The organism is Nonomuraea sp. NPDC005501, assembly GCF_040605905.1.
Lineage (GTDB): Bacteria > Actinomycetota > Actinomycetes > Streptosporangiales > Streptosporangiaceae > Nonomuraea.
The window spans coordinates 1-57671 of the sequence record NZ_JBEXDT010000062.1; the positions used below are offsets into that span (position 1 = coordinate 1).

The following is a 57671-nucleotide window of genomic DNA, read 5'->3' on the forward strand; positions in this document are numbered from 1 at the left end:
TTTCGCTGCCTGCACCCATCGGACGCCTCTTCCGCACGTGTTTCCGGGTTATCCCCACTGGTGCCATTGCTCACGCACGTGTACTGCTGTCAGCGCCCTGGCAGCCGCCTCGGGGTGGCGTGCCAGCCACGCCAGCGCGGTGGCGCGCACCGACTTCAGCCGGGCCAGCCACTCGGCCATCAGCACGGCGATCTCCGGGGCGGCGAGCGGAAGCAGCGCCGGAGCGATCGCGCCGGGGTTGCGCCGGGCGCCGGCCAGCACAGGGGGCAGCGCTGCCACCTCGAACCTGGCCACCACCTTCGGCATCCACTCGGAGGCTCCCCACAGGTCGGCCGGGTCCCACTTCGCGACCAACGGTCCGGCCAGCTTCTCGGGCCCGGAGACGAACAGGGCGATCTCGTCGTACCAGTGGCTCGTCCGGCCGTCGGCGATCCCGCCGGCGATCTCTTCCCAGTTCCGGTGCCACGGGCGATCCCACGAGTCCTGCCCCGGCCGGGCGGAACGCCAGTTGTCCCGCTCGCCCGGCCCCCACACCACGGCCGGCTCATCGGCACACACGAGGCCACTCACCACGACCGGCTTGCGGACCGTACGCGGACGGGTCCACGGCGGGCTGATCAGCACCTCGGGCAGGGCTTCGAGCGGAGCGGTGGCGACGGTCGCGGCGGACGCGATCTTGCTGATCCGCTCAGCGGCGGCATCACCGACGCTCGTGAGGACTTCGGCCACCAGGTCGGGATGGGCCAGCACGTGGGCGCGCAGCAGCAGGTCCGCGACCTTGCCGTCGCAGGTGGCCAGCATCCGCATCGCCCGGCGCGGGAACAGGGCCGCCGCGCGCAGGAGCGCCGGCTGGGTGTACCTGTGCTCGATCCGGTCGAGGAGTGCCCGCATCGCCGCGTCGGCCGGCAGCTCGGCGAGCACTCCCAGGAGCCGCCGCTCGCTCTCCGCGTCGTAGAGCTTGTCGAACCAGCCGGCCAGCACCGGCACGGCCGCGTCGCCCATGCCGTCCACGAGGGTGGCGGGCAGAGCCAGGGAGCTCATCACGAAGTAGCCCTGCACGTGGCCCACGATGAGCGCCGCGTGCTCCGGCGTGCTGATCGCGGCGACCAGATTGTGGGCGAGCCCCGGATTGACCTGGCTCACCTCGGCGCAGTCGGCCGCGACCCAGTCGGCCTCGGTCGGCGCCAGGTAGGAAGCCGCCACCCGATGGTGGAGCCCGCCTTCACGGCTCACCGCCAGCGCCGCGACGACCTCGGCGTACTCGGCGTCCGACGCGGCCGCGAGGGCGGCACGGACCCGCCTGGTGAGCTCTGACCGATTCCAGCCGAACCAGTGGTTGTGGGGTTCATGGGGAGCCAGCCGCCGGACCGGCCGGGTGTCCCCGCCGGCATCCCAGTGCAGCGAGGCCAGCTCGGTCACGGCCGTCGCCGCGAACACCAGGCCATGTTCGAGCAGCCAGACTTCGGCGAACAGGGGCAGTAACGTCCGGTCCGCCCATGGCAGGAAACCGGTCATCGCCTCGGCGACCACGGCGGCGCCCAGCGGCGTGGCGGTGGGCTCCCCGGCCAGGTATGCGGCGCCCGCGGCGGCGATCTCCGGGTCGGGACACTTCGCCAGCGAGTCGAGGATCGACTGGCGACGCTCGTCCAGCCTGGCGGCGAGTTCCTTGGGCGCGCCCCCGTCCAGCGCTCTCGCGGGGACCTGCGCACCGCCCCGCCGCGGATGAAGAGTGCGCAGCCAGGCGGCCGGCATCGTCAGCCGGTCCTCGTCCTCGACGCTGCCGCTCGCCGCTGTGCTCATGCCGGTACCTCCGCGCTGTGTTCGAGTAGGGCTGGTCGTTCAGGCGACGGGGTGACCACGCCATCGCCGACGCCTCATCCGTGATCGTCAGCGGCGAGTATTGCGGGCAAGACCGACAAACTCGCGCACACCGCATGCCCGACGGCCGCACGGCGGCGTGGCCCCCTCCGCCCGGAGAGCCGCCCATCGGCCAAAGGGCGCCCAGACGATGCCATCCCCATGGGATGATTTCCGGGCTGGATCAGGATGACGCGAGTCATGATGGGTGGCGGAATGTCCGACGAGAGGGCCGAGCCCGGCCACGGCCGCAATCCGCGCAGGCTGAGCGAGGAGAACGTCGCCCTGCGACTCGCCTGGGAGATGCGCCAGCGGGGCTGGTCCCAGGAGCGGATGGCGCAGGAGCTGACGAACGCCGACTGCCCCACGCACCAGTCGGCGATCTCGAAGATCGTCAACTCCAAGCCGGACGGAAGCCGCCGGGCGATCAGCCTCGACGAAGCGATCGCCATGGCCAAGGTGTTCGGGATTCCCCTGGAAGAGCTTCCGCTGCCCCCGGAAGGAGCCCAGGGCCGAGATCTGCACGAGCTGAGCCGGGCCGTCACCCAAGAAGGACGCGATGCCCGCGAGCAGTACGCGCGATTCGTCCTGGCCTGGGCCCGCCTGCGCCACCGCCTCAGCCGGCAGGACGACCAGACGGCCTACAGAGACTTCCTGAGTACGAGAAGAGTCGACGCCGACAGGACGAGCAAGGCGATCGAGACCTGGCTCGACGCGGACTCGTGGCGGGACGCGACGGCCGCGTACGACGTGCTCGAACGAACCCTGCAGACGATGGGCACCGGCCGGGACCTGACTCCGCCCAGGCAGGAGCGCCGCTGGCGACACAGCGTCGTGGCCGACCTCCTGCGCCTGCGTGACCTGTTCGGCAGGAGAATCCCCGGCAGCCAGGTGCGGGCGGTGCCGGAGCTCATCCAGGACGCCGCGGATGTCCTGATCCGGTCAAGGATGGTCGAGGCTGCCATCCCGGTCATCGACTCCTGTGAACAAGGCCAGGCGCACGCCACCGAAGACGTCGTGGCCGAGATCGACACGAGACTCCAGCAGGTCATCGACCGAGAGCCCCGGGACCGGCTGGACTACCTCGAAAGCCTGGCAGCACGCATCGGACTGCGCTGGAAAGGCAGCCAGACCAAGCCGGACCAGGAAGAACTGGCCGCTCAGCTGGGAGCGAGCCCGGAGGACTACATGGACGCCAAGAAGATCGGCGGCATCTACCGCGGCATAGGAAGTGAGGTGAGCCGTAGATGACCGGTGTCACCTGTCGCGGGTCCTGAGGGGGCGGCGGCACGAGCGCGGCAGGAACCTGTTCACCTGTCGCCCTGTCGGCGCACCATCTCGGTGATCCAGATGGGCGCGAACGGGGACGTGCAGTTCGGAGGAGTCGGGTAGTCCTTGAGCACCTCCAGGCGCTCACCGATGTCGATGGCGCGGGCGCGGTGCTCGGCGTGCTCGATCCCGATCTGAGCCAGGCAGTTGTTCATCGCCCACTGCAGGCGAGCCGGGGCGTCTCTCATCTCCGCCTCGATGACGTCCAGCAGTCCCGCCAGGTCGAGGCCCTCGGGCCTCTTGGCCACGCGTTCGGCGGTCAGCGCCCAGCCGGCACTCGCGACCACCGGATCCGGATCGGCGGACCAGGCCAGGCGCAGCTCCTCGGAGTGCGGGTTCTTCTTCACCACGTAGTTCACGAGCCAGTCGTGCACCTTGGGGGTGCGCGCCTCGCGCACCATGACGTCCAACTCGTCACGCTCGAACGCCTTCGGGCGGCAGATCAGGATCGCCAGCAGTCTCGCTGCGGTGTCAGTCGTCTGCCAGAGCCGGCGCGCGAGTTCCTGCTGCGTCTTCAGCCGCTTCGCGAGCGCGCGCAGCTTGCCGAGGTTCACACCGTGATCGTCACCGTGTTTCTCGTTCACCTCGCGGGTCCTCGGGTCCTCGATCGCGGCCAGCTCGGCCATCACCTCGGCTACCGTCGTCTCAGTCACCTCAGCCTCTTACCCATCAGGTGGATCACCGGCGCGGCGGGTGCCGTCCGGTGGGGCCGATGGTGCGCGGCGAGGAGCGACGCCCATGCCATCGCGAGGGCGATCGCGAGGGCGAAGGCGACGTTGGCGGGGCGGGATCCCTGCAGGGCGAAGATCAGGCTCCAGGTGACGAGGAAGGCCGCGCCGGTCACGCCGCTGAAGGCCGCCCAACCGGTACGGCCGGCCGCGACGAACCGCCGGGCGAGGACGAAGCACGCGGCGACGAGCGCGAGGAAGGCGATCGCGGAGACCAGCAGGTGCACCGCCGCGTGCCAGCTCATCATGGTCGGAAGGCCCCTCGGAGTGCCCGGCGGGAAGCCGTCGGCCGGGTCGGCGGAGAAAGCGGCCGCCGCCGGCATCCCGGCACCGAAGGCACCGATCAACCGTGGCCCCCACGTGCCTCCCGGACCCGCTGACGGGCCGAGGACCCGGTGCAGCCCGATCGCACCCGCCACGAACAGCAGACCGCTGACCACGAAGTTGGCGATCTGGATCCAGCCTTCGTCACCGTTGCTCAGCATGCTGGCCGGGTGCCGGCTGATGTCGAATCCCTCCCTGGTGAGCAGCTGCAGGACGACCACGACGATGTAAAGCGGTCCGGCGACAATGCCGCAGGTCAGCAGGGCTCTCGTCGATCCGGTGGCCACCGCGGGCGCCCTGCCGCTGGAGGTCACGTCGTGGGTCATCAGCGGTCGCCGCTGGTCTCGGGGGCGAAGTGCCGCACCGCGAACGCGACGGCCGCGGAGATGTCGTCGTCACCGGTTCCCCAGGCAGCCTGGATCGGGGGTCCCCAGGCGTGGCAGCTGCGGACGGCGAATTCCTTGCCCTCGGGCGTGTCCTGCCAGGTGGCGGGGTCGAACGTCACGCCGTTCAGGAAGAGGTCGAGGCCGAGCAGCGCGAGGTCCCAGCCGCAGCCGATTCCGATCGTGCCACCGGGACCGTAGGTGCGCACGAGCTCGTCGACGATCTGGGCGGGTGAGGCGTGCTCCAGCTCGAAGATGGTGCGGCCGTCGTCGCCGGGCGCCAGGCGCACCTCGACCTCGGTCGGCATGCCCTCGCCGAAGACCCAGGTCACCTTGATCAGACGGGGCTTCTCGCAGCGCAGGATCTCGCCACCGGCGTTGTCCTTGAGCTGGAACGTGCCGCCGACCCGCAGGTCGCCCTCGACCTGGCCCAGCCATCGGCCGAGCCGCTCCAGGTCGGTGCAGGCGCTCCAGACGTCTTCGATCGGGGCGTCGTAGACCCGGCGCAGCAGCACCGACCGCCCTTCTCCGGTGGCGACCGCCTGATTGCCGATCTCCCGCTGAGTGGCGTTGATCTGGTTGATGACGTCGATCACGTGTCCTCCTCGCTGACAGACTCAGTCTCCTGACGACGATCCGGTGTCCCGGCTGCGTTTCCACCGTTGTCGCGCTGTTCGCGGCGCTCGCGTTTGCCGCGGACGAGTTCGGCGGCCAACGCGTCCATGCGCTGGCTCCAGAACTGCCGGAAGCGCTCCAGCCAGATGTCGACCTCCTGCAGAGGTGCTGCCTCCACCGCGTAGAGGCGCCGCGTACCGTCCGGACGGACGGTGACGAAACCCGACTCCCTCAGCACGCGCAGGTGCTGCGACACCGCGGGCGGCGAGATGCCGAACTCCGCCCGGACGACCTCACTGATGGCGCCGGCGGCCTGCTCTCCGTCGGCGAGCAGCTCCAGTATCCGGCGACGCACCGGGTCGCCGAGGACATCGAAAGCGTGCACCCAGAAACTATGTCAGCCACAGCTTAATTAAGTCAAGCCTTAAGGAGTCGCGGGGCGCGGGCGGCGCCGGCCGGGCACTGCGCCGCTTCCCGCAGCATTACTCGCCATGCGCCTGACGTGCGGCCTGCGCGGTGACGCGTTCGATGGCCTGGACGGCGACGTCGGGCTCGTCGACGTAGATGTAGTGCCCGCTGTTGGCGGCCGTGCTCAGCTTGGCGGCGCTGGACAGCCCGAGCCACTTGCGCTGGCCCACGGCCCACGCCTTCTCCAGGCGCGACCCGTACTCGGGGATGGCTTTGAGGTAGGGCTTGCCGTGCTTGACGACCTCGACCGGGATGTTCCCCGCGGAGCGGACCTCGCCGTCGGCGACGGTGAGCTTCTCCGGGTTCTGGCCCTGGAAGACCGCGAGGTTCTGCGCGCGCAACTCGGCCGCCGGGCCCTTGGCCGACTCGGGGATCGACTTCTTGATGTCGTCCAGCATCGTGGGCGGAGTGGCGTCCAGCAGGACCAGCCCCTTGACCCGGTCCTTGTGGTCGGGGGCGTACCTGGCGGCGATCAGCCCGCCCAGCGAGTGGCCGGCCAGGACGACCGGGTTGTCACCGGCGACGCGGTCGAGCACCCCGGTCAGGATCTTGCCGGTGCCGGCGAAGCTCTGCGGGCCGTCCGGTTGGTCGCTCCCGCCCGAGCCGAGCCGGTCGTAGGAACAGACGCGGTTCCGCTTGCTCAGCGTCTTCTGGACGGCGGCCAGCTTGTCCAGCCCGTCGCCTGCCCCGTGCATCAGGACGATGACCGGCCTGCCTTTCTCCGGGTCGCCCGAACAGGACACGTTCACCGACCGGCCCGCCACCTCGATCTTCTTGGTCCCCGAGATCGGGGCGGCCTGGGCCGTCCGCGTGGCCGGGGCCAAGGGGTCCCAGTTCTCCATCGCGTCGCCGTCGCAGCCGGCGACCCCCGCGCCGAGCACGGTGCAGCACAGCGTGGTCACGGCGGCTGTCTTGATCTTGCGGAGCATGAGGTCCTCCAGTGAGGGAGTGGATGCGGGGGTGAGGCGCACGGCTGCGCAGTGGAAAGCGCGGGACGCCGTGGCCGCGTCGTAACGCTACGGATCGGGCGGTCCGAGATCGTCCCCGCACGGTGGACATTCACCGGTAGCTCGGGCGGGGGACAAAGCGGGTCCGCCGGTGAGGGCCGCGACCGCCCCGCTCTGCCGTACGACGAATCGCATGTGCGCCTGTCCCCCGTGCGAGCTACCCGCGAGTGTCCACCGCGCGGGGACGATTCCAGGCCGCCGAATCCCTAGCGTTTCCGGCGTAGCGGCGGCATCCCGTCGCGGAATCCCCAGGGAGTAGTCATGCGGTTGTTCAAACAGCTCGTGCCCGTCGCGGTGGTCGCCTTCGTCGGCAGCGCGATCGTGGGCGCGGTCCAGGGGAGCCCGCTCCTCACTCTGCTCCTCGGCGTCGCGACGGCCGTGCTCGCCATGTTCGTGTACGCCCGCGTGGTGCGGTGGTCCGAGCGCCGCGCACCTGTGGAGGTGGCGGCGCGAGGCGCCGCCGGCGCCATCGCGCGAGGCACGCTGCTCGGGGTCGCGCTGTTCGCGGCCGTCATCGCGAACATCGCTCTCGTGGGCGGCTACCGCATCGACGGCCAGGGCTCGCCGGCGGGCGCGGCCGGGCTGTTCGGCTTCATGGCCGCCGCCGCGGTGACGGAGGAGCTGCTGTTTCGCGGCATCCTGTTCAGGATCGTCGAGGAACGCACGGGGACGTGGCCGGCGCTGGCGCTGACCGGTGTCCTGTTCGGCCTGTCGCACCTGTTCAACCCGCACGCCAACCTGTGGGGGGCGATCGCCATCGCGATCGAGGCGGGCGGCATGCTCGCCGCCGCCTACGCCGCCACCCGCACCCTGTGGGTGCCGATCGGCGTGCACTTCGGCTGGAACTTCGCGGCGGCCGGCATCTTCGGCACCGAGGTCTCGGGCAACGGCGCGACGCAGGGGCTGCTGCACGGCGTGACGTCGGGCCCAGCCCTGCTCACGGGCGGCGAGTTCGGGCCGGAGGCGAGCCTGTACGCGGTGGTGTCCGGCCTGCTGCTGATGGTCGTGTTCATGTGGCTGGCCCGCCGGCGCGGCAACGTGGTCCCGATGCGGCGCGGCGCGACCACTACGCTCGCCCAATGATCGATCTACGGCGGGTCACGGACCTGTGGCGGCGGTGCGACGTCGTGGTCCGGGATTTACCGTTCGGGCTGCTGCTGGCCGTCGCATCGCTCCTGCCGGCGCTCTACGGCAAGGGGACCCAGGTCGGCGACCTGCCGACCCGGCCCTTCGACGCGCTGGCGTTCGTGGTGATCGCCTTGGAGACCCTTCCGCTCGCCGTGCGCCGGCGCTGGCCGGCCGTGTGCCTGGCTCTGGTCTCGCTCGGTTTCGCCCTCGACCAGTTGCACGCCTACCACGTGTTGGCGAGCAACGCGATGCCCATCGCGCTGATCAGCGCGGGCGCCCACCTGGAACGCCACCGGCGCGTCACCGTGATCATCCTCTCCATGGCGTACGTGCCGCTGGCGTTCGCGCTCGACCGGCTCGGCGCGACCGAGAAGGTGGAAGGGTACGTGGTGTTCTACCTGGCCCTGGCCCTCGCGTGGGGCATCGGGGCCTGGCTGCGCTCCACCCGCGCCGCCGAGGCGGAACACCGCCGCCACGTCGCCGAGGCCACCCGTGCCGCCGAACGCACCCGGATCGCCCGCGAGCTCCACGACGTCGTGACGCACCACGTGACGGCGATGGTCGTGCAGGCCGAGGCGGCCCGCTACCTGATGGCCGCGCCCGATCGCCTCGACGCGACGCTGAGCGCCGTCACCGACACCGGCCGGCGGGCCATCACCGATCTGCGGCACATGCTCGACCTGCTCAAAGCCGATCACGACACCGACGTCAGCGTGCCCTCCGCCGGCGAGCTGCACACGCTCGTGGAGCAGACCCGCCAGGCCGGGCAGCCGGTGGAGTTCGCCGAGGAGGGCAGTCCGGCGGAATCGGCGGGCAGCGCCGAGTTCGTGACCTATAGGGTCGTCCAGGAGGCCCTGACGAACGCCCTCAAACACGCCCACGGCACCCGCACAGTGGTCCGGGTGCGTTACGGCGAGAAGGAGATCAGCGTGGAGGTCAGCACCGACGGCGCCGGCTCCCGGGCCGTCTCTCCCGGCGGGAGCGGGCGGGGGCTGGCCGGGCTCCGGGAGCGCGTGGACGCCCTGGGCGGCGAGTTCAGCGCCGGCCGGCAAGCGGGTGGCGGCTTCGTCGTACGGGCCCGCATCCCCGCGGAGAGCCCGTCGTGACGGCGCCGGTCCGGGTCCTGGTCTGCGATGACCAGGCGCTGATCCGCACCGGGTTCGCGACGATCATCGATGCGCAGCCGGACCTGGAGGTGGTGGGCGAGTGCGGCGACGGCCGTGCCGCGGTGGACCTGGCCCGCCGGCTGAGCCCCGACATCGTGGTGATGGACGTGCGGATGCCGGTGCTCGACGGCATCGAGGCGACCCGCCTGCTGGCCGGCGCCGGGGTGGAGCATCCGGTCAAGGTGCTCGTGGTGACGACGTTCAACCTGGACGAGTACGTCTACGAGGCGCTGCGGGCCGGCGCGAGCGGGTTCCTGCTCAAGGACGCCCCGCCGGCGCAGCTGCTGCACGGCATCCGCACCGTCGCGGCGGGCGCCGCGCTGCTGGCGCCCGAGGTGACGCGGCAGCTCGTCGGCAGGTACGCGTCCCGCATCCGCCCCTCCCGCGACAGGCCGGACGACACCGCGCTGACGCCGCGCGAGCTGGAGGTGCTGCGCCTGATCGCCGACGGCCTGTCCAACAGCGAGATCGCCGCCACCCTGGTGATCAGCCAGGAGACGGTCAAGACGTACGTGTCGCGCATCCTCACCAAGCTCGGCCTGCGTGACCGCGTGCAGGCGGTGGTCTACGCCTACCGCAGGGGCCTGGTGACCTGAGGCGCACCGCCCGGCCACCTCGATGGGGCGAACGTCGCAGACGTCAGGAACCGTACGTGGCCCTGTGCGACCATCAGCGCTCGGCCGTCGGCCCCTCCACGGCCTGTGCGGGCGACGAGCGGGCCGAGACGACGTCGAGCAGGCTGACGAGCCGATCGAGCTGTTCCGGATTCAGGCGGCCGGTCGCGGGCGTCAGGGCACGCCGGATGTCGTCCACCACGCGTTCCGCGAGTTCGTGCCCGGCAGGGGTCATGTAGACCTCGACGACCCGGCCGTCATAGGGGTTCTTGCCGCGTGTCAGCAGCCCCCGGCGCTGGGCGCGGTCGATGAGGCCGGACATCGTGGACTTGTCCAGGCCGAGGTAGTCGGCCAGTTCGGTGATGCGGGCCCGGCGGTCGCGGAGGATGCCGAGCACCCGTAGCTGGGTGAGCGACAGATCATGCTCGCCGCCGATGCGGGTCAGCACGCCTGCCACCTCGAAGGTGGTCCGGACGAGGGCGTCCATGGCATCGTCGGCGGTCCTCATGCCGTCATGCTAGCCCGGCATGGTTTGCAATACCAACCATGCCGGGGCGAAGGCCTCCTGGTCGTCGACCAGCGTGTTCCCGGCACGTTTTCCACTCTCCCGCAGTAGCGGCCACTTCCTGACCCCTACCCCTGTGACTGTTGTCCCGTGTGAGGCGCTGCACAGCGTCCAGAACCGATAGGAGCGACATGTCCGTCCAGTCCGTCACTCATCTGAACTTCCGGGGCGACGCCCGCGCGGCGCTGGAGTTCTACCAGTCCGTCTTCGGCGGTCACCTGTCCGTCGTCACGTACAAGGACGCCGGGAACCCGCAGGGCGCGGCCGAGGCCGACCAGGTGATGTGGGGCCAGGTGGTCTCGGACCGCGGCTTCCACGTGATGGCCTATGACGTGCCCTCGCGGTTGCCGTGGGACCGGGGCGAGAACTCGTTCTTCCTGTCCGTGCGCGGCGACAGCGCGGAGGAGATCACCGCCTACTGGGAGAAGCTCTCCGAGGGGGCGAGCATCGCGCAGCCGCTCGGACCCGCGCAGTGGGCTCCGCTCTACGGCATGCTGACCGACCGCTTCGGCGTCGTCTGGGTCGTGGACGTCGCGAGCGAGTACAACGGCTGAGCAGCGGGAGCGACCAGCATGAGAACGCGGCCCCTGGGGCGGACCGGGATCCAGGTCCGCCCATGCCGCCCGCACAGGAGGTGACTCCGCAGGGGGCGTGATCGACGGATACGGCATCGATCACGCCGCAGCGGTTGACAAGGTTTGTATTACCAACAATCATAGGAGTAGTTGGTAAAACAAACCTTCCGGAGGTCACCATGCACGCTGCCGTCATCCAGGCCGCCGACGCCCTGCCGGTCTATCGCGACCACCCCGACCCCGCGCCACGCCACGGCGACGAGATGGTCGTCGAGGTCCTCGCGACCGGCCTGCACCATCTGACCAGGGCCAAGGCGAACGGCTCGCACTACTCCGCCGACGGCGTGTACCCGCTGGTCCCCGGCGTCGACGGCGTCGTACGGGACGAGGAGGGCAACATCCGCTACGTGGTCGTGGACGACACCCCGCTGGGGACGTTCGCCGATCGCACCCTCATCGACCCTCGCCGCAGCGTGATCCTGCCCGGCGGCATCGACCCCGTGCGGATCGCCGCCGCGATGAACCCGGCCATGTCGTCCTGGGTCGCGCTGCGCCGGCGCGTCGACTTCCAGGCCGGCCGGCGCGTCCTCGTCCTGGGCGCCACCGGCAATGCCGGACGGATGGCGGTCCAGATCGCCAAGCTGTTCGGCGCCGCCCAGGTCATCGCCGCCGGCCGCGACACCACCCGCCTGAGCGCGCTGACCGCGCTCGGCGCCGACGAGACGATCACGTTCGACCAGATCGGCCGCGCGGCCGACGTCGATGTGGTCATCGATTACGTGTGGGGTGAGCGGGCCGCCGGCGCCATGATGGCGATGCTCACCGCCCGCGGCGACCGCTCCGCCCCGCTGGCCTGGATCCAGATCGGATCCATCGCCGGCCAGAGCGCGCCGATCCCCTCCGTGGCACTGCGCTCCGCCCGCCTGCAGATCGTCGGCAGCGGCATCGGCTCGGTCCCCGCCCGGGACTTCCTCGCCGAACTGCCGGAACTGGCCTCAGCGGTGGCCGCGGGCGCGATCGACGTACGGGCCCGCGCCGTCCCCCTCGCCCAGGTCACGCAGGCGTGGACCGCCGAGACCGACGACCGCGTCGTCTTCGTCCCCTGAGGAGCGAGCCATGACCTCGTCGAGCAGCAGCAGGAAACGGGCCCTGGTCGTCGGCCTCGGCGTCAGCGGCATCGCCACGGCGATCGGCCTCCGGCGCATCGGCTGGGAGCCGGTGATCGTGGAGAGAGCGCCGGGCCGCGGCGACGTGGAACGGGCCGCCTTCGCCGCGCTCCCGCACGACGTGGAGATCCGTTACGCGACGACCCCCACCCACATCGAGCAGGACGCCTCCGGCGCCGAGGTGACCCTCGAACACGACGGTGGATCCGTGACCGAGCGATACGACCTGGTCGTGGGCGCCGACGGGTTGCGGTCCACGTCCGGCGTCTCGTCTTCGGCCCGCACGACAGATATCTGCACCGGCTCGGCTACATGATCGCGGCGACGATGCTGCCGGGTCCGGTCGGCGGGCTCTCCCCGCACGAGGGGGCGAGCCTCCTTGAGCCGGGCCGGGCCATGTGGGTCTTCCCGTTCGCCGATCACCCGCCCACCGTGCTCTTCTCCTACCGCACCGACGACGTCGACGCCGAGTTCACCGGCCGGCCCGCCGAACGGGTCCGCGCCGCGTACGGACCTCAGCCCACGGGCCGGCGGCTCGGCGAGGCGCTCGATACGCTCGACTCCGCCGACGAGTTCCTGTTCGACTCGGTGGAGCAACCCCGCATGGACGCCTGGTCGCACGGCCGGGTCGTACTGGTCGGCGACTCCGCGTGGTGCCCCAGCCTCTACGCCGCCATGGGGATCTCCGCCGGGCTCGCCGGCATGCTGCACCGCCACCCCGGCGACATCCGCGGCGCTCTGCGCGCCTGGGAGGCACAGCTTCGCCCGCACATGACCTACTACCAGGCCGACGGCGTCGAACAGGGGTATTTCTTCACCCCGGACAACCAGCGGCAGGTCACCCTCCGGCCCCTCATGGGGCACAGCCTCCGGCTTCCGGTGATCGGCAACGCCTTGCGCTCCCTGCGAAGCGGCAGCAGGTCCATCCGGGAACGGGAACGGGACATCGCCCACGCCGGCTGACAAGAGCCCGGTCCGCGGGCTCGCATTCGGACGATCAGGCCATCCGGCCCTCTGCGCGAGTGCCACTGTTCGTGGCCACCACCACGCGAGGGGGACCGTCGGCAACGAGCAGCCCGCGTCCCGGCGGCTTCCGCCTGCGCTCACCGGCGCATCTCCCGGGGCGCGATCACGGTGGCCAGGCCGTCCAGCAGGCGTTCGAGGCCGAAGGTGAACAGTGATTCCAGGTCGAGCTCCGCGCCCGGCTCCGCGACCTGGGCGATCAGCGGCCCGTCGACGGACAGCTTGGCCTTGCCCCACTGCCTGCTGGTCATCCCAGTGTCCAGCTCGGCGATGGCCTCGCTCTCGATGTTGATCGCCGTCCCCCGGACGTAGTTCACCATCGTGCCGTAGACGTGCACGCGGGTGATCGGGTCCAGGCCGAGGCCGTCGAGCGCGCGCAGGGTCCATACCCCGTACGCGAGCTGCCCGGGCAGTGTGGCCGGCCGGGTGATGGACACGAGCCGTGGCAGCCAGGGATGGCGCTGGTAGGCCGCCCACTGCAGCTGGGCGGCCACCCGCAGGTGGGAACGCCATCCCGGCGGCGGCTCCGGATAATCGATCTCGGCGAACGCGGCGTCGGCGATCAGCTGGGTGAGCTCGGCCTTGGCCTCGAGGTGCCGGTAGAGGGCCATGGTGGCGACGCCGAGCTTGGCCGCCACCGCCCGCATGGACAGTGCGGCCAGGCCGTCGGCGTCGGCGATCTCCATGGCCACCCGGACGACGCGGTCGCGTTCGAGACCCCCGGCCGAACGGGAGGGCAGTCTCCGGGGAGCGACCACGGCGCCGACCCGAGACACCGACTCGATGGCACCAGCCTGCTTGAGCGCGGCCAGCGCCTTGGTGGCCGTCGCCATCGCGACGCCCCACTCGCGCATGATCGCCCTGGTCGTCGGAACGGGAGCGCCGGGCTGCAACTCCCCGTCGGCGATGCGCCGCTCGATGGCGGCGACGATCCGGAGGTACGGCGGTTGCGGATCGTTCACGACGGCCATGCTGCCACGTCTCAGCGGTCAGGCAGCCAGTTGCCGTGCAGACCGAGCGGCACTCTGACAGGGAGGTGGACGCGCGCGACGGGCTCACCGGTGAAGTCCTGGGCTGAAAGGATCACCAGGTCGCTGGCGCTTCGGCGAGGATTGTGCACGTATGTGAGCAGGTACCCCTCGTCCTCCCCTTGCCCCGCGGCGGCGAACACGGCCTCTCCGACCGCCTCGTCCCTGCCGAACCCGTGTACTTCTTTCGTCCCTCGAACCAGGTCGTGCTTGACCAGGGCGTTGGTGAAAGCGTCGTCCGGCGCGATGCCCTCGGGCGCGAACGGAATCCCGTACAGGGCTGTCGCGGCCGAGTAGCCGTATCGGTACGGGCGGGTGGTACGTGCCTCGTTCACACGCGGGAAATCCTGCGGCCGGTCGTCGATGCGCTGCTGGTGGATCTTGTCCGGTGTGATCGTCCAGCGGTCCAGCGTGGGCCGGATCGCTCCGGGGTCGGCGGGATCGAACGGCCCCTCGGCCGTGACCAGGTCGACCACGATCGCGTCGCCGTCGTCGTAGGCGTTGAGCGTGTGGCTGACATGGATCGGGTCGATGTCGAGCCAGCGCACCTCACCACCGGTCCGCGGCATGACCCCGACGCGCGTCGGGTGCCCCGGCAGCCACCGGCACTCGAACCCGTCGAAACCCAGCGGCGTGTCCCACAACACCACGTGCTTCTCGGTGAGCGCGAAGTCGTGCATGAACGGCGTCCGCGCCATGGGGACGGTGGTGGTCTGGACGACACTTCCCCCGGGGTCGGTCACGATGTACTGGACGTAGTCGCGGCCCGGCATGTACGACAGCGAATGCAACTCGCCGGTGAGCGGGTCGTGCTTGGAGTGCGCCCCCGCCGTGAACCCCTCCGCGGTCCCACCCAGCTCACACAAGCCCACGGTGTTCAGCTCCTCGTCCAACTCGGCGGGCGGCAGGCCACCCTCCGCCAAGGCGAAGGTGCGCTGAGCGTGCTCGATCACGTGCACCATGGGCGCGAAGCCCGGTGTGCGCACGAAGCGGTTGCGGTACCACTCGGCCCGGCCGTCACGCAGCCGTACCCCGTGCACCATGCCCTGGCCCATGCCCCAGATGTGCACAACGGGGTCTTCGACGCCCAGCGGGTTGGGCCCGTTGCGCAGGTAGCGGCCGTTGAGCTCGGCCGGGATCCGCCCGGTGACAGGCAGGTCGTAGGCGGTGACTTCTTCAGTAAGGGGCGCAAATGGCCCTTCCAGATACTTCATGTGGACACCGTACGCAGGAGAACGCCTGATCCCACGGCAGCAGCGGGAAATGCCCTACTGTGCACTAGTGCAACAGCACGACCGCGCCCAGGAGGCGGCCGGGGTGCCGGGCCACCATCTCGAGGGCGATGATCGCGCCGCTGCTGTTGCCGAAGACGTGCGCGTGCTCGAAACCGTAGTGGTCGAGGATGGCGATCGCGTCGCCGGCTTGCCGGGAGACGGTGATCGAGGCGCTGGGGTCGGTGAACGGGCTGCGGAGTGGCCGCGCCGGTCGTAAGTGATCACGGTGAAGGTCCTGGCCAGAAGCCGGACCACGGCCGCGTACATTCCGGCGTCGCCTCCGCCGCCGGGGATCAGCACAAGCGGGTGTCCGGTGCCGGTCCGATCCACGTGCAGCCGCGCCCTCATGAGTCCACCTCGCTACGGTGTATCCGACGTCTACATCGTAGACATGGTCGACAGCTCACACCAAGGAGATGCGATGTCCGGCCCGACAAGACCCACGCAAGAGCGGATCCGGATGCTCTTAATCTGCGGATTCGCTCCGCTGATGTTCGTTGCGGTGATCCTCCTGGACGGCGCACTGCAGCCGGGCTACGACCCGATCAACCGCTGGGGCAGTGAACTCAGCAATGGCGACTGGGGCTGGGTCCAGATCGCCAACTTCGTTGTCACTGGCTTGCTGACCATGGCGTTCGCGGTCGGGGTGCGTCGCGCGCTGGGCAGCGGCCCGGGTTCGAGGGCGATACCGATCTTCACCGGCGTCCTCGGCGGCTGCCTCATCGTCGCCGGGGTGTTCGTCACGGACCCGAACCCCGGCTTCCCGCCCGGCGTACAACCGCCTGCTGAGTCCAGCCTGCATGGCTGGATCCACAACCTGAACTTGTTCCCGGCCTGGGCGGCGCTAACGGCGGCCATCCTCATGACCGCCTATCGCGGGATCGCCCGCAAGGAGGGACTGACATGGATCCTCATCACCATCATGGCCGGGATCTTGACCCCGCTGACACTGTATGTCGCCGCACAGCGCTTCAGTTTCGACACCCTCTCGGGAGACGGCCACGGTTTGTGGCAGCGCATCAGCCAGGCGATCGGCTTCGGCTGGTATGCCCTGTACTCGGCACGCCTGCTCCGTGACAGCGGGCGAACCTCGCCTCCCGGAATCGCCGATCAGCGTTCCACCGCTCCACGGTCCTAGCGACCGGGTGCGATTGCCGACAGCTGACCACCTGCCGGGGTGGCAGCCGCTCGGAGTTGGTCCTGCCGGGGGTGTCGGCCGCCGCTCAGAAGCCGTGATGGACGATCCCGGCTTTGGTGACGGCGCCGTGCTTCAGGCCCTGAGCAGCGAGGATGTCTGCGTACTCACCGCTGGCGATCAGCTTGTCGAGGGCCTTCATGAGTGCGTCGCGCAGAGCGGTGTCCGAGCTGTCCACGGCCATGCCGAGGGGGATGTCATCGGTCAGGTCGACCTTCGGCAGGTGGAGCTCGCCGTCGGAGTCTCGCGCTTCCCTGACGGCGAACGGGAGCTCGGTGATGCGCCCATGCAGTGTGTCCGTGCGGAGAGCCTCGTCGATCGGGTGCGGCCCGCACAGCTCGGTGGAGGTCTTCTTGACCGCCTCCTCGACGAAGCCGTGGTTCAGGAAAGAGAAGTTCTTGCCGCAGAGGTCGGCCTTCGACCGAATGTCCTGGGCTGTCTCCCACGGGGCGACGACGGCGTACCCGACGTCGAAGTAGTGGATGAGGGCCAAGTCCTGCTCGTCCCCGTCGAAGGCGTCCGGGCCGCCCGGCATGGCCACGTCGAACGTTTCGGCGGGAGGACCCGGGTCCTCCCGGTTCAAGAGGCCGTCGACCATGGCACTGGGGCCTTCGACGGTGAAGAGCTCCACTTTCAAGCCGAGTTGATCACCGAGTGCGCGGGCCAGATCGGGGCCGATGGTGGGGGTGTCGCCGTCGGACGGGGATACCGTTCCGTCGTTCACCGCGACCTTGAGGGTTCCCGGTTCCCACAGGCCGAGTCTGTTCGTTCGGGCGCTGCTGCGGCTCGGGTTCGCCGACCCTTCCGCGTCATCGAACGGGCCTTTGAAGAGGTAGACCGTCGTTGCTGTCAGCGCCAAGGCCAGCGCCGCCGACCCCACGGTCAGCCAGGTCCGCCGGCGTCGGGACGAGGGGGAGGGCGACGAAGAGGGCGGTGCGGCAGACGGGGTGTCGGGTTCGGCCGCTAAGGCGGTGGTCCTGGCGGGCGGGCCGGCATTCGGGAGCCACACGGTCGGTCCGGTGCCCTCCGCGACGGCGGTCAGCATCGCGTCGAGCCGTTCGGCCGAGGGCCGTTGTGCCGGATCGACGACGAGGAGTTCCGTCAACACGGGGGCCAGAGCCCCGGCCCGGACAGGCGGTGGTACCTCGCCGTCAAGGACGGCGGCCATGGTGGCAAGCGCGGTCGGCCGTCGCATGGGGCTGTGGCCCTCGATGCAGACATACAGCATGATGCCCAGCGACCAGAGGTCCGAGGCGGGGTCGTCGTCCTTGCCCCTGATGCGCTCGGGTGCGATGTACTCGGGCGTGCCGATGAGCTCACCGGTCGCGGTCAGCGTCGCGGATGCGCCCGTGGCGAGGGCCGGGTCGGTCCGCTGGAGGGCGGCGATGCCGAAGTCGGTGAGCACCGCGTTGCCGTCCGGGCGCAGCAGCACGTTGGCGGGTTTCACGTCGCGGTGGCAGATGCCGGCGGCGTGTGCGGTGCGCAGTGCGGCCAGTACCTGCCGACCGATGCGAGCGCCCTCCCGCGGCTCCAGCTGCGTCCCTTGGTCCAGGAGATCCGCCAGGCTGCCGCCCGGCACCAGCTCCATCACGAGCCAGGGGAAGGAGCCCTCGGTGCCTTCCACGACATGATGGATCGTCACCACGTGCGGGTTGCTGATCCGAGCCAGGGCACGGGCCTCACGCAGCACGCGTTCGCGCAGCACTCCGGTGGCCCCGGCGCGCTCGGGAGCGAGATCCGGAGCCGGTGGGGTGACCTGCTTGACGGCGACCTCGCGGTGCAGTACCAGATCACGCGCCCGCCACACGGTGCCCATCCCGCCGCTGCCCAGCCGCTCCACCAACTCGAAGCGCCCGTCCAGGACTTCACCGCTCCGGCCCTCGATCATGCGTGCAGAGTAGTGGACCGTCCGTGCCCCGGCCCCACATCGACCACACGGACCGCAACGCGTCTCAGATCAGCTCAGTGATCCACCCCCGGGAGCGCCCGCGTTCCAGCCAGCACTTCAAGAGATGTCAGCGTCCGCGCATACCGTTGACCCACCCCTTGAACGTCAACCACGACGGGGGCGGATGTCTTTGACGGCGCTACATCCCGAACTGGGCCGGATCGACGCCACGCTCGCCCCGAGGGAATGTGCGGGCAAGAACTGTTCAGACCGTGGAGCGAACTTCTGCCGCTCTATGATCACCGAACAGAGCATGAAGAAGATCGTGGTTTTCACCGTACTGCCCATGCTGTCCGCCGCTTTCGTAGTCGCGGGAGCCGCAGGCCCCGCAGGCGCCACTGTTGGCAAGGACTCCTGCCCGACGCCCACCAAGGCCGACGTGGCTCGCGCCGCCGCGGACACAATGGACAAGCCGGCCAGGGGCTCCGACGACGCCCTCAACGGAGTGCGCGTCAAGTACATCCCGAAGGGCTTCATCGCCGGCCAGGTCAGAGTGGAGCCGAAAGAGTACGCCTACCAGTGGATGAGCGGTGACGACACCTCCGACAAGTACCGCAACCTGTGGGTGCGGATCATCTGCGATCCCTCGCTGGTGAAGCTCGCTGACCTGCGTAAGCCCTCCGTCGACTCGGGCGAGTTCGCCAAGTCGGAGCAGGGGAAGGTCGGCGGGCGTACGGTGCTCGTGCAGGTCCCGAACAGAGAGTTTCGCGCCTTCCGCGACGTCGCCTGGGTGGAGCGCAAGGGCGTCGTCGTCAGCGTGACGGTCTCCCAGCCGCTCTTCGCCGACCTCGGCAAGATCGTCAAGGGGATCCAGGTCAAGTAGCCCTTCAGATCACCTCAGGTGGAACGTGACCGCGGCGGCTGGCGTATGTATGGCGCCGCACCTTCTGCTGCGGCGCCATAGGCACTCATGCGGGGGCGGTCAGCCTTGTGGGCATCCGGCCATCTTCTTCTTCACGTCCGCGATCAGCTCGGGAGTGAACTTCACTCGCTCCGGCTGCGCCCAGACGAGCACCTGCCCCGGGGCCGTCGGCACCGCGTCCTTGACGAACCAGTTCCCCGGCACCTGCTGAGCGCGGTCCGACCTCTTGCCGACTCTGAACTCCTCGATCGAGCCGTCCCGCTCGGCCAGCACGGCCCGTACCTCGTCCACGGTCATGCCGCGATACGGGACGCAGTGCAGCAGCTCACCGGTGGCACCGACGTCACCGGCCGATTCGTACCGCTCGCCGGGGCGGGCCGGCCGGGCGAACCAGATCGCCGCGCTGCCCTTGAAGGCCGCGGGAATGCGGAACGCGACCGCGCACCGGCCGCCGGGGGACTCGCACTCCACCGACTCCTCCTCAATGCGGGCTCCCTCCGAATTCTCCCCGCCCGTGACATGGCCGACCGCGCTCGGCGATCCTGGGGCGATCGACAGCCGGATGTCGAGCCCGCGGGCCTTGAACTCGGACGCGAAGCGTTCAGGGTCGGCGTAGAGGTCCTTGACGGTGACGATCCAGTCGTCGCCCGAGCGCTGGAACGCCAGCGCGGCGGACGGCGCGATGCCACTCGGCGCGTTGGCGGGGAGGAAGGCCACGCCCAGGACGGCCGCCGCCGCCAGCACCGCGGCGACGGGGAACAGCACCGGCCAGCGCGCCCTGCGACGTGCCTTGATCGGCGTCTCGATGATCTCGTGGAGCAACTCCCGCGCGCCCTGCCCCTGTTCTGGCGCGTGGGGAGCGGGGTCGATGGCGGCCACCATCCGGCCGATCTTGCTCACAGGGTCTCCCCTCTCAGTTCCGCGATCGCCTGGTCTTCTTCCGTGAGCCCCAGCGCCTTGGCCAGCCGCTTGCGGGCACGGTGCAGTCTGATCCGGGCCGCGGTCGCCGTACAGCCGAGCACTTTGCCGATCTCCGGGCCGGTCAGGTCTTCCCAGAAGGCCAGCGCGAGCACCTCGCGGTCACGGGCGGGCAGGTCATCGAATGCCTCCCGCACCCGGTCGGGCCCGGCCGGCTCGGACGGCCGAGTGGCCGACAACTCGTCCTTGAGTCGTTCAGCCAGCCCGGTCCTGCGGGACTGGCCGCGCCGGTGGTTGGCCAGGACACGACGGGCCACGCCGTACAGCCACAAGCGGGCGGCATCGCCGTCGGGGACGTCGGCAATGCGCCGCCACGCGGTGAGGAACGTCTCAGAAATCACGTCCGCCGTGTCGTCGGGCGAGTCCGTACGGCGGGCGGCGTACTGGTGGATGGCCGGGTAGTGCGCGTTGTAGATCGCTTCTAAGCGGTCTCGCGCTCCCGGGGAATGGCTCACGGATGGCTCTCCTCGTGCCAAGGTGTCGGACATCTCGTACATGTCCGGCACCTTTTCCGAGTGTTTCACCCTGTCGTCCTGGACCGCCGTTCGCAGAGGCCTCCCCGTTCGGTTGCACGTAGCGTGGCCCGTCGATGCCGACAAGCCTGGTCCGAGGGATTCCGCAAGCCAGGTCACGACGTCTGCTGGTGCCGGCTGACGCGACCTGGCTCAGCCCTCGCTCGTCTCGAATCCATGCTTTCGAGACGCGACCTCCGGCATGGCCGGCCAGGCGCGCGCACGCGTAGGGTGCCCGGAAAGTCTGGAAAATCGCGGTGAGATCTCACGGTGAGATGGGGCTTTCGTCGCCGCCGCGGTACGCGCCGGCGCGCGACGAATCCCGGCGAGCCGGGCAGCGTGCCGCCAGTCGGCGGCGCCGGCCTGGTGCTCACGGGCGCCGCTGCGAGAGTCATCGCTTTCACTCTCTGCGAGTGTTCACGCACGCCTGGACGACGGCCGAAGTCGGCGGCATCGTCGCACGTCATCGTGCGTAACTACGACGGCTGCCGAGGAGGGCCGCCGCTGCAGCCGTGGATACTTGCACCGATGATGAGGTCTATGACTGCTGTCACACGTCTGGTGACGTTCGTCGATGTCGATGATCAGGCGGCTGACACCATCTCGGTGTCGGCGCGTCACGAAGCGGAGCTCGTCGACGGAACCCGCGTGCTGCTGCTGAATGACCGAGGTTGGGGCTCATCGCAAGGCTGGGCCGCGACATCGGCAGCAGAGATACAAGAGACGACACGGGCGGTGGTCGGGCCCGATGAGCCGTTCGATGGCCGTTCCCAGGAAGCCATGGAAGCAGACCATTGGGACGCGCTCCAGCAGATCGCCCAGCGGCACGGAGTCATTGTCGACGCGGCCGCGCTCAGGCGGCTGCCGCACGACGTCGTGCTCAGCCAACGGGTGCTCGCACGCATCGGCGGCGACCCAGACACCGGCACCTCCGGCTGAGCCGGGCAGACATGCTCACCATCGCCGGCCGGTCGACCGGCCCGTCCGCAGACGGCCACGCCATCGCCCACAGCCCCGGTCATGTCAGGGGTGACGCGCGCGTCGTCGGCCTCCCAGGCGATCTCCGAGACGACGAACTCCACCATCAGCTCGGACATCCTGGCCCGGTCCGCCCGGGGCAGGCCGTAGGCGTCGTCCACCCGCCAGGTGCGGGCCGTCCTCAGGGGTCGGTCCTGAGGACGGCCCGCACCTCGGCTTCAGCTGAACTGCCACCAGTCCACGTTGAACAGGTAACCGCTTCCGCCGGTGAACTTCAGGTACAGGTCGCGGGTGCCGGTCGCGCCGGTGACCGAACAGGAGACGGTGGTCCAGGTCTGCCAGCCGCCCGTGCCCGGGACGGTGCACGTCCCGGCCGGCGCGCCGTCGACGCCGTCCAGGCGTAGTTCGAGCCTGCCACCGCTGGACGCCGCAGCGACCCGCGCGGTGAAGGTCCTGGCGCCGGCCCCGAACGCGACGCCCTTGACCTTGACGTAGTCGCCGTTCTCGATCCAGCCGACGTTCATCCCGCCTTCGCTGGAGGTCTCGGTCTCGACTCCGGACGCCCAGGCGATCGTCTCGGCCTCCTGGCGGACGTACGGGTTGAGGGTGCCCACCTGCGGCGCCCCGGACGTGGTCATGTTGATCGTCGGGATCGTGCCGCCGGAGCCGTAGGTGAACTTCTCCACGGCCACCGAACGGGTGAAGCCGCCGCCACCCGTCAGTGCGCCGTTGTGGTAGAAGAAGTACGAGCCACCCTGGTAGTCGACGATGCCCACGTGGTTGGTGAAGCTGCTGCCCTGCGTGGGCATGATCGTCCCTCGGTAGGTCCAGGGCCCGGTAGGACTGCCGGCCGTCGAGTAGGCGATGAACTCCGAGCAGCACTTGGCCGCGAACACGAGGTAGTAGAGGCCGTTCCGCTTGTAGACCCAGGGCCCCTCTTCGAACAGCGTCGGGCGGTTGGCATCACCCGTCCGGGTGCCGAACCCCGCCGCGGTGAGCGGGATCTGCGTCGCGCTCCCCGAGTACGAGATCATGTCGGCGTTCAGCTTCACGTACCACAGATGCGGGTTGCCCCAGTACAAATAGGCCTGCCCGTCGTCGTCGATGAAGACCGTGGGGTCGATTTCGCCGTTCTCGACCAGTGGCCGTCCGAGCGCGTCCTTGAACGGCCCGGTCGGACTGTCGGAGACGGCCACCCCGATGGCCATCTGGCCGGTCGCCCGGTTGGTCGTGGGCACGTACCAGTAGAACTTGCCGTTCCGGTGGATGGCCTGCCCCGCCCAGGCGTCGGACTTCGCCCAGCTGAAGGTGGTCAGGCTCAGCGGGGAGCCGTGGTCGGTCCAGTTCACCATGTCGGCGGAGGACCAGACCCGCCACTCCTTCATGGTGAACCACGTCGAGCCGTCCTCGTCGTGGCCGGTGTAGAGGTACACCCGGCCGTTGTGGACCAGCGGAGCCGGGTCGGCGGTGTAGATGGTCTGGATGATCGGATTGTCGGCCCTGGCCGCGTGGGCGGGCAGGAACGCCACGAGGCCGAGCAGGACCAGCACCCCCGCGATTGCGCGTCCGGCTCCTGCGGTGGCCGGCAACCGTAATGCCACTCTCACGATCGCTCCCGAGGTGATGCGGCGGATGGGGTCAGGTACGGGTCCAGCGTTGGTTGGCGTCGCCGTTGCACGACCAGATGGTCAGCTTGGTGCCGTTGGCGGTGGCGTTGTTCGGCACGTCCAGGCACTTGTTCGCCCCGACGGCGGTGATGGTGCCGTCGGCGTTGAAGCGCCACTGCTGGTTGCTCTGGCCGTTGCAGTCCCAGATGATGACGTTGGCGCCGTCGGCGGTGCTCCGGTTGTACACGTCCAGGCACTTGCCGCCGTAGATCCGCAGCTCCCCGCTCGCGGAGGGCGTCCATTGCTGGTTGGGCTGGCCGTTGCAGTCCCAGATCTGCGCCTGGGTGCCGTTGGCCTGCGCGGCGCCGGTGACGTCGAGGCACCTGCCCGAGCCCACTCCCTTGATCGCGACCGTGGTGGGCTGGACGATGCCGCCTCCGGTCACGACGTACATGGCCGCCCCGTGCCCGGGGACCGACGCGCTGATCGTCCCGGAGGAGGAGGACGTCGTGTGCGCCCACAGGTCACGTACCGAGTAGGAGGACGCCGAGCCCAGCCCCAGGGCCGCGGCGGTGGTGGAGACGGTCGAGGTCGAGGTGCCCCGGTTGAGCAGGACGACCGCGACCGAGCCGTTCTTCATCGGCTTGCGCCAGACCTCCAGGTTGCCGTTGTCGCTGATCTTGTGGCCCTGCCGGCCGCCCCAGTCCTGGTTGACCGCGATGACCTCGGTGTTGGTGAGGATGGTGCGCGTGTCGGCGCTCATCGTACGCAGGTCGTTGCCGGCGATGAGCGGAGCGTTCAGCAGCGACCACAGGCTGAAGTGCGCGCGGCCCTCGGTCCCCGTCACCCCGCCGACACCCACCTCCAGCATGTCGGGGTCGTTCCACCCGCCCGGGCCCGAGTACGACTCCAGCCCGACCTGCTGGTCCAGGATGCCCATGATGGAGCTCCAGTTGGCCGCGATGTCGCCGGTGTTGCGCCAGGAGTTGCCCACCGGCATCCCCCACGTCCACACGCTCTCCTGGCCCCAGTTGCACAGGCTGTACACGATCGGACGGCCGGTGGCGGCCAGCGCGTCCCGCATGGCCGTGTACCGCTGCTGCCCGTTCATCCCCAGGTGGTCGCCGCAGTTGTCGTACTTCAGGTAGTCGATCCCCCAGGACGCCCAGAGAGCCGCGTCCCGCCGCTCGTTGCCCAGGCTGGCCGGGTAGCCGGCGCACGTCGTGGTGCCGGCGGAGGAGTAGATGCCGAGCTTGAGCCCTTTGGAGTGGATGTAGTCGGCCAGGGCCTTGATGCCGTTGGGGAACTTCTGCGGGTCCGGCACCAGGTCGCCGTTGGCGTTGCGGCTCCTGGTGGACCAGCAGTCGTCGATGTTGACGTAGGTGTAGCCCGCCGCCGCCATGCCGCTGGAGACCATGGTGTCGGCCGTCTGACGGATCAGGCCGTCGTTGACGTTGCAGCCGAAGCTGTTCCAGTCGTTCCAGCCCATCTGGGGTGTGCGGGCCAGGCCGTTGTCCAGGGCGAGGGCCGGTGACGTGGCACCGCCGATCGCGACGAGGGAGCCGGCCGCAAGTAACGCGGCCATCGTCAGGCCAAGGATTCTGCGCATCTGATTCTCCACCTGCCGAAGTGATGTCATGAGCCGGCGCGGGTCCAGCGCTGGTTGGCGGCGCCGCTGCACGACCAGATCTGGAGCTTGACGCCGTTGGCCGTGGAGTGGTCGGGCACGTCCAGGCACTTGTTCGCGCCTACCGCGGTGATGGTGCCGTCGGCGTTGAAGCGCCACTGCTGGTTGCTCTGGCCGTTGCAGTCCCAGATGACGACGCCGGCGCCGTCGGCGGTGCTCCGGTTGGACACGTCCAGGCACTTGCCGTCGTAGACCCGCAGCTCCCCGCTCGCGGAGGGCGTCCATTGCTGGTTGGACTGGCCGTTGCAGTCCCAGATCTGCGCCTGCGCACCGTTCGCCTGTGACGCGCCGGAGACGTCCAGGCACCGGCCCGAGCCCACTCCCTTGATCGCGATCCCGCTGGAGGTGCCACCCCCCGGCTGGCCGATGCTGCCCGCGACCGACTGCAGCGCCGCGTACCAGGCGGCGGCCATCTTGTCGTAACCGCCGGCGGTCGGGTGGATGCCGTCGATCAGGTCGGAGGTGGTCAGCCTGCTGTGCATGTCGACCAGGTGAACGTGCCTGCCGCTGTTCACCTTGCTCTGGACGATGCCGGGGATCGCCGCGTTGAAGGTGCGGGCGGCGGACTCCTGGCCGGAGTTGGACAGCGGGATGATGGTCGCGACGAAGACGTCCGCGTCGGGCACGGCCGCGGTGATGTGGTCGATCAGCGTGGACAGCCGTTGCGGGGCGCCGGCCACGTTGTAGTTCTGCAGGATGTCGTTGGTGCCCAGGTGGAGGAGCAGCGTGCGCGGTGTGTACGTACGCAGCCAGCCGGTGATGTTCGCGTCGATCTGGTCGATCCGCCAGCCCGGGTGGCCCTCGTGGTCGTGATCGCCCAGGCTGCCGGGCCCGTTGAACTGCGAACCGACGAAGTCGGCTGTGTAGCGGCCGCCGATCAGGCGCTGCCACAAGCCGATCCGGTACCCGCCCGGCACCTGCGTGCCCTCGGTGATCGAGTCGCCGAGCGGCATGACCCGGACCCCGCCGTTGGACTCGGCCACGGCGACCCCCGTCCCCATCGCCGTGCCGGCCGCCAGCAACGCCACCGCCGTGAGCACGGCGGCCCACCCTTGCCTCCAGGTACGCATGGTGGACACCAGAACCTCCCTGTGGTCATGTTCGGAAGCGACGCCACCGGCTCAGGAGCGTGTCCAGCGCTGGTTGGCGCCGCCGTGGCAGGAGTAGAGCTGGAGCCGGGTGCCGTTGGCGGTGCCCTGGCCCACGGCGTCCAGGCACAGCCCCGACTGCGCCCCGGTGATGCTGCCGTCGGCGTTCAGGCGCCATTTCTGGTTGGCGCCGCCATGGCAGGAGTAGATCTGGACGCCGGCGCCGTTGCCGGTGCCGGCCGCGTCGAGGCATTTGCCGCCGTAGACCCTGAGCTCATCGGCCGAGGTGGCGGCCCACTGCTGGTTGGCACGCCCGTTGCAGTCCCACAACTGCACCGCGGTGCCGTCGGCGGTGGCGGCGCCGGGCACGTCGAGGCAACGCCCGGAGCCGACTCCCTTGATCTGCCCGGCGGCCGGTGGGGTCGGTGTCGTGGTGGACGAGCCGCCGTCCAGGCCGAAGAAGCGGATGGCGTAGGCGGCCATCCCGGGGTGGGGCAGGTCGTGGCCGGCGCCGCTGACGGTGTACGCCTCGACCTGCCCGGACCCGAAGACCCGACGGGTCCAGCCGGATTGCGGGCTGTCGGTGGAGGCGGGGGTCTGGCTCAGTCCGTGCACGTTGGTCCACTGGTCGACCTCTTCCTGCAACATCGTGTACGGCAGGACGGAGTCGGCGGTGCCGTGCCAGGCCATGACGCGCGGCCGGGGTCCGGTGTAGCCGGGGTAGGCGTTCCTGGCCAGGTCACCCCACTGCTGCGGCGTCTTGTCGCCGCAGCCCGCGGGGCCCAGGCAACCGTAGGGAACCCCCGAGAACGGCGCGCCGGCCCTGAACACGTCCGGATACGTGGCGAGCAGGTTGAGGGTCTCCATCGCGCCGGAGGAGAACCCGGTGGCGAACACCCGTTGCGGGTCGCCGTCGTAGCGTTGCAGCACGTAGCCGGTCATGGAGACGATCGACACCGGGTCGCTGCCGCCGCCGTGGCGCAGGGCCTCGTTGGACCAGACGTCGAAGCAGTTCGACATGCCGTTGGCGCTCTTGTTCGCCTGCGGATAGATGACGATGAAGCCGTACCGGTCGGCCAGCGAGGCGAACTCCGTGCCCTGGTGGAAGCCGGGAGCCCATCCGTTGCAACCATGCATGGCCACGAGGACCCCAGGCCGGGGCGCCACCCTGTCGGGGACGTAGAGGTACATCCGCAGACCGCCGGGATTGGCGCCGAAGCTCGTCACTTCGGTCAGAACCGCCGCCGACGCTCCCGGCACAGCCGTGAGGAACACGGACAGAGCGGTGGCCACCGCCGTGATCACAGCCGCCAGGGCGGCTCCGATGCCCGCGTACCTTCTCGTACGCGGTCCGCCTCGCTTCATTGTTCCGCCTCTCCGCTGTTAGCGTTAACAATCCGCTGACCAGTCGAACTGCCTCGGGCCGGTGGAAGTGGTGGCAGGTCGGAGCAAATATGAGGCAGAAAGGTACTGTCAAGAGCGCCTTAGCTTGCTGCGGGCCGGAGGGGGGGCCGACCGAGCGCGTTCACCTCGGATTATTCGATCTGGACGTGACGACGCAGCGAGAGCGTCGCCATGAAACTTTCACATGGCCCCAGCTACCAGGCCCGATCGAAACATTTCAAGGCCACCGCCAGTACGGCAGACACAGGCGGGACGGGCATATCCGAAAGTTTTCATGGCATTCTTGACAACTTTCGGCGAGATTCACACACTGAGTGCCCGAAGGTGAGCTCCCCTGCCGGCTCCGGCGCCGGGTGGAGCGCGCACCACCGGGGGTGTGCCCCGCACGATCCCTCCCCACGATTCGCCGATGGAGGCTCAAGCATGCGTGTCAACGCCATGTCCCCACCGACCACCAGGCGGCCGCTCGGCGCGCGCCGCCGGGCGCTGATCACCGGCGCGCTCGGCGCACTCGGCCTGATCACGGCACTGGCGACGGCGATTCCGGCCGATGCCGCGGCGAGCACGCTCGGCGCGGCCGCCGCGCAGAGCGGCCGCTACTTCGGCACCGCCATCGCCTCGGGAAAGCTCGGCGACTCCGCCTACACGACGATCGCCAATCGCGAGTTCAGCATGGTGACGGCCGAGAACGAGATGAAGATCGACGCCACCGAGCCCAACCGGGGACAGTTCAACTTCACCAGCGGGGACCGGGTCTACAACTGGGCCGTGCAGAACGGCAAGCGGGTGCGCGGGCACACCCTGGCCTGGCACTCCCAGCAGCCGGGCTGGATGCAGTCGCTGTCCGGCAGCTCGCTGCGCCAGGCGATGATCGACCACATCAACGGCGTCATGGGCCACTACAAGGGCAAGATCTACGCCTGGGACGTGGTGAACGAGGCCTACGCCGACAGCGGCGGCGGCCGCCGCGACTCCAACCTCCAGCGCACCGGCAACGACTGGATCGAGGTGGCCTTCCGCACCGCGCGCGCCGCCGACCCGGCCGCCAAGCTGTGCTACAACGACTACAACATCGACAACTGGACCTGGGCCAAGACGCAGGGCGTCTACAACATGGTCAGGGACTTCAAGTCCCGAGGCGTGCCGATCGACTGCGTCGGCCTGCAGTCGCACTTCAACGGCAACAGCCCCTACAACAGCAACTACCGCACGACCATCCAGAGCTTCGCCGCGTTGGGGGTGGACGTGCAGATCACCGAGCTGGACATCCAGGGCGGCTCGGCCACCACGTACGCCAACGTCGTCAACGACTGCCTCGCGGTGCCGCGTTGTGCCGGCATCACGACATGGGGCGTCCGCGACAGCGACTCCTGGCTCGGCGCGAACGCCGCCCCGCTGCTCTTCGACGGCAACGGCAACAAGAAGGCCGCCTACACCGCGGTGCTCAACGCGCTCAACGGCGGCAGCACGACGCCGCCGCCCGGCGGGGGCGATGCGGGGCAGATCAAGGGCGTGACCTCCGGCCGCTGCGTGGACGTGCCCAACTCCAGCACCACCGACGGCACCGCGGTGCACCTGTGGGACTGCAACGGTCAGAGCAACCAGCAGTGGACGCAGACCTCGGCAGGGGAACTGAAGGTGTACGGCAACAAGTGCCTGGACGCCGGGGGCACGGGCAACGGCGCCCGGATCCAGATCTACTCCTGCTGGGGCGGCGACAACCAGAAATGGCGCGTCAACTCCGACGGCACGATCGTGGGCGTGCAGTCCGGGCTGTGCCTCGACGCCGTCGGCAACGGCACCGGCAACGGCACGGGGCTGCAGCTGTACAGCTGCTGGGGCGGCAGCAACCAGAAGTGGACCTACAACGCGGGCACCGCGTGAGCTGCACCTGCTGACCCGGTGCGCCCCTCCCCCAGCCCGGCGAAAAGGCCGGGGGAGGGCGAGCCGCGCCCACCCGTGCGACAGCAACTTAACCATCCACTCGTCGCAACTTACGCCCTTGCCAGCCGGTAACTTATGTGAAACTTTCACATGCACGAGCGGTGCGGCGCGATCTCCTAGGACGGAAAGCTCCAGGAGGAATGGCGTTCCGATGGCGACACCCAGGCCGGCGCGGGGCGCCTTTCGTTGACGGCGAGCCGGACCGTCGGATGTACTCCGCGACAACACGCTCCACGGAGGAGGTCAAGACAGCTCCACAGGATGTGATGTTAACGCTAACAATCGACCGGAGAGCGGCCTCTCCAAGGGCCTGACCTGCTGAACACGTGACCGGCCGCGGCCGGTCACCGCCCCCCCACCCCAAGGAGCTCCGCATGTCCTTGAGCCGTCGTCAGCTCTTCCAAGCCACCGGCGCGACCGCCGCGCTCTCGGTCGTCGGCCGGACAGCCGGCGCCTCCCCCGCTCCGGCCGCACTCCCCTGGGCCAGACCCGACATCGGCGTCTCGGCCTACGAGTTCGACCTCGGCCAGGTCCGGCTGACCTCCGGCCGCCTGCTGGACAACCAGAACCGCACCCTCACCTACCTGCGCTTCGTCGATGTCGACCGGCTGCTGTACGTCTTCCGGGCCAACCACCGGCTGTCCACCGAAGGCGCGGCGGCCGACGGCGGCTGGGACGCGCCCACCTTCCCGTTCCGGTCGCACGCGCAGGGCCATTTCCTGACGGCGTGGGCGCAGGCCTACGCCGTGCTCGGCGACACCACCTGCCGGGAGAAAGCCGACCACATGGTCGCCGAGCTGGCCAGATGCCAGGCCAACAACGGCGCCGCCGGATTCACCACCGGCTACCTGTCCGGCTTCCCCGAGTCGGACATCACCGCCCTGGAGAACCGCACCCTGACCAACGGCAACGTGCCGTACTACTGCATCCACAAGACCCTGGCCGGACTGCTGGACGTCTGGCGGCTGATCGGCAACACCCAGGCCAGGACCGTGCTGCTGGCTCTGGCGGGGTGGGTGGACACCCGCACGTCGCGACTCGGCTCCAGCCAGATGCAGGCCATGCTCGGCACCGAGTTCGGCGGCATGAACGCCGTGCTGACGGACCTGTACCAGATGACCGGCGACTCCCGCTGGCTGACCACGGCCCAGCGGTTCGACCACGCGGCCGTGTTCAACCCGCTGGCCGCGAACCAGGACCAGCTCAACGGGTTGCACGCCAACACCCAGGTGCCCAAGTGGATCGGGGCGGCCCGCGAGTACAAGGCGACGGGCACCACCCGCTACCGCGACATCGCGGCCAACGCCTGGTCCATCACCGTCGGCGCGCACACGTACGCGAACGGCTCCAACAGTCAGGCCGAGCACTTCCGCGCCCCCGGCGCGATCGCCTCCTACCTGACCAGGGACACCGGCGAGGCGTGCAACACCTACAACATGCTCAAGCTGACCCGGGAACTGTGGACGCTGTCACCGACCCGGGCCGACTACTTCGACTACTACGAGAACGCCCTGCTCAACCATCTGATCGGGCAGCAGCACCCCACCGACGCACATGGGCACGTCACCTACTTCACCCCGCTCAACCCCGGCGGACGCCGGGGCGTGGGCCCGGCCTGGGGCGGCGGCACCTGGAGCACGGACTACAACTCGTTCTGGTGCTGCCAGGGCACCGGGATCGAGACCAACACCAAGCTGATGGACTCCATCTACTTCCACAACGGCACGACCCTGTTCGTGAACCTGTTCGTGCCCTCCACGCTCGACTGGAGCCGGCGCGGCATCACGGTCACCCAGACGACCTCCTACCCCGCCGGCGACACCACCTCGCTGCGGGTCACCGGCAACGCGAGCGGATCGTGGACGATGCGCATCCGCATCCCCGCCTGGACCCAGGGCGCGACGATCAGCGTCAACGGGGTCGGGCAGGACATCGCCACCGCGCCCGGCTCCTACGCCGAGCTCACCAGGTCGTGGACCTCGGACGACACCGTCACCGTCCGGCTGCCCATGCGGGTGGTCATGAAGGCCGCCAACGACAACCCCGACGTACAAGCCGTCACCTACGGCCCGGTCGTGTTGTCGGGCGACTACGGCGAGACCAGCCTGTCAGCGGCCCCCGCCCTGACCCCGTCCTCGATCACCCGGACCAGCACCTCCTCCCTGGCCTTCACGGCCACGGCCGACGGAGCGCCGGTGCGGCTGGGGCCGTTCTACGACGCGCACGACCACAACTACGTCGTCTACTGGAACACCGGTGGCCAGGGCGGAGCAGGCCCGGCGAGCTTCCGGCTGGTCAACGCGGCCACCGGGCTGGTCCTCGGCATCCAGAACATGTCCACCGCCGACGGCGGCCTGGCCCTCCAGTGGACCGACAACGGCACCGACGACCACGACTGGGTCCCGGTCGTCGACGGCGGTGCCCTGCGGCTCCGCAACGTGCACAGCGGCAAGGTGCTCGGCGTCGAGAACATGTCGACCGCCGACAACGCCCGAGTGCTCCAGTGGGGCGACACCGGCACCGCCGACCACCGCTGGACGATCACCGACGCCGGCGACGGCTCCGTCAAGATCCGCAACGTCAACAGCTCCAAACTGCTGGCCGTCCAGAACGGCTCGGCCGCCGAGGGCGCCCAGGTGGTCCAGGACTCCGACAACGGCAGCCCGGACAACCAGTGGCGGTTCGTGCCGAACGGCGCGCGGCGTATCCAGAACGTGGGCTCCGGCATGGTGCTCGGCGTCACCGACATGTCGACGGCCGACGGCGCGCTCGTCGTGCAGTGGGGCGACACCGGCACCGCCGACCACCTGTGGACGGCGGTCGCCGACACCGGCGGATACCTGCGGCTGCGCAATGCCAACAGCCAGAAGGTGCTGGGCGTGACGAACATGGGCACCGCTGCCGGGTCGCGTGTCGTGCAGTGGGCCGACAACGGCACCGCCGACCATCGCTGGCGGCTGCGCTACGGGTCAGGCGCCGCCTTCCGCATCCAGTGCGCCAACGGCGGCCGGGTCCTCGGCCTCGCCGGCACGTCGCAGGGGGCGCAGGCCGTCCTCGCCGACGACAACGGCGCGAACGACAAGCTCTGGAGGTTCCTGTGAGGCGCGTGCTCGCGGCTCTGTCGGCCCTGCTCCTGGTGGGCGTGTTACTCACGGCCCAGGAGGCGTCGGCCGCGACGGTCGACACCAACGCCTGGTACGTGCTGGTCAACCGCAACAGCGGCAAGGCCCTGGACGTCTACAACCTGTCCACCGCCGACGGCGGCCGCATCACCCAATGGACCCGTAACGACGGCAACCAGCAGCAATGGCAGTTCGTCGACTCCGGCGGCGGCTACTACCGGCTCAGGTCCCGCCACTCCGGCAAGGTGCTGGACGTCTACAACTTCTCCACCGCCAACGGCGGCGCGATCGTGCAGTGGGCCGACGGCAACGGCACCAACCAGCAGTGGAAACTCTCCGACTCCGACGGCGGCTACATACGTCTGATCAACCGCAACAGCTCCAAAGCCCTCGAAGTACAGGGCGCCTCCACCGCCGACGGCGCCAACATCGTCCAGTACGACGACTGGGGCGGCACCAACCAGCAGTGGCAGCTCGTCCCCATCGGCGGCACCCCGAATCCGGGCGGCACCTACGCCAACCCGGTCGTCTGGCAGGACTTCGCCGACGGCGACATCATCCGGGTCGGCGACGCCTACTACTACTCGGCCTCGACGATGCACTACTCGCCGGGCGCGCCGATCCTGCGTTCCTACAACCTGGTCGACTGGGAGTACGCCGGGCATTCGGTCCCGAGGCTCGACTTCAACTCCAGCGCCTACGACCTCAACGGCGGCCGGGCGTACGTGAAGGGCATCTGGGCCTCGGCGCTGAACTACCGGCCCAGCAACAGCACCTACTACTGGATCGGCTGCGTCGAGTTCAACCGGACCTACGTCTACACCGCCTCCGCCGTCGACGGCACGTGGAACAAACGCTCGCAGATCAACAACTGCTACTACGACGCCGGCCTGCTGGTCGACACCGACGACACCATGTACGTCGCCTACGGCAACAGCACCATCAGCGTCGCCCAGCTCTCGGCCGACGGGCTCAGCCAGGTGCGCTCCCAGCAGGTGTTCCAGACCCCGAGCAGCGTCGGCACCCTGGAGGGCTCCCGCTTCTACAAGCGCGGCGGCTACTACTACATCTGGCTGACCCGCCCCGCCAACGGCCAGTACGTGCTGCGCTCCACCTCGCCGTGGGGCCCGTACGAGATGCGCCAGGTCCTGCTCGACATGCCCGGCCCCGTCCCCGGCGGCGGGGTCCCGCACCAGGGCGGGCTCGTCCAGACCCAGAACGGCGACTGGTACTACATGTCGTTCGTCGACGCCTACCCCGGCGGCCGTGTCCCGGCGCTCGCACCGATCACCTGGACCGGCGACTGGCCGACCGTGCAGACCGTCAACGGCGGCTGGGGCGTCAACTACCCGCGCCCGAACATCCAGACCAGCCGGACCGTCGCGTCCATGATCGGCCCGGACACCTTCACCTCGGGCACGCTGGGCCCCCGCTGGGAATGGAACCACAACCCCGACACCAGCCGCTTCTCCACCGGCAACGGCCTGCGCCTGCAGACCGCGACCGTCACCGGCGACCTCTACAACGCCCGCAACACCCTGACCCACCGCATCCAGGGCCCGTCCTCGACGGCGACGATCGAGCTCGACCACTCGCAGATGGCCAACGGCGACCGCGCCGGGCTGGCGATGCTGCGCGACCAGTCAGCCTGGATCGGCGTCAAACGCGACAACGGCGTCAACCGGGTCGTGATGACCAACGGCCTGACCATGAACACCTCGTGGCAGACCACCGGCACCGGCACCGAGGCGGCGAGCGCGAACATCTCGGGCGGCCGGCTCTGGTTGCGGGTCAGCGCCGACATCCGGCCGGGTTCGGGCAGGCAGGCCCGCTTCTCCTACAGCACCGACGGCAGCACCTTCGTGAGCCTCGGCCCGGCCTTCACGTTGAACAACGCCTGGCAGTTCTTCATGGGCTACCGCTACGGAATCTTCAACTACGCCACCCAGTCCCTCGGCGGCGCGGTGACCGTCCGCCGCTTCGACCTCACGACCCCCTGACGACCCGACCCTACGAATCGGAGCACATCGTGAAACCCAGATTGCCGGCCGTCCTCGTGACGGTGGCCACCTTGCTGGTGAGCCTGTTCGTCGCCGTCCAGTCCGCCCACGCGACCACCATCGACACCAACGCCTGGTACGTGCTGGTCAACCGCAACAGCGGCAAGGCCCTGGACGTCTACAACCTGTCCACCGCCGACGGCGGCCGCATCACCCAATGGACCCGTAACGACGGCAACCAGCAGCAATGGCAGTTCGTCGACTCCGGCGGCGGCTACTACCGGCTCAGGTCCCGCCACTCCGGCAAGGTGCTGGACGTCTACAACTTCTCCACCGCCAACGGCGGCGCGATCGTGCAGTGGGCCGACGGCAACGGCACCAACCAGCAGTGGAAACTCTCCGACTCCGACGGCGGCTACGTGCGGTTCACCAACCGCAACAGCAACAAGGCCCTGGAGGTCCAGGGCGCCTCCACCGCCGACGGCGCCAACATCGTCCAGTACGACGACTGGGGCGGCACCAACCAGCAGTGGCAGCTCGTCCCCATCGGCGGCGGCAACCCCGGGACGTGCGCCCTTCCGTCGACGTACCGCTGGACCTCGACGGGCCCGCTGGCGAACCCGAAGTCGGGGTGGGTCTCGCTCAAGGACTTCACCGTCGCCCCCTACAACGGCCGGCATCTCGTCTACGCCACGACGCACGACACGGGGACGAAGTGGGGTTCGATGAGCTTCAGCCCCTTCACCAACTGGTCCGACATGGCCTCGGCCGGCCAGAACACGATGTCGTCCGCCGCTGTCGCACCCACGCTCTTCTACTTCGCCCCGAAGAACGTCTGGGTGCTCGCCTACCAGTGGGGTGGGACCGCCTTCTCCTACCGCACCTCCAGCGACCCCACCAACCCCAACGGCTGGTCGGCGCAGCAGACGCTCTTCTCCGGCAGCATCTCCGGCTCCGGCACGGGCCCCATCGACCAGACGGTCATCGGTGACGGCACGAACATGTACCTGTTCTTCGCCGGCGACAACGGCAAGATCTACCGCGCGAGCATGCCCATCGGGAACTTCCCCGGCAGTTTCGGCACGACATCGACGGTGGTCATGAGCGACACGACGAACAACCTGTTCGAAGCCGTTCAGGTCTACAAGCTCCAGGGCCGGAACCAGTACCTCATGCTCGTCGAGGCGATCGGCTCGCAGGGCCGCTACTTCCGCTCGTTCACGGCCACCAGCCTGAACGGTTCGTGGACACCCCAGGCCGCCACCGAGGGCAACCCCTTCGCCGGCAAGGCCAACAGCGGCGCCACCTGGACCAACGACATCAGCCACGGCGAGCTGATCCGCACCAGCGCCGACCAGACCATGACCGTTGACCCCTGCAACCTGCAGTTGCTCTACCAGGGCCGCAACCCCAGCTCCGGCGGCGACTACGGCCTCCTGCCCTACCGGCCGGGCCTGCTGACACTGCAGCACTGAGGGCGTTGACAGGCGGCCCGGCGGGCCCGGGCCGCCTGTCGAACGGCGCTCGATCCCGGCAGGACGGGACCGCCCGCCTTCCCGCGCCCCGTGACTAGACTGCCGCCATGACCACGGAGTCGTCCGCTCTCACCATCGCCCAGCTCGCCGAGCTGGCCGGTGTCTCCACCGCGACGGTCTCCAAGGTCGTGAACGGCCGTTCCGAAGTGTCGTCCGAAACCCGTGCCGCCATCGAGGAGCTCATCCGCCGGCACGGCTACCGGCGCCAGCGCCGCCGCTCCACGCCGACGGCCCTGGTGGAGCTGGTCTTCCACGCGCTGGAGGGCGACTATCCCGTCGAGATCACCAAAGGAGTGGCGGAGGTCGCGCGTGAGCACGGCCTCATGGTCGGGATATCGGACCTGGGCCATGACCGCACCGCCGGGGACGCCTGGCTGGAGGACGTGCTGCGGCGCCGCCCGAGCGGCGTGATCGCGGTGTTCTCGGGCCTGACCGAGGCCCAGCACGAGCAGCTCGCCTGCCGCGAGATCCCGCTGGTCCTGCTGGATCCGGCCGACGCTCCCGCGAGGAACATCCCGTCGGTCGGCGCCGGCAACTGGAACGGCGGGCTCACGGCCACCCGCCACCTCCTGGAGCTCGGGCACCGCCGCATCGCCATCATCACCGGGCCCGACTCCGCGCTGTCCAGCCGGGCCCGCCTCGACGGCTACCGCACCGCTCTCGACATGGCCGGGGTGCCCGTCGACCCGGAGCTGATCGGCCGGGGGGACTTCTACATCGAAGGCGGTCTGGCCGAAGCACACCGCCTGCTGCGCTTGCCCCACCGGCCAACCGCGATCTTCGCCACGAACGACGGCCAGGCCATCGGCGTCTACCATGCGGCCCATCAGCTCGGCCTGCGCATTCCGGACGATCTCAGTGTGATCGGCTTCGACGACATGCCGTCGGTGAGATGGGCCATCCCACCGCTGACCACCATCCGCCAGCCCTTCACCGAGATGGCCGCCGCGGCCACCTCGATGCTGCTGAGACTGGCCCATGGCGAGCCGCCGCCACAGAGCCGCGTCGAGCTGGCCACCGAACTCGTCGTACGCGAAAGCACCGCGCCTCCCCCACCTCCGACCGCCTGAGCCGAAACAGCGAGAAGAGACGTCGCGGTGGCGCGTTATGGAAAGATCACCGATCACAGCGGCGTGCCAGGCCGCGCCTGAGAACGACGCAGAAGGTCTTCCCCCGTCCTGGGTCGCGCCCACGCGCCCGGAGCATGGCCATACCCGAAGACAGAGGAGTCTCCTTGTTCCACCGATATCGGTCCTTACTCGTGGCGGTGGCGGCCCTCACCACGCTGGGGTCCGTCACCGTCACCGCCTCCCAGGCGTCGGCCGCAACGCCGGTCAGCGTGACCTTCACCGCCGCGGAGGACGTGTTCGTCAGCCAGGCCGAGCCGGCCAAGAGCTTCGCCACCGCGACGTGGCTGAGCGTCTGCGGCTCCGGCTGCGGCGGCGCCGGCGCGGGACAGCGCCTGGCCCTGACCCGCTTCAAGGTCACCGGGATCCCGGAGGACGCCGAGGACCTCAAGGTCACCCTGGACGTCGTCTCGGCCCGGACGACCGACACCACCATCTCCGCCCATCAGGTGACCGGTACGTGGTCGGAGGCGACGACCACGTGGAGCAACCGGCCGGCGGTCGACGAAACCGCGATCGGCTCGAAGACCGGCTTCACGACCGGCTCGACGACCCGGCTGGACGTCTCCTCCGCCGTCAAGGGCGACGGCACCTACGCGTTCGCCCTCACCGGAACGTCCGACACGACCACGGTGCTGATGTCCTCGCGCGAGAGCGGGAACCGCGGCCCGAAGCTGACCGTCACCTACACCGAGGGAACCGGCGGGCAGGAGCAGACCGACGGGCCCCTGCCCTTCACCCTGGCCGGCACGGCGGCGCTGCGGGCGTCGGGCAAGAAGGTGTTCGCGCACTACTTCACCCCGTACCCGGTCTCGCTGGACAACCAGGCGCCCGCCGGCGACTACTACGCCAGGAACTACCTGAAGCCGGAGGGTGAGAGCGGCAAGCATGCCGCCTACGGCGGGCTGCTGCGCGACCGGCCGATCGGCCGCGCGCCGCTCAGCGGCGACTACGCGCTGGCCGACTTCAAGACCGAGGTCAAGCAGGCCATCGCCGCCGGGCTGGACGGCTTCACCGTCGACATCCTGTCGGTGACCAGCGCGCACTGGACGCGGGTGCAGAACCTCATCAAGGCCGCCGAAGCGGTCGACCCCGGCTTCAAGATCGTGCTCATGCCGGACACCAACGGGCTGGCCTCGGTCGACAGCGCCACCCTTGCCTCCTCGATCGCCAAGCTGGCCGCCTCGAAGTCGGTCTACCGGCTGGCCGACAACCGCCTGGTCGTGGCGCCGTTCAAGGCCGAAGGCCGCACCGCGGCCTGGTGGGCCGACTGGATGAAGACCATGGAGACGAAGCACGGCATCAAGGTCGCCCTGGTGCCGACGTTCCTGGACTTCAACAAGAACCGCGCGGCCTTCGCCTCCATCAGCTACGGCTTCTCCAACTGGGGCAACCGCAACCCGGCGGGCAACGCTTCGCTGACCGCCAACATCACCACCGCGCACGACATGGACAAGATCTGGATGCAGCCGGTGTCGGTCCAGGACGAGCGGCCCAACCAGGGCATCTTCGACGAGGCCGGCAACACCGAGAACCTGCGCGCCTCCTGGAAGGGCGCGATCGACGGCAAGGCGGACTGGGTCCAGCTCACCACCTGGAACGACTACTCCGAGAACACCCAGTTCGCCCCCTCAGCCCATGCCGGGTGGACCTATCTGGACATCAACGCCTACTACCTGACCTGCTACAAGCTCGGCTGCCCGAAGATCACCAACGACGTGGCCTACCTCACCCACCGGATCCAGCCGGTCGCGGCCACGCCGACGTACGCGCAGACCAAGCTGATGAAGCTGCGCGGCGGCAGCACGGCGGCCCGTGACACGGTCGAGGTGCTCAGCATGCTCACCGCGGCCGGCAAGGTGTCGGTCACGATCGGCGGCACGACGCAGACCTACGACGCCCCCGCCGGAGTGTCGGCCAAGACGTTCCCGCTCAAGGCGGGCACCGCCTCGGCCACCGTGACCAGGAACGCCGCCACGACGGCGAAGGTCGTCTCGCCCTACCCGATCACCACCACACCGTTCGTGCAGGACCTGCACTACCGCGCGGCCTCCAGCGACCGCTGATCAGAACGCCGGGTCCCTGAGCCCCAGGGACCCGGCTTCGCCCGGAGCCTGTATCGAAGTCCGCCGTGGGGTGACTCCATCCCCCGCGGGGCGAAGAGCATGGTGCAAGAACGTCCAATATTCACTCGGCGCGGCTTTCCTACCGTGGTGGCATGACCTCCCGGAATGAACGCCTCCCTCTGAACCTTCCGCCCGGCACATCCGAAGCTCTCGGCAGGCAGGCCCTCGATTTCGTCGTCCGCCCGCCGACGACCCCGGCGACTTCGCCGCGTTGCTGGAGGTCTTCCGCCAGGCCGCCGCACAGGGCGTGAACACCGCCGGCTCGGGCTACCTGGCCTACTTCCCCTCTGGAGGTCTCGTCTCCTCCGCCCTGGCCGAGCTGCTGGCTCAGGTCGCCAACCGCTACACCGGCGTGGCGCAGACCGCCCCCGCGCTGGTGGAGATGGAGGAGGGCGTTCTCGCCTGGCTGGCCGGCCGGTTCGGCCTCCCCCCAGGGGCGGGTGGCTTGGTCACCACGGGAGCCTCGGTCGCCACCCTCTCGGCGGTCGTGGCCGCCCGCCATGACCGGCTCGGCGCCTCTTTCGGCGACGGCACCATCTATGTGACCGAACACACCCACTACAGCCTGGCCAAGGCCGCTCAGATCGCCGGATTTCCCGCCGAGCGGGTACGTGTCGTGCCCACTACGGACGACCTGCGTATGAACCCCCGCGCCGCAGCCGCCTGCTGAGCGGTGGCGCGATGCGGGGTTTGCCGGCCGGTCATGCTCCGGGTTCGCCCAGCCTCTCGGCGCCGGCCTCGGGGTGGCCCGCCTCCACCAGACGACGACTGGCCCGTTGCCACGTCAGGGTGTCCTCCAGGATCAGGTCCTCCACCACCTTGCCCCACCGCATGGTGAGGAACTGGGCGAACTGGTTCTGGTAGGGCTCGCCGAGGACGGTACTGCGAATGATCACGTGTGCGGCCAAGCGCTGGTTCCACAGGGGGCCACCGACGACGAGGCGTCGGACCTCGAAGCGTGGATTCGGAAGCAAGCGTCCGAACCGCTCGAACCAGCGTCGCAGGTCGGCGCGAGTGGAGAGACGGGCACCGAGCGCCGTGTCACTGATGAAGATCAGCTCACAGTCGGCCCGGAAATTAGCGAGAAGGGTGTCGATGTCGCCTTTCTCGACCGCGGCCAGCCCGCGCCGGTAGACCGCCGCCGCGATGCGGCCGATCATCTGACGTTCCGCTGCCGTGCTGCGAAGGTGCTCATGATCTGGGTCCTCCGTTAGATTGACAGTGTCAATCTAACGGAGTTGGACAGTGTCAATCAAGCATGATTCGCAAGCTGATAACCGTCCGGCGCGCCCTCGCAACGTCGGCGTGCACTTCGACGGAGACCTCCGCCACGCCTTGATCCAGGCCGCCGTGACGGCTCTGGACGAGGTCGGCGCCGACCACCTCAGCCTGCGCGACGTCGCACGCCGCATCGGGGTGTCGCACACCGCACCGGCCCACCATTTCACCGACAAGGCCGGGCTGCTGACCGCCGTCGCCGTCGAGGGGTTCCATCTGTTCGCCGAGCATCTGGGCGACGCGCTCGCGGCCACGCGCGACGGGCAGCCGCTTGACCAGCTTCCCGCCCTCGCCCGCGCCTATGCCGAGTTCGCCGAGCGGCATCCCGGCCGGTTCGAGGTGATGTTCCGCCCTGCGCTCATCCGTCCCGATGACCCTGACTATCAGCGCGCCGGCGATGCGGCCTTCGCGGCCCTGCGCGAGCACATCGGCCTGTGCCAGCGCCAGGGCTGGCGACCTGACGTCCCCACCGCGACCCTGACCGCCGCCACCTGGGCGTTCAGCCACGGCATCGCCACCTTGCGCATGCACGGCTCTTTGGCCCGGCACCATCTCGACTCATCCCTCGACGGCGTGGAACTCCTGGTCACCACCATGCTGGGGCGATCAGGGCAGGGTCCTACGTGATCCTGCGACGTCTTCGCCATGCTGAGCCGTAGGCCGCGGCGGGCCTGATCGCGGCCGGGATCGTACCCATCGGCTCCAGAACCGGCTGCGCGCGTGCCTCAGCCGGGTCGTCCAAGAGCGGTGGAGCGGACGCCTCTCTGGTACACCCCGGGGTTGCTCCGACGATCCGCCGGAAGTGCCGCGACAGGTGCGACTGGTCGCAGAAACCGGTCGCGACCGCCGTCTGGGCGGGCGGCATTCCGCCTTCGAGCAGCTTGCGGGCTTGCCGCACTCGTAACTGGACGACGTAGGCGTGCGGCGGCAGCCCGTAGGCGCGGCGGAACGAGCGGAGCAGCGCGAACGGCGTGATGCCCGCTGCTGCGGGCAGCTCCTGCAGATCCGGCGGGTCGGTCCAGGACGCGTGCAGCATCTCGCGCGCCCTGGCGGCGGCGCCGGAGCCGGCCTCGGCTGCACGGGCCGGAGACCGGCGGTTGCCGTAAGCGCCGATCAGCCGGGCCAGCAGCACGCGCAGCAGGGAATCCGCCGCCAGCCGCTGCCCCCGCTCCGCCGCGCGGTGGGCGGGCAGCAGGAGCCGGGCGGCGTGCTCGTCGGGTGCGGACCACTTCCCCACCGGCGAGATCGTCTTCAACAACATCTCCACCAAAACCCGGGACCGACACGCGAAGCAGCCGTCCGCGCTCTTCGAGAGGCTCGGCATCGAGGAGAAATGGGCGCTGCAGGACGCGCGGGCGGCCGAGGGGCTGGACGAGCGGCTGCTCCTGGTGGAGAAGCTGGACCAGACCGACATGCCGCTACTCGCGCTGAGCCCGCCGCACTACCGGCTGCTGTGCTCGTTGATCACCATGGTGCCGGCCTGGAGGGAGAGCGGCTGGATCCTGCGCCATCGCTTCTGACGCGCACCGCCGCCGATGCGCCCGCCAAGCGGTGGCACGGCGAGGGCGCCTTGGGACACGACGATGCCGGGAGCGCGATACGCTCCCGACATCTCCGCGGCGGGACTAGCTCAGCGTGAACGCCCGGGCCGTGGTCTGCTCGACCTTGTTGCCGTCGGCGTCCCACGCCTCGGCCCTGAGGCTGACGGCCCCCTTGGTACGGGCGAGCGCGGGATAGGTGAGCGTGGTGGTGAACACGCCGTCCCGGCCCTTCCTGACCGTGGCGTTCTGCCAGGTCCGGCCGTCATCGGTGCTGTAGGAGAGCTTCAGCCCGGCGATCGCCGGCAGCCTCTCGGTGGACGGCGCGTGGCTCACGTCGATCTCGAACGTGTGCCGGCGCCCGGCCGGGACGCTGTTGTCCAGCGCCTGCGTGTCCCCCAGGTCGTAGCCGACGAACACCAGCGGCTGGGGCCCGCACGCGCCGGTCAGCTGCGGCAGGGACAGGCAGACGTGGGTGCCGGTGACGGTGTCCGTCGGACGGCCCTTGGACCGGAACGTCCAGACGTTGGTGTTGCCGCGCGCAGTCTGTTCGAGCCGGTAGACGCCTTCCTCCTTCGGCAGGCTGTACATCGGGTAGGGGCTGCCCTGGTGGCGCGGGAGTTGCTCGGCGTCCTTGTACAACTTCGCGAGGCCGCTGAGATAGGTGTCTTCTCGTCCCTGCCGTCCGTTGCCGTTCACGAGGCTGAAAGAGGCCAGGAAGACATCGCCGGCCCGGCACATCGGACATTCCAGCCGGTAGTTGATCCCGGGCAGCGAGGGCATGATCTGGCTTCCGGGGGTGAGCACGCCCGCGTTCCAGTTCCGCGTCTCCCTGCCGGCCGCCTCGACCGTCGTGGCGATCCTGGCGGATTCGGTGCTGCCGGCGTCCACGGTGCCCAACCGGAGCGTGTCCGTGGACAACCCGCTGAAGTACTCGGGCCGCTGGGCAGGTCCGGCGAAGCCGAATGCGGCCGAGAACGACACCATCTCCAGCGGCTTGAAGCTGTGCCAGACCTCGAGCTGCCGGCCAGGGCCGTCCGGGCCGTGGAAGCCGGTGTCCACGGTGCGCAGCCGGTTCTGGGAGTAGCGGTGGGTGAGGTCGGCGGGGATCCTGCCTTCCTCGTACTCCTGCAGCTGGTAGGTGTAGTCGATGGTGGGAGTACTGGTGACCTCGAGGGTGAGGGGGCCGCGGGCCAGCTGTGCACGCAGCTTCTCACCGGCTGTCCTGAGTATCTGCGCCACCGGGAGCTCCGCCGTTCCGGCACCATGGGTCGAGGTGGGGACCTGGCACTGGGGGGCCGAGCCGTTGGGGAACAGCACGATGCCCACGGCGCCGGCGGCCTTCAACCGCCGGACACGCTCGATGTCGATCTCGCACGCCTGGGGCGGGCCGACGACGAGCAGCGCGAGTTTCCCGCGAAGGTCGGTGGCGGCGATCTCCTCGGGACTGGCGGCGCCGACGTAGGCCGGCTTGTAGCTGCGGGTCCCGGCCGGGAAGGGGATGTCCTCCACTCCCATGCTCTGTCCCTTGTCGAAGTACTCGTTCGTCCAGGATCCGATGGGGTACTTCTGGGGGGCCACAGCACGCACGGCCAGTTGCTCGTTGAACGCGGTGAGCCGGGTCGAGAACAGGAACTTCCCCTTGGTGACCTTCCGGGTGGGGCTGACATACCGGTCTCCGCCGGCGATGAGGCCCATCTCTCCCGAGGCCACCGGCATGCCGTCCCATGCCGTGCGCACAGACGTGATGGCGCCGACGGCGTGTCCCAGGTCGATCGGCTTCGGGGTCTCGTAGCGAAGGAGGACGGCCTTGCGGGCGTCCAGGGTGATCTCGCGCCCGCCCTCCGGCACGACGACCTCGGGATCCATCAGCGTGGCCGTCGGGCCGGCTCCGCCGTCGACCGGCTGGTGCACGATTCCGGCCGAGACGGCGTAGGTCCCGGGCTCGACCATGTACCGGTAGGTCCCGTCACCGAGGTAGGAGGCCCCCTTGACGCCGTAGGTGCCGGGGACGTCGACCGCGGTCGCCGCGACGTAGAACTCCAGGGGCCCCGGCGCCTGACCGTACCTGTTGATGGTGTGGATGGTCAGCGGGACCCGCTTGGGCCCGCGTACCAGGCCGATCGGGGTGGTGACGTGCGCACCCGCGGCGTCGGTGGCCACCAGGGCGCCGGTGTGGGCGCCTCTGGCGAGACCGTCCGGGTGCAGGGTGACGGTGGCCGAGGCGGTCCCGCCCGCCGGGACGGTCACGGTCGGGGCGCCGACCGTCAGCGCGCCCGCCGCGTCCTTCATGGTGGCGCCGAGCGTCAGGGTCACCTCGGCGTCGCCGTCGTTGGCGTAGGTGACGGTCCTGTCCACGGTGTCGTTCTGGCCGACCGCGATGGAACCGAAGTCGGCGTTGGGGGTGGTGGCGGTCACCTTCTGGGAGATGGCCCGGGCCACGTCCACCCGGCCGGCGCCCTGCTGGTAGACGGTGTGCCCGGCGTCCTTGGCGGTCGACATGAGGGCCGCCTTGAGCCGTTCGCCGCGCCAGTCGGGGTGTTCCTGGGCGAGGATGGCCGCGGCCCCGGCGACGTGCGGGGTGGCCATGGAGGTGCCCGAGAGCGTGGTGTGGAGGTCGTCGACGGGGGTGCCCAGGCTGGTGCCGGCCGCGCGGGCGGCGATGATGCTCACGCCCGGTGCGGCGATGTCCGGCTTGAGCGCGCCGTCGGAGACGCGCGGACCCCGGCTGGAGAAGCTCGCCAGTGCGTCGGACTTGTCGGTGGCGGCCACGGTCAGCGCCGACGCCGCGGCGCCGGGCGTGCCGACGGTCTCCTTCTCCGGCCCCGAGTTGCCGGCGGCGATCACGAACAGCGCGCCGGTCGATTCGCTGAGCTCGTTGACGGCCTGCGAGAGCACGTCCGTGCCGTCGGTGGGGTCACCGCCGATGCTCATCGAGACGATCTTCGCTTTGGCCTCGCCGACGGCCCACTCCATGCCGGCGATGATGGCGGAGCTGTCACCGGATCCGGCGTTGCCGAGAACCTTGCCGATGGCGAGCTTGGCGCCGGGTGCGACGCCCTTGCGGGAGCCGCCGGAGGCGGCGCCGGAGCCGGCGACGGTGGCGGCCACGTGGGTGCCGTGGCCGTGGCCGTCGGCCACTTCCTCGCCGGGGACGAAGCTGCGGCTGGTGACGATCTTCCCGGCCAGGTCGGGATGGGCGGCGTCGACCCCGGTGTCGAGGACGGCGACGGTGGTGCCGGAGCCGTCGAACCCGGCCTTCCACGCCTCCGGCGCGCCGATCAGCGGCACGCTCTCCGCGAGGTCGACCTTGACCTTGGCGTCCAGCCACACCTTCCCGATCCCGCCGGTCAGCGACGTGAGCTGCTTGTCCGGTGTCGCGGCGCTCCGGCCGCGCAGGGTGGACCAGAAGTCCAGCGCGCCGTCCTTGTCCACCGCCACCGCGGCGCCGTGGATGCTGGGCAGCGAGCGCTGGGCGGTGCTGGCGGGCAGTGCCTGCGCGGTGGCCGCGACCGAGGCCTGCGGAGCGCTGCCCAGGTACTGCACGATCAGCGGCAGTTGCCCGGCCGCGTCGTCGGCGAAGCCGTTGGTCGCCAGGTACCGCACGTCGAACAGGCGGCGCTCCAGGACCCCCGCCTCGATGGCGGGCCGCGCGTCATCCGGGATCACGAAGATCCCTTCCGGGCTCGCCTCGCTCCGGAAGATCGGCGTGCTGCCGTCCGGGCGGCGGACGGCCTCAGGGGTCGCGGTGTAGCGGCCGCTGCCGTCCCGGGTGAGCCGGACGGTGTCACCGGTGATCAGGGTGACGTTCCACCGGCCACCACCGGAACCGGCCGGCGTGACGACGTCGCCGTCATCCCCGGAGGCGGCACTCGCGGCCGCCGTCGTGAGCAGTCCGGCGACCAGCGCCGTGACGACGGCTCCGGCTAACAGTCTGGGCATGCTGCGTTCCTGCCTTCTTGCGGGATGGGGGACGGGGCAGCGCTACGGGCGGGCCTCATGCGTCGACCCAGCTGTCGTCGAGCTCCGGCGCCGGTGTGCCGTCGGCAACCTGCTGGTCATCGTCCTTGTCTTCGGGAGCATGGTCGGGCATGCGACAAGGGTCGAGGCTCCGGCCGCGAGTTACCTATGGGGCGAATGCCCCATTTGTTGTACGTCGGCCAGACGGTTGGCGATCGCGGCACGCGAGTGCAGGCCGAGTTTGCGCATCGCGGCGCCCAGATGCTTGTCGACGGTCTTCGCCGACACGAAGAGCTGCCTGGCGATCTCCTTGTTGGTCAAGCCGGTGGCCGCCAGCCTGGCCACCGCGCTCTCCCTCGGCGACAGCTCGGAGCCGTAACCGCGGGGGCCGCCCCGATGGCGGGCCGGCGAGGACAGGCCCCACTGCCTGCCCGCTCGGGTGGCGCGATCGAGATCCCAGCCGGCGCCCAGCCTGCCGTACGCCTCGATGGCGGCCGACAGGAGGTCGGCGGCCCGCTCGTCACCCACGGCGAGCAGTCGCGTGGCGGCCTGCTCGCGCGCCTGCGCCGCCTCGTAGGGCGCGGGAAGCCGGTCATAGGCGGCCGCGGCGGCCGTGAACCGTTCGGCGTCGCCCGTCAGGAAGCCTCTGGCGTGCTCGAGCGCCGCCGGCGCGAGAGGGGCGTCCAGCTCGGCGAGCTCGCGATCGAGACGCGTCACCAGCTCGGCGGCCTCGTCGGCGCGGCCCACACTGACCAGAGCCTCGGCCAAGGCCGGAACCGCCCGCACGCCGACCGGCCACAATCCCTTGTCCGCCCACAGGGCGAACGTCGCGGCGGTGCCCGCCACCGCGGCGCTCGCCCCGCCCCGGGCCGTGGCGAGCCGGAGCAGCGCGCTCACCGGCAGCGGCAACATGTCCACGGCGCCCGTCTCGAGGTTCTCGCGCACCAGGTCGTCGAACCGGATGCCGTCGAGCCTGCCCTGCGCGAGTGCCAGGCACGCCGCGACGGTCTCGGCCAGGACGTGGTAGGTCCGCTGCCCGGCGAACAGGTCCAGCAGGACCTCGACCTCTTCCCTCAGCCCCTGCCACGAACCGGTGCAGTAGGCGTGGACGGCCAGATCCACCCGGCACCTGAACTCGGTCAGGCGCGTGACGTCGTGCCTGACGGCCTCCGCGAGAGCGGTGTCCAGCAGTTCCTTCGCGGTGTCATGGTGTCCGGCGAGTGCGGCGATCGCGCCGACGGAGTCGTAGGCCACCACCTCCCACCGATTGGCCGGACGGTTCCCGGTCTGCTCCAGCATCTGCCCGGTCAGCGCGGCCCGGCGCGGGTCGCCGATGGAGGTCAGGACCATGGCGGCCTTGCCGAGGACGGAGACCCTCCGCTCGGGTTCGTCGATGGCCGGGATCAGGGCGAGTGCCCGGTCGAGCCACGACAGATGCTCGGCGAGCGGGATGCCGGGGCCGTTCGGAATGCTCAGCCCCACCATCGCCGAGGCTGCCAGAAAGGGGTTGTCCAGCAGCTCGGGAACGGCATCGGCGATCTGGCGGAAGCGTTCGCGCAGTGCGCCCGATCTTTCGAGCTGCAGACCGATGAGGAAGTTCAGCTCACCGCGCACAGGGCCTGCCGGCTGCCGTTGCGCGGCCTCGCGCAGCAGGTCGATGACCTCGCCCGCGGACAGCGCGTAGCCGGCCGCCCATCCCAGCCGCACCGCGATCCGGCCCTGCCGGACCGGATCGAGGGGCGCGTGCCGAAGCACCGCTTCCAGCAGGCGCTCCGCCTCGGCGTCGTTGGCCAGCGCCACCGCCTGGGCCGCGGCCTTCTCCGCGGCCTCGACCCACGCGTCGTGGTCGCCGGCGCGGCGGTGATGGTGGGCGATCTGCCCCAGCGGCTCGGGACGCTGCCGCGACACGGCCGCCGCGGCGCGCGCGTGCAGCGACTGCCGCCTGGGCAGCGGGACGCTCTCGTACACCGCCTGAACGGCCAGCATGTGCCGGAACCCGGCAGCCCCCGCGCCTTCGGTGAACAGGCCGCGCTCCAGCAGCTCGTCCAGGCCCGCGCGGGCGTCCTGCGCCCGCGCGTGGCAGGTGGCCACGAGTACGGACACCGGCACGGGCACCTGCAGCACGGCCGCGGCCTCCGCCATCGCCTGCGCGCTCGCGCTCAGGCCGCGCACGCGCTCCAGCACCGAGTCACGCACCCCGGCGGGGACGTCCAGCGCGTCGAGTGCCTTGCGGGCCCATCCGGTGCCGCGCTGGACCAGCATGCCGCGTCCGCGCAGCAGCGCGACCAGCTCCTGGATGGCGTACGGCAGCCCGGAGGTCCGCTCGCACAGGTAGGCGGCGAACTCCTCCGACACCTGCGCGGTGCCCAGGATCGAGGCGGTCAGCTCGTTGGTCTGGGCCACGTTCAGCGGCGGCAGGACGATGCGGGCCCGTGTGACCTCGGCGCGGTGCCGGGTCATGAGCGCCCTGATGCCCGGGTCGACCTCCTCGCCGCGGAAGGTCAGCACGAGCGCGAGCCCGGCCGGCGGGTCGGCCAGCAGGTAACCGAGGAACGCCACCGTCTGCTCGTCGGCCCAGTGCATGTCCTCCAGCACCAGCACCACCGGGCCCAGCGCCCTGAGCAGCTCCGCCAGCCCGCGGAACACCCGATGCCGCCGGCCGGCGGGATCGTCGAGCGGCTCGGGCGCCGGCGGCAGGCAGGGAGCCAGCTCGGGAAGCAGCGGACGCAGGGCGCCGGTCACCGGTGACAGGAGCGCCTTGTCCAAATGCTCCCCGGTGCCGCGCAGCGCGTCGAGGAGCGGACCGAGAGGGAACGGCTCGCGGATCTGCACGCATCCACCGACGAGCAGCAGGTGAGCGCCGAGTTCCGGCTCCGAGGCGAGCTCCCCGACGAGCCGCGTCTTGCCGATCCCCGCCTCGCCCTCGATCAGGGCGACGGAAGGCGCGCGCGCCACCACAGCCAGCAGGCGCCGCAGCTCCGCGGCCCGCCCCACGAGGACCGGAGAGATCACCCGGTCTCCGGTCACATCAGCGTCGTCCATGGTCAGTGCTATTGAAGCGGCCCTTATACGGGTTTGTCACCTCATGCGCCGCCTTCGACCCGCCTGAAGATCGGAAGTCCGCCCAGGCCCTAGGATCCCCTGACCTCCCACCAGCCGCGCGTGCATGACCACTTGCCCGCGGCCTTCACGCATGCGCGGAACTTGCGGCCCCCCGGGGCGTCCACCGCGAACGACGTGGCGCTGCGGCCTCCCCTGCCCACGACCGCGTGGCAGGCGTGGTAGGTGCGGCCTCCGTCGTCCGTCCAGTCGACGGAGACCCTGTCGCCGGCGCGCAGGCCGGTGCCCCATGCCCACCACACGTCACGGCCTCTGTAGACACCGTTGGCCTCGTACAGGTAGACCGCGCCGCGGCGCCCCGACGCCCCTGCCATGCGCTGCCATGTGCTCCTGGGCACGTCGCGACTCACCCTCAGCCGCGCCCCGCACGAGTAGTTGATCGGTCCCGCGGCCTGGGCGTGCGACACCTGACGGGCGTCCCGCACGGAGGCGCCGGCGGGCGAGGCGGCGGTCAGGACACCGCCGGCCACCATCGCGGCGACCGCCAGAGTTCGGAGGTTACGCATGTGCTCTCCCCTGTTGCGGAATCTTGTCGACCGCAGAGTAGGAGCGCCTCTGTTGAGAATTCGTTGAGCATGCGTTGACCGGCTGTTCCAGGGCAAGAGCTGTGCGCCGCGTTCGTCGCGGTACGGTGAGCACCCGGCGGCGTACGGCCACCAGGACGGAAGCGAAGGGAACCTCGCGTCATGAACGCCACCGGACCGTTCAAGGGCCTGGTGGCGACCTGGCGGCGGGCCCGCGACCGGCACGGCTGGCTCGACCATCTGTCCCGCGCCGTGGTGCGCTACGACAAGGCCGACGGCGGCCGGCTGTCGGCGGCCCTCACCTACTACTCCTTCTTCGCCACCTTCGCCCTGGCCCTGCTGGCCTTCGGCATCCTCGGCCACGTCATGGACGACCCGACGGTCCTCGCCACGGTCCAGCACTACCTGAGCGAGAACTTCCCGCGCCTCGACGTCCAGGCGCTGCGGGAGGCCGGGGGCACGGCCGGCGCGGTGGCCTTCGTCGCGCTGCCGGTGACCGGGCTGTTCTGGATGGACACCCTGCGCTCGGCCACCCGGGCGATCTGGCGGCTGGAGGAGTACCCGGGCAACTTCTTCCTGCGCCAGCTCATCGACCTGGGCGTGATGGCCGGGCTGGGGCTGCTGCTCGCCCTGTCGCTCGCCGTCGCCTTCGCCGCCGAACGGCTGCTGACGTGGCTGGCCGTGCTCACCGTGGGCGTGGAGGCCCTCCCGGCCCAGTGGGTGCTCACCGCGGCCGGGATCGTGCTCGGCCTCGGCGTGAACACGCTGCTGGCCATGGCGCTGCTGACCGCGCCGCCCCGGTTACGGATGCCGCTGCGCCGCGTGATGGGCCCGGCGCTGGTCATCACCGCCGGGCTGGAGATCCTCAAGACGCTCGGCCAGGTCTACGTCAACCTCACCGCGGCCAACCCCGCCTACCGGGTCGTCGCGGGCGCGGCGGGCATGCTGCTGTTCCTGAAGGTGCTCAACCAGCTCATCCTGTTCGCCACCGCCCTGACGGCCACCGGGACGGCGGGCGAGGTCAAGGATCTGGCCGTCCGGAGGCGCGGCATCGACGACCGCGCCGCCCACCTGTGACCCGGAGGATTCCGGTCTACCCGGTGGAGCCGCGGACGACCAACGGGGTGGGCAGGATCCGCGGGAGAGGGGTGACGCCTTCGTTGATCATCGTGATGACCGCCGCGGCCGCCACCATACCGAAGCCCGCCTTGTCCTGGGCCAGCGTCGTCAGTCCCGGCGGCACCAGCGCGGCCAGCTCGATGTCGTCGAACCCGACCAGCGCGATGTCGTCGGGCACCTTCAATCCCGCCTCCGTCACGGCCCGCAGCGCGCCGATCGCCATCTCGTCGCCTGCGACGAACACCGCGTCCGGCCGCTCCTCCAGCTCCAGCAGGGTACGCATCGCGGCATGACCACCGGACAGGTAGAAGTCGCCCTCGACGACCAGCTCCGGCCGATGTGCCAGACCGAGCGCGGCCAGCTCCTCCAGGTAGCCGCGCAGCCGCTCCGCGCCCGGCCCGGTGCGGACCGGGCCGGTGATGGTGGCGATGACCCGGCGCCCGGTCGCGTGCAGGTGGCGGACCGCCTCGCGCGCCCCGCCCACGTTGTCGGAGGTCACGTAGGTGGTCCACGGCCCCTGGACGGGCCGGTCGAGGGAGACGCACGGCACCTCTGATCCTGCCAGCGGCTGGAGCGAGGGGTCGGCCCTGCCGTTGTCTATGAAGACCACGCCGTCGAGGTTGTGCCTGCGTACGGCGCGGAGATAGCTGTCGGGCGTGCCGTCCTCGCTGGTGGCGAGCATGAGCAGGTGGTAGCCGCGCTCGCTCAGCGCGGTCTTCAGCCCGATGAGGATGTCCTGGAAGAACGGGTGCCGCCAACCGGGACGGCGGTGGTCGGTGTCCCAGATCAGGCCGACCATGTGGGACCTCTTGGTGGCCAGAGTGCGGGCCGACTCGTTGGGCGAGTATCCGATGCGTGTCGCGGTGCTGAGAATGAGCTCGCGGGTCTGGGCGTTCACCACCTCGGGGCTGTTGAACACGCGGGAGACAGTCGCCGGCGAAACCCCGCAAAGGCGCGCCAGCTCACGAATCGTTGCCACGGACTTACGTTATCGCACCTCGCTGAAACCGGTTTCATGTAACCGGTTACCGGGAAAGTATGGGAGAGCTGACAGCGTGTCAACCAACACCGCCAATTTCTTTTGCGTGACGTTTCTGTGACTTGACAGAGAATGGTGGAGTTATATGGGATGTCGCACTGACAGGCCGATGCCGCACCGTTGCCGCGGGGCTCGGCCTTCTCATCGCATCTCGCAGTCACCCTTCCTCTCCTTCGAAGGAGTCCCAGGTGTCTGCTGGACGAATCCGTCTCGCTGCCGGAGTGCTCGCCCTCGGCATGCTCGCCACCGGTTGCGGCGGCTCCCCCTCCACCGGCTCCACTCCGGCCGAGGGCAAGATCACCCTGACCCTCAACCTGTTCGGGAACATGGGCTTCAAGGAGCTCTACGCCAAGTACGAGGCCGCCCACCCCAATATCAAGATCGTCGAAAGGACGTCGGCGTACAACGACCATCACCGCAACCTCGCGGCGCACCTGGCCACCGGCAGCGGCACCGCCGACGTCGAGGCGATCGACACCGGCTTCATCGCCCAGTTCAGGAACCAGCCCCAGCACTTCGCCGACTTACGCCGGCACGGCGCCGACCAGCTCAAGGATCGCTGGCTGCCGTGGAAGTGGGAGGCGTCGCTGGCCAAGTCGGGGGCCCAGATCGGCTACGGCACCGACGTGGGCGGCCTGGCCATGTGCTACCGCCGCGACCTGTTCGAGAAGGCCGGGCTGCCCACCGACCGTGACGAGGTCGCCAAGCTCTGGCCCGACTGGACGTCCTACTTCGAGACCGGCAAGCGCTACACCGCCAAGAAGCCCGAAGGCGCCGCGTTCTTCGACGGCGGCCCCCAGGTGTTCAACGCGATGGTCGGCCAGGCCGAGACCGGCTACTACGACACCCAGGACAAGGTCGTGGTCGCCACCAACCCGGCCATCCGCTCCGCCTACGACGAGGTGCTCAAGGCCGTGGCCGACGGCCAGTCGGCCAAGCTCGTCGGCAGCTCGCCCGCCTGGAACACCGGCTTCGCCAAGAGCCAGTTCGCCACCATCGCCTGCCCCGCCTGGATGCTCGCCAAGATCCAGGACCAGGGCAAGGACTTCGCCGGCCAGTGGGACGTGACCGCCATCCCCGGCGGCGGCGGCAACTGGGGCGGCTCCTACCTGACCGTCCCCGCCAAGGGCAAGCACGTGAAGGAGGCCGTGGAGCTGATCGCCTGGCTGACAGCGCCCGAACAGCAGATCGAGGTGTTCACCAAGCACGGCATCCTGCCCTCCACCGTCGCCACCTACGACAAGCCCGAGGTGACCGGGCTCAAGCATGAGTTCTTCAACAACGCGCCGATCGGGCAGATCTTCACCACCGCCGCCCGCAACCTCAAGCCCCAGTACCAGGGCCCGAGGGCCGGCGACATCCAGACCGCCATCCGCGACGCGATCAACCGCGTGGAGGAGGGCAAGCAGAGCGCCGCCGAGGCGTGGACGCAGATGCTCGGGGACGTCGAGCGCATCAGCAAGTGACGCGCGTCGATCCGTGAAAGCCGGGTGACGGCGGGCGGTCAGGACCCGCCGTCGCCACCCTTCCCCCGAGGAGCCGACCATGACCTCCGTCAGATCAGGGCCTCGGCGCCGCTGGGCCTACCAGCTCGACGTCAAGGGCTCGCCGTACCTCTACATCGCCCCGTTCTTCCTGCTGTTCGGCGTGCTGGGCATGTTCCCGCTGCTGTACACCGCGTACGTCTCTCTCACCGACTGGAACCTGCTGGACCCGGACCGCGAATGGGTGGGGCTGGCCAACTACGCCGAGCTGCTGGCCGACGACTACTTCTGGAACGCGCTGTTCAACACCGTCAGCATCTGGCTGTTGTCCACCGTGCCGCAACTCCTGGCCGCGCTGTTCATCGCGCACATGCTCAACCGCCGGCTGCGCGCCCGCACGCTGTTCCGGATGGGCGTGCTGCTGCCCAACGTGACCTCGATCGTCGCGGTCACGATCATCTTCGCCCAGCTCTTCGGCCGCGACTTCGGCATGGTCAACTGGGCCCTCGATCTGGTGGGCCTGGATCCCGTCGACTGGCAGGCCGGCACGCTCTCCTCGCACGTCGCGATCTCGATGATCGTCATCTGGCGGTGGACCGGCTACAACGCCCTCATCTACCTGGCCGCCATGCAGACCATCCCCGAGGGCCTGTACGAGGCGGCCCGGCTGGACGGGGCGAGCCAGCTCACCCAGTTCCGGAAGATCACCGTGCCGATGCTCCGCCCCACGATCATCTTCACCGCCGTCGTGTCCACCATCGGCGGCTTCCAGATCATCGCCGAGCCGCTGCTGTTCCAGGCCGGCACCGGCAACCCGACCGGCGGCTCGGACCGCCAGTTCCAGACCGTCGGCCTCTACCTCTACGAGCAGGGCTTCAGCCTGTACGAGTTCGGCTACGCCTCGGCGATCGCCTGGACCCTCTGCGTGATCATCGTGGTCATGGCGCTCGTCAACTTCGCCGTCACGCGCAGGATCAGGAGCAGCTGACATGGCAACCGTCACCGCGGTCCGACGCCGCCTGAACCCCCGGGGAGCAGGGTTCTGGACCTACGCCGCGCTCGTCGCCGTGCTGCTCGGCTCGCTGTTCCCCATCTACTGGTCGCTGGTCGTGGCCTCCCATGACAACGACGCCATCGCCAGCGTGCCGCCGATCCTCACCCCCGGGGGCCACCTGTTCGAGAACATCGCCCGGGTCTTCGACACCACCCCGTTCGGCCAGGCGATGCTCAACTCCGTCCTCGTGTCGGGCACGGTCACCGTCTCGGTCGTGCTGTTCTCCACGCTGGCCGGCTTCGCCTTCGCCAAGCTGCGCTTCCGCGGGCGCAACGTACTGCTCCTCCTGGCCATCGCCACCACGACCGTGCCGCAGCAGCTCGGCATCATCCCGCTGTACATCCTCATGGCGGAGTTCGGCTGGACCGGCAGGCTCGAGGCGGTGATCGTGCCCGGCCTCGTCACCGCGTTCGGCGTGTTCCTCATGACCCAGTACCTCTCCAGTGCCATCCCCGACGAGCTGCTGGAGGCCGGTCGCATCGACGGGTGCAGCACACTGCGGCTGTTCTGGCACGTCGTGCTGCCCGCCGCCCGCCCGGCCGCCGCCGTGCTCGGCCTGTTCACCTTCATGCACGCCTGGAACGACTTCTTCTGGCCGCTGGTCGTCCTCACGCCGGAGAACCCGACCGTCCAGCTCGCCCTCTCCAGCCTGGCCAGCGGCTACACCACCGACTACGCGCTCGTGCTCACCGGCACCGTGCTCGCCATCGTGCCGATCGTGGCGGTCTTCGCCGCGCTGGGCCGCCAGATCATCGGCGGAATCATGTCAGGAGCGATCAAGGGATGACCCAGGAACACACCGCCTTTCCCCCCGGGTTCGTGTGGGGGACGGCCACCGCCGCGTACCAGATCGAGGGCGCCGTGGACGCCGACGGGCGCGGGCCCTCCATCTGGGACACGTTCTGTCGCGTCCCCGGCGCGGTGGCCAAGGGCGAGAGCGGCGAGCACGCCTGCGACCACTACCACCGCTGGCGGGAGGACGTGGAGCTGATGGACCGGCTCGGCACCGGCGCCTACCGCTTCTCGCTGGCCTGGCCCAGGATCATGCCCGACGGCGACGGCCGGGTGAACCAGCGCGGCCTCGACTTCTACCGGCGGCTCGCCGACGCCCTGCGCGGGCGCGGCATCGAGCCGTACGTCACCCTCTACCACTGGGACCTGCCCCAGGCGCTGGAGGACCGCGGCGGCTGGCGCGAGCGCGACACCGCCGAGCGCTTCGCCGACTACGCCGAGGTCGCGCACGAGGCGCTGGGCGACACGGTGTCACAGTGGATCACGCTGAACGAGCCGTACTGCTCGTCCATCGTCGGCTACGCCGAAGGCCGCCACGCACCCGGCGCACGCGAGGGTCACGGCGCGCTGGCCGCCGCCCACCACCTGCTGGTGGGCCACGGCTTGGCGGCGGCCAGGCTGCGGGCACGGGCACGGCCGGGACAGCGGGTCGGCATCACGCTCAACATGTCGCCCACGGTGCCCGCGACCGGCTCGGCGGCCGACGCCGACGCGGCACGCAGGATGGACCTGCTGGTCAACCGCCAGTTCACCGACCCGCTGCTGCTCGGCGTCTACGCCTCCGACATGGTGGAGACCTTCGGCGCGATCAGCGACTTCTCCTTCCGCCGCGAGGGCGACCTGGAGGTCATCGGCGCTCCGTTGGACTTCCTGGGCGTCAACTACTACTACCGCATCCACGCTGCCGCGGCGCCGTACGAGCAGGCGGATCCCGCGCTGCGCTCCGCCTTCGACCTCGGGGTGCGCAGCGTCACCCCGGACGGCGCGGCGACCAGCGGGCTGGGCTGGCCGGTGGAGCCGCAAGGGCTCCACCAGACTCTCCTCGGCCTGGCCGGGCGCTACCCCGCGCTCCCGCCGATCTTCATCACCGAGAACGGCTACGGCGACGACGGGACTCTCGACGACACCGGTCGCGTCGAGTTCCTGCGCGACCACCTGGCCGCCATCCGCGCCGCGATGACCAACGGTGTGGACGTGCGCGGCTACTTCTGCTGGTCGCTGCTGGACAACTTCGAGTGGGCCCGCGGGTACGCCGCCCGGTTCGGCCTCGTCCACGTCGACTACGAAACCCAGGCCCGCACCGAGAAGGCCAGCTTCCACTGGCTGCGCGAGTTCATCGGGAAACAGGGATGAGGACCCTGGCATCCGACCTCGGCACCTCATCGGTACGAGCACCGGTCCATGAGACCGTCGCCGACCGGGCATGATCCGAGCGGCGCGCCCGGCCAGATCAGCCGGGATCCGGGTGAGCTGTCCTGAGTTCCCCGCGCAGCCGGGCCGGGTCGGCTGCGGTGGCGGCCGTCTTCCCGTCCAGTCGCCAGCCCTTCCCGTACGCCGCGGCGAAGGCTTCCTCGCCCAGCGCGGCCCGCCCTCGGCGGGTGAGCTCGCGAACCTGCCGATCGGTGTGGTCGTGAGCGCCGCGCAGCCCGGACGCGGCGCCGAGCAGGACGGCCGACTCGTGATGCCGTCCGCGCGCCTCGGCGAACGCGGCGGCGTTCACCGCCACCAGCGACAGGATCGGCAGGTCCCGGGTCTCCAACGCCGCCGCGTACGCCTTCTCCAGCGCCTTCTCCGCGCCGGCCAGGTCACCGGTCTCCAAGCAGAGCGAGGCCCGTGCGCTGCCGACCAGCGTCCGCACGTGGTCACCGGCGAACGTGGTGTCGCCGTCAAGATCCCGTTCGGCGTCGTCCAGCAGTGCGCGCGCCCGGTCCAGGTCGCCGAGCCGCACCCGGAAGCCGGCCTCCCACGCGTCGAACAGAACCAGCAGCTCCTTCGACGTCGCCCGCCGCGCCCGCTCGCGGGCCGATTCGGTCAGCGCGATCGCCAGGACGGTGTCGCCGCGCCGCAGGTGCAGGTCGATCCAGCGCAGGTCGCTGAACACCTGGTCGCCGAGGCTGAGCGAGCCGAACTCGCCGGCCAGCGACCGGGCCTCGCGCAGGTCGGCCAGCGCGCCGTCGAGGTCGCCGTCGTACTGCCGCAGCTGGGCGCGCATCGGCAGCGCGGTGGCCTGGCCCCAGCGGTCGCCGACCTGCCGGAAGCGGGCCAGGGCCGCGTTCACGTCGGTGCGCGTCCTGTCGAGCTCGCCCGCGTTCTCGGCGAGCCGGGCCCGGAACATGCGGGCCAGCCCGGACAGCCACACGTCGTCGCCGTCGGCCAGGTGCTCGACGATCGCGAGCGCGG

At 69.9% G+C, this 57671-nt stretch carries 49 protein-coding genes and 1 pseudogene (1 of these 50 running past the window's edge); 26 read left to right on the forward strand and 24 right to left on the reverse strand.

Features of this window, described 5'->3' with window-relative positions:
- Positions 1-48 precede the first annotated feature (48 nt).
- The gene (locus ABZS51_RS26810) at positions 49-1800 is read right to left on the reverse strand and encodes a hypothetical protein (protein WP_355446301.1); all 1752 of its coding nucleotides are present in this window, start codon (positions 1798-1800) and stop codon (positions 49-51) included.
- A gap of 273 nt (positions 1801-2073) precedes the next feature.
- Between ABZS51_RS26810 and ABZS51_RS26815 the strand changes: the two genes are divergently transcribed.
- Positions 2074-3108, forward strand: a complete 1035-nt coding sequence (locus tag ABZS51_RS26815) for a helix-turn-helix transcriptional regulator (RefSeq protein WP_355446304.1) — start codon at positions 2074-2076, stop codon at positions 3106-3108.
- Between the two features lie 59 nt (positions 3109-3167).
- Here ABZS51_RS26815 and ABZS51_RS26820 read toward each other — a convergent pair whose 3' ends face one another.
- The 5 genes from ABZS51_RS26820 to ABZS51_RS26840 form a co-directional block, all read right to left on the reverse strand.
- Positions 3168-3812, reverse strand: a complete 645-nt coding sequence (locus ABZS51_RS26820; protein WP_355446435.1) for a DNA alkylation repair protein — start codon at positions 3810-3812, stop codon at positions 3168-3170.
- A 23-nt stretch (positions 3813-3835) separates the two neighbouring features.
- Positions 3836-4564 (reverse strand): DUF998 domain-containing protein, encoded by a 729-nt coding sequence (locus ABZS51_RS26825; protein ID WP_355446307.1) that lies wholly within the window; start codon positions 4562-4564, stop codon positions 3836-3838.
- Positions 4564-5217 carry an SRPBCC domain-containing protein gene (locus ABZS51_RS26830; RefSeq protein ID WP_355446310.1) on the reverse strand — a complete coding sequence of 218 codons (654 nt, stop codon included), beginning with the start codon at positions 5215-5217 and terminating at the stop codon, positions 4564-4566. The genes ABZS51_RS26825 and ABZS51_RS26830 overlap by 1 nt, the downstream gene beginning before the upstream one ends.
- A complete protein-coding gene (locus ABZS51_RS26835; RefSeq protein ID WP_355446313.1) occupies positions 5214-5621 on the reverse strand; it encodes a metalloregulator ArsR/SmtB family transcription factor in 408 nt (135 codons plus the stop codon). Before ABZS51_RS26835 ends, ABZS51_RS26830 begins: the two co-directional genes overlap by 4 nt.
- Before the next feature lie 97 nt (positions 5622-5718).
- Positions 5719-6633 (reverse strand): alpha/beta fold hydrolase, encoded by a 915-nt coding sequence (locus tag ABZS51_RS26840; RefSeq protein ID WP_355446316.1) that lies wholly within the window; start codon positions 6631-6633, stop codon positions 5719-5721.
- A 339-nt stretch (positions 6634-6972) separates the two neighbouring features.
- Here ABZS51_RS26840 and ABZS51_RS26845 point away from each other — a divergent pair, with 339 nt between their 5' ends.
- From ABZS51_RS26845 to ABZS51_RS26855, 3 genes are read left to right on the forward strand one after another with little or no spacing between them, the layout of a single operon-like run.
- Entirely contained in the window at positions 6973-7794 is an 822-nt protein-coding gene (locus ABZS51_RS26845) for a type II CAAX endopeptidase family protein (protein WP_355446319.1), read from the forward strand.
- On the forward strand, positions 7791-8945 hold the full coding sequence (locus ABZS51_RS26850; RefSeq protein ID WP_355446325.1) for a sensor histidine kinase: 1155 nt from the start codon (positions 7791-7793) through the stop codon (positions 8943-8945). Before ABZS51_RS26845 ends, ABZS51_RS26850 begins: the two co-directional genes overlap by 4 nt.
- Positions 8942-9601, forward strand: a complete 660-nt coding sequence (locus ABZS51_RS26855; protein ID WP_355446328.1) for a response regulator transcription factor — start codon at positions 8942-8944, stop codon at positions 9599-9601. The genes ABZS51_RS26850 and ABZS51_RS26855 overlap by 4 nt, the downstream gene beginning before the upstream one ends.
- A 73-nt stretch (positions 9602-9674) precedes the next feature.
- Here ABZS51_RS26855 and ABZS51_RS26860 read toward each other — a convergent pair whose 3' ends face one another.
- A complete protein-coding gene (locus ABZS51_RS26860) occupies positions 9675-10127 on the reverse strand; it encodes a MarR family transcriptional regulator (protein WP_355446331.1) in 453 nt (150 codons plus the stop codon).
- A 188-nt stretch (positions 10128-10315) separates the two neighbouring features.
- Between ABZS51_RS26860 and ABZS51_RS26865 the strand changes: the two genes are divergently transcribed.
- The 4 genes from ABZS51_RS26865 (at position 10316) to ABZS51_RS26880 (ending at position 12888) form a co-directional block, all read left to right on the forward strand.
- Positions 10316-10738 (forward strand): VOC family protein, encoded by a 423-nt coding sequence (locus ABZS51_RS26865; protein ID WP_355446334.1) that lies wholly within the window; start codon positions 10316-10318, stop codon positions 10736-10738.
- Positions 10739-10938: 200 nt separating this feature from the next.
- Entirely contained in the window at positions 10939-11865 is a 927-nt protein-coding gene (locus tag ABZS51_RS26870; protein ID WP_355446337.1) for a zinc-binding alcohol dehydrogenase family protein, read from the forward strand.
- Positions 11866-11875: 10 nt separating this feature from the next.
- Positions 11876-12241: an NAD-binding protein gene (locus tag ABZS51_RS26875; RefSeq protein ID WP_355446340.1), complete on the forward strand. Its 366-nt coding sequence runs from the start codon at positions 11876-11878 to the stop codon at positions 12239-12241.
- Positions 12238-12888: a hypothetical protein gene (locus ABZS51_RS26880; RefSeq protein ID WP_355446343.1), complete on the forward strand. Its 651-nt coding sequence runs from the start codon at positions 12238-12240 to the stop codon at positions 12886-12888. Before ABZS51_RS26875 ends, ABZS51_RS26880 begins: the two co-directional genes overlap by 4 nt.
- Positions 12889-13028: 140 nt before the next feature.
- Here the strand turns inward: ABZS51_RS26880 and ABZS51_RS26885 are convergent, their stop codons facing one another.
- Positions 13029-13919: a GntR family transcriptional regulator gene (locus ABZS51_RS26885; RefSeq protein ID WP_355446346.1), complete on the reverse strand. Its 891-nt coding sequence runs from the start codon at positions 13917-13919 to the stop codon at positions 13029-13031.
- A gap of 11 nt (positions 13920-13930) precedes the next feature.
- Positions 13931-15190: a carotenoid oxygenase family protein gene (locus ABZS51_RS26890; RefSeq protein WP_355446349.1), complete on the reverse strand. Its 1260-nt coding sequence runs from the start codon at positions 15188-15190 to the stop codon at positions 13931-13933.
- Between the two features lie 67 nt (positions 15191-15257).
- Here ABZS51_RS26890 and ABZS51_RS26895 point away from each other — a divergent pair, with 67 nt between their 5' ends.
- Entirely contained in the window at positions 15258-15467 is a 210-nt protein-coding gene (locus ABZS51_RS26895; protein ID WP_355446444.1) for a hypothetical protein, read from the forward strand.
- Positions 15468-15484: 17 nt separating this feature from the next.
- Here ABZS51_RS26895 and ABZS51_RS26900 read toward each other — a convergent pair.
- Positions 15485-15598, reverse strand: a pseudogene (locus ABZS51_RS26900) (alpha/beta hydrolase); the annotation flags it as partial.
- A gap of 73 nt (positions 15599-15671) precedes the next feature.
- Here ABZS51_RS26900 and ABZS51_RS26905 point away from each other — a divergent pair.
- On the forward strand, positions 15672-16388 hold the full coding sequence (locus tag ABZS51_RS26905; RefSeq protein WP_355446352.1) for a DUF998 domain-containing protein: 717 nt from the start codon (positions 15672-15674) through the stop codon (positions 16386-16388).
- Positions 16389-16473: 85 nt separating this feature from the next.
- Here the strand turns inward: ABZS51_RS26905 and ABZS51_RS26910 are convergent, their stop codons facing one another.
- Positions 16474-18333, reverse strand: coding sequence for a serine/threonine-protein kinase (locus ABZS51_RS26910; RefSeq protein ID WP_355446355.1), 1860 nt, complete (start codon positions 18331-18333; stop codon positions 16474-16476).
- Positions 18334-18628: 295 nt separating this feature from the next.
- Between ABZS51_RS26910 and ABZS51_RS26915 the strand changes: the two genes are divergently transcribed.
- On the forward strand, positions 18629-19216 hold the full coding sequence (locus ABZS51_RS26915; RefSeq protein WP_355446358.1) for a hypothetical protein: 588 nt from the start codon (positions 18629-18631) through the stop codon (positions 19214-19216).
- Positions 19217-19315: 99 nt separating this feature from the next.
- Here ABZS51_RS26915 and ABZS51_RS26920 read toward each other — a convergent pair whose 3' ends face one another.
- A complete protein-coding gene (locus ABZS51_RS26920; RefSeq protein WP_355446361.1) occupies positions 19316-20155 on the reverse strand; it encodes a hypothetical protein in 840 nt (279 codons plus the stop codon).
- Positions 20152-20688 (reverse strand): RNA polymerase sigma factor, encoded by a 537-nt coding sequence (locus ABZS51_RS26925; RefSeq protein WP_355446364.1) that lies wholly within the window; start codon positions 20686-20688, stop codon positions 20152-20154. The genes ABZS51_RS26920 and ABZS51_RS26925 overlap by 4 nt, the downstream gene beginning before the upstream one ends.
- Before the next feature lie 597 nt (positions 20689-21285).
- On the opposite strand from ABZS51_RS26925, the gene ABZS51_RS26930 reads away from it, so the two are divergent.
- On the forward strand, positions 21286-21684 hold the full coding sequence (locus ABZS51_RS26930; RefSeq protein ID WP_355446367.1) for a hypothetical protein: 399 nt from the start codon (positions 21286-21288) through the stop codon (positions 21682-21684).
- 257 nt (positions 21685-21941) lie between these two features.
- Here the strand turns inward: ABZS51_RS26930 and ABZS51_RS26935 are convergent, their stop codons facing one another.
- The 4 genes from ABZS51_RS26935 to ABZS51_RS26950 are packed head-to-tail and all read right to left on the reverse strand — an operon-like array spanning position 21942 to position 27470.
- Positions 21942-23330, reverse strand: coding sequence for a glycoside hydrolase family 43 protein (locus ABZS51_RS26935; RefSeq protein ID WP_355446370.1), 1389 nt, complete (start codon positions 23328-23330; stop codon positions 21942-21944).
- Between the two features lie 31 nt (positions 23331-23361).
- Positions 23362-24939, reverse strand: coding sequence for a lectin (locus ABZS51_RS26940; RefSeq protein WP_355446373.1), 1578 nt, complete (start codon positions 24937-24939; stop codon positions 23362-23364).
- A 26-nt stretch (positions 24940-24965) separates the two neighbouring features.
- On the reverse strand, positions 24966-26087 hold the full coding sequence (locus ABZS51_RS26945; RefSeq protein WP_355446438.1) for a lectin: 1122 nt from the start codon (positions 26085-26087) through the stop codon (positions 24966-24968).
- Positions 26088-26138: 51 nt separating this feature from the next.
- Positions 26139-27470, reverse strand: a complete 1332-nt coding sequence (locus ABZS51_RS26950) for a PHB depolymerase family esterase (protein ID WP_355446376.1) — start codon at positions 27468-27470, stop codon at positions 26139-26141.
- A 462-nt stretch (positions 27471-27932) separates the two neighbouring features.
- On the opposite strand from ABZS51_RS26950, the gene ABZS51_RS26955 reads away from it, so the two are divergent.
- From ABZS51_RS26955 to ABZS51_RS26985, 7 genes are all read left to right on the forward strand, one after another.
- Entirely contained in the window at positions 27933-29393 is a 1461-nt protein-coding gene (locus tag ABZS51_RS26955; RefSeq protein ID WP_355446379.1) for an endo-1,4-beta-xylanase, read from the forward strand.
- A gap of 434 nt (positions 29394-29827) precedes the next feature.
- On the forward strand, positions 29828-32554 hold the full coding sequence (locus ABZS51_RS26960) for a beta-L-arabinofuranosidase domain-containing protein (RefSeq protein WP_355446382.1): 2727 nt from the start codon (positions 29828-29830) through the stop codon (positions 32552-32554).
- The gene (locus ABZS51_RS26965) at positions 32551-34575 is read left to right on the forward strand and encodes an RICIN domain-containing protein (protein WP_355446385.1); all 2025 of its coding nucleotides are present in this window, start codon (positions 32551-32553) and stop codon (positions 34573-34575) included. Before ABZS51_RS26960 ends, ABZS51_RS26965 begins: the two co-directional genes overlap by 4 nt.
- 29 nt (positions 34576-34604) lie before the next feature.
- Complete coding sequence (locus tag ABZS51_RS26970) at positions 34605-36050, forward strand: non-reducing end alpha-L-arabinofuranosidase family hydrolase (RefSeq protein ID WP_355446388.1); 1446 nt, start codon at positions 34605-34607, stop codon at positions 36048-36050.
- Positions 36051-36157: 107 nt separating this feature from the next.
- Entirely contained in the window at positions 36158-37180 is a 1023-nt protein-coding gene (locus tag ABZS51_RS26975; RefSeq protein WP_355446391.1) for a LacI family DNA-binding transcriptional regulator, read from the forward strand.
- Between the two features lie 164 nt (positions 37181-37344).
- Positions 37345-39303: an endo-1,3-alpha-glucanase family glycosylhydrolase gene (locus ABZS51_RS26980; protein WP_355446394.1), complete on the forward strand. Its 1959-nt coding sequence runs from the start codon at positions 37345-37347 to the stop codon at positions 39301-39303.
- Between the two features lie 199 nt (positions 39304-39502).
- Positions 39503-40033, forward strand: a complete 531-nt coding sequence (locus ABZS51_RS26985; protein WP_355446441.1) for a pyridoxal-dependent decarboxylase — start codon at positions 39503-39505, stop codon at positions 40031-40033.
- Positions 40034-40064: 31 nt separating this feature from the next.
- Here the strand turns inward: ABZS51_RS26985 and ABZS51_RS26990 are convergent, their stop codons facing one another.
- On the reverse strand, positions 40065-40523 hold the full coding sequence (locus tag ABZS51_RS26990) for a nuclear transport factor 2 family protein (RefSeq protein ID WP_355446397.1): 459 nt from the start codon (positions 40521-40523) through the stop codon (positions 40065-40067).
- A gap of 145 nt (positions 40524-40668) precedes the next feature.
- On the opposite strand from ABZS51_RS26990, the gene ABZS51_RS26995 reads away from it, so the two are divergent.
- Positions 40669-41268, forward strand: a complete 600-nt coding sequence (locus ABZS51_RS26995; protein WP_355446400.1) for a TetR/AcrR family transcriptional regulator — start codon at positions 40669-40671, stop codon at positions 41266-41268.
- On the opposite strand, the gene ABZS51_RS27000 is transcribed toward ABZS51_RS26995, so the two are convergent.
- Positions 41261-41896, reverse strand: coding sequence for a helix-turn-helix domain-containing protein (locus ABZS51_RS27000; RefSeq protein WP_355446403.1), 636 nt, complete (start codon positions 41894-41896; stop codon positions 41261-41263). The two genes, ABZS51_RS26995 and ABZS51_RS27000, sit on opposite strands and share 8 nt — an antisense overlap.
- Before the next feature lie 133 nt (positions 41897-42029).
- Between ABZS51_RS27000 and ABZS51_RS27005 the strand changes: the two genes are divergently transcribed.
- Positions 42030-42161 carry a hypothetical protein gene (locus tag ABZS51_RS27005; protein WP_355446406.1) on the forward strand — a complete coding sequence of 44 codons (132 nt, stop codon included), beginning with the start codon at positions 42030-42032 and terminating at the stop codon, positions 42159-42161.
- 105 nt (positions 42162-42266) lie between these two features.
- Here the strand turns inward: ABZS51_RS27005 and ABZS51_RS27010 are convergent, their stop codons facing one another.
- From ABZS51_RS27010 to ABZS51_RS27020, 3 genes are all read right to left on the reverse strand, one after another.
- The gene (locus ABZS51_RS27010) at positions 42267-46121 is read right to left on the reverse strand and encodes a S8 family serine peptidase (RefSeq protein WP_355446409.1); all 3855 of its coding nucleotides are present in this window, start codon (positions 46119-46121) and stop codon (positions 42267-42269) included.
- A gap of 180 nt (positions 46122-46301) precedes the next feature.
- Positions 46302-49181, reverse strand: coding sequence for an AAA family ATPase (locus ABZS51_RS27015; protein ID WP_355446411.1), 2880 nt, complete (start codon positions 49179-49181; stop codon positions 46302-46304).
- A gap of 89 nt (positions 49182-49270) precedes the next feature.
- Positions 49271-49765, reverse strand: coding sequence for a hypothetical protein (locus ABZS51_RS27020; protein WP_355446414.1), 495 nt, complete (start codon positions 49763-49765; stop codon positions 49271-49273).
- 180 nt (positions 49766-49945) lie between these two features.
- Here ABZS51_RS27020 and ABZS51_RS27025 point away from each other — a divergent pair, with 180 nt between their 5' ends.
- A complete protein-coding gene (locus ABZS51_RS27025) occupies positions 49946-50860 on the forward strand; it encodes a YihY/virulence factor BrkB family protein (RefSeq protein WP_355446417.1) in 915 nt (304 codons plus the stop codon).
- Positions 50861-50876: 16 nt separating this feature from the next.
- Here ABZS51_RS27025 and ABZS51_RS27030 read toward each other — a convergent pair whose 3' ends face one another.
- Entirely contained in the window at positions 50877-51881 is a 1005-nt protein-coding gene (locus tag ABZS51_RS27030) for a LacI family DNA-binding transcriptional regulator (RefSeq protein ID WP_310714717.1), read from the reverse strand.
- A 248-nt stretch (positions 51882-52129) separates the two neighbouring features.
- Here ABZS51_RS27030 and ABZS51_RS27035 point away from each other — a divergent pair, with 248 nt between their 5' ends.
- The 4 genes from ABZS51_RS27035 to ABZS51_RS27050 all read left to right on the forward strand — a co-directional run bounded on the left by ABZS51_RS27035 (position 52130) and on the right by ABZS51_RS27050 (position 56624).
- Positions 52130-53407, forward strand: coding sequence for an ABC transporter substrate-binding protein (locus ABZS51_RS27035; protein ID WP_355446420.1), 1278 nt, complete (start codon positions 52130-52132; stop codon positions 53405-53407).
- 79 nt (positions 53408-53486) lie between these two features.
- Complete coding sequence (locus ABZS51_RS27040; protein WP_355446423.1) at positions 53487-54413, forward strand: sugar ABC transporter permease; 927 nt, start codon at positions 53487-53489, stop codon at positions 54411-54413.
- Between the two features lies 1 nt (position 54414).
- Positions 54415-55266 (forward strand): carbohydrate ABC transporter permease, encoded by an 852-nt coding sequence (locus ABZS51_RS27045; RefSeq protein ID WP_355446426.1) that lies wholly within the window; start codon positions 54415-54417, stop codon positions 55264-55266.
- Positions 55263-56624 (forward strand): GH1 family beta-glucosidase, encoded by a 1362-nt coding sequence (locus tag ABZS51_RS27050; RefSeq protein ID WP_355446429.1) that lies wholly within the window; start codon positions 55263-55265, stop codon positions 56622-56624. The genes ABZS51_RS27045 and ABZS51_RS27050 overlap by 4 nt, the downstream gene beginning before the upstream one ends.
- A gap of 97 nt (positions 56625-56721) precedes the next feature.
- On the opposite strand, the gene ABZS51_RS27055 is transcribed toward ABZS51_RS27050, so the two are convergent.
- A protein-coding gene (locus ABZS51_RS27055) for a hypothetical protein (RefSeq protein ID WP_355446432.1) crosses the window boundary here: on the reverse strand, positions 56722-57671 show its 3' portion. 529 nt of this gene lie beyond the right edge of the window; 950 of the gene's 1479 nt are visible here — the last part of the coding sequence; the start codon falls outside the window, past its right edge; its stop codon occupies positions 56722-56724.

What these genes read in the sequence shown, in the direction of transcription:
- ABZS51_RS26860 (WP_355446331.1), bottom strand. Translation starts at nt 10,127, where the DNA reads ATGAGGACCGCCGACGATGCCATGGACGCCCTCGTCCGGACCACCTTC.
- ABZS51_RS26890 (WP_355446349.1), bottom strand. Translation starts at nt 15,190, where the DNA reads ATGAAGTATCTGGAAGGGCCATTTGCGCCCCTTACTGAAGAAGTCACC.
- ABZS51_RS26865 (WP_355446334.1), top strand. Translation starts at nt 10,316, where the DNA reads ATGTCCGTCCAGTCCGTCACTCATCTGAACTTCCGGGGCGACGCCCGC.
- ABZS51_RS26960 (WP_355446382.1), top strand. Translation starts at nt 29,828, where the DNA reads ATGTCCTTGAGCCGTCGTCAGCTCTTCCAAGCCACCGGCGCGACCGCC.
- ABZS51_RS27020 (WP_355446414.1), bottom strand. Translation starts at nt 49,765, where the DNA reads ATGCGTAACCTCCGAACTCTGGCGGTCGCCGCGATGGTGGCCGGCGGT.
- ABZS51_RS26950 (WP_355446376.1), bottom strand. Translation starts at nt 27,470, where the DNA reads ATGAAGCGAGGCGGACCGCGTACGAGAAGGTACGCGGGCATCGGAGCC.
- ABZS51_RS27050 (WP_355446429.1), top strand. Translation starts at nt 55,263, where the DNA reads ATGACCCAGGAACACACCGCCTTTCCCCCCGGGTTCGTGTGGGGGACG.
- ABZS51_RS26850 (WP_355446325.1), top strand. Translation starts at nt 7,791, where the DNA reads ATGATCGATCTACGGCGGGTCACGGACCTGTGGCGGCGGTGCGACGTC.
- ABZS51_RS26930 (WP_355446367.1), top strand. Translation starts at nt 21,286, where the DNA reads ATGACTGCTGTCACACGTCTGGTGACGTTCGTCGATGTCGATGATCAG.
- ABZS51_RS26820 (WP_355446435.1), bottom strand. Translation starts at nt 3,812, where the DNA reads ATGGCCGAGCTGGCCGCGATCGAGGACCCGAGGACCCGCGAGGTGAAC.
- ABZS51_RS26955 (WP_355446379.1), top strand. Translation starts at nt 27,933, where the DNA reads ATGCGTGTCAACGCCATGTCCCCACCGACCACCAGGCGGCCGCTCGGC.
- ABZS51_RS26915 (WP_355446358.1), top strand. Translation starts at nt 18,629, where the DNA reads ATGATCACCGAACAGAGCATGAAGAAGATCGTGGTTTTCACCGTACTG.
- ABZS51_RS27040 (WP_355446423.1), top strand. Translation starts at nt 53,487, where the DNA reads ATGACCTCCGTCAGATCAGGGCCTCGGCGCCGCTGGGCCTACCAGCTC.
- ABZS51_RS26870 (WP_355446337.1), top strand. Translation starts at nt 10,939, where the DNA reads ATGCACGCTGCCGTCATCCAGGCCGCCGACGCCCTGCCGGTCTATCGC.
- ABZS51_RS27015 (WP_355446411.1), bottom strand. Translation starts at nt 49,181, where the DNA reads ATGGACGACGCTGATGTGACCGGAGACCGGGTGATCTCTCCGGTCCTC.
- ABZS51_RS26840 (WP_355446316.1), bottom strand. Translation starts at nt 6,633, where the DNA reads ATGCTCCGCAAGATCAAGACAGCCGCCGTGACCACGCTGTGCTGCACC.
- ABZS51_RS26990 (WP_355446397.1), bottom strand. Translation starts at nt 40,523, where the DNA reads ATGATCGGCCGCATCGCGGCGGCGGTCTACCGGCGCGGGCTGGCCGCG.
- ABZS51_RS26875 (WP_355446340.1), top strand. Translation starts at nt 11,876, where the DNA reads ATGACCTCGTCGAGCAGCAGCAGGAAACGGGCCCTGGTCGTCGGCCTC.
- ABZS51_RS26905 (WP_355446352.1), top strand. Translation starts at nt 15,672, where the DNA reads ATGTCCGGCCCGACAAGACCCACGCAAGAGCGGATCCGGATGCTCTTA.
- ABZS51_RS26815 (WP_355446304.1), top strand. Translation starts at nt 2,074, where the DNA reads ATGTCCGACGAGAGGGCCGAGCCCGGCCACGGCCGCAATCCGCGCAGG.
- ABZS51_RS26845 (WP_355446319.1), top strand. Translation starts at nt 6,973, where the DNA reads ATGCGGTTGTTCAAACAGCTCGTGCCCGTCGCGGTGGTCGCCTTCGTC.
- ABZS51_RS27010 (WP_355446409.1), bottom strand. Translation starts at nt 46,121, where the DNA reads ATGCCCAGACTGTTAGCCGGAGCCGTCGTCACGGCGCTGGTCGCCGGA.
- ABZS51_RS26975 (WP_355446391.1), top strand. Translation starts at nt 36,158, where the DNA reads ATGACCACGGAGTCGTCCGCTCTCACCATCGCCCAGCTCGCCGAGCTG.
- ABZS51_RS26945 (WP_355446438.1), bottom strand. Translation starts at nt 26,087, where the DNA reads ATGCGTACCTGGAGGCAAGGGTGGGCCGCCGTGCTCACGGCGGTGGCG.
- ABZS51_RS27045 (WP_355446426.1), top strand. Translation starts at nt 54,415, where the DNA reads ATGGCAACCGTCACCGCGGTCCGACGCCGCCTGAACCCCCGGGGAGCA.
- ABZS51_RS26940 (WP_355446373.1), bottom strand. Translation starts at nt 24,939, where the DNA reads ATGCGCAGAATCCTTGGCCTGACGATGGCCGCGTTACTTGCGGCCGGC.
- ABZS51_RS26810 (WP_355446301.1), bottom strand. Translation starts at nt 1,800, where the DNA reads ATGAGCACAGCGGCGAGCGGCAGCGTCGAGGACGAGGACCGGCTGACG.
- ABZS51_RS27025 (WP_355446417.1), top strand. Translation starts at nt 49,946, where the DNA reads ATGAACGCCACCGGACCGTTCAAGGGCCTGGTGGCGACCTGGCGGCGG.
- ABZS51_RS26825 (WP_355446307.1), bottom strand. Translation starts at nt 4,564, where the DNA reads ATGACCCACGACGTGACCTCCAGCGGCAGGGCGCCCGCGGTGGCCACC.
- ABZS51_RS26880 (WP_355446343.1), top strand. Translation starts at nt 12,238, where the DNA reads ATGATCGCGGCGACGATGCTGCCGGGTCCGGTCGGCGGGCTCTCCCCG.
- ABZS51_RS26885 (WP_355446346.1), bottom strand. Translation starts at nt 13,919, where the DNA reads ATGGCCGTCGTGAACGATCCGCAACCGCCGTACCTCCGGATCGTCGCC.
- ABZS51_RS26910 (WP_355446355.1), bottom strand. Translation starts at nt 18,333, where the DNA reads ATGATCGAGGGCCGGAGCGGTGAAGTCCTGGACGGGCGCTTCGAGTTG.